Genomic DNA, 40,627 nt, shown 5'->3' with positions numbered 1-40,627 from the left:
CTACCCACTTTCTGATCAGCTCCGGCTCTTTTCCGCTCCGGTCCACCCACTTTCTGATCAGCTTCAGCTCTTTTTCGCTCTGGTCTACCCACTTCTTGATCCGTTTCAGCCACTACACGCTCAGTTCCAGCGCTTTTCAAATCAAACCACATTTCAATTAACCCCGAGCCACTTAAAAAAACAAAAAAGACGAGAATGTTAATTTATTCTCGTCCCATCCTAATCTTATTCAGCATTGCGCATTTCATCTAATACACGGTTTACACGTTTTTCTAGCATTTTCATACCGCTACCACCAGCTTGCATATGACGAAGCTGACCATCTTTATCAAATACAAAATATGCTGGTACATATTGGTTTTCAAAAGCATCTGTTAGCTTCATTTCACTATCTACAAAGATTGGTTGTACAATATCATGCTCTGCGGCTACTGCTTTAATTGTGTCTAAATCAGTATCTGCCTCTGAGCGCGGCATATGTACTGCTACAACATTTAGCTCATCCTTGAATTGATCGCGGAAATTATTTACATCTGGCATTGCTTCCTTACATAGATGGCAGCTAACTGACCAAAAATGAATTAATGTTGGCTTTTCACCTACTAAATCTGCTTTAGTTACTTCACCATTCAACCAAGTTGTTGCGCCTGCTAATTCTGGCATTTGTTCACGAAGTTTCATGTTTATATCCTCCTTTACCCTCTTCTAAGTTTAAAAATCCCCACAAACGTGTCGTGGGGAATTCAAAGTTGATAATTGACTCTATTTAAATTATAGAGTTGCTTGACCTGGACGCCAGTTTGCTGGGCAAAGACCACCAGTTTGTAAAGCTTGAAGTACACGTAAAGTCTCGTCAACATCACGACCGATGTTGTTATCGAAAACTGTTTGGTATTTTAATTCGCCTTCTGGGTTGATGATGAATAAACCGCGTAGCGCGATACCTTCTTCTTCAATTAAGACACCATACTCTTTTGAAATTTGGTGGTTTGTATCAGCAGCTAATGGATACTTTAATTCACCAAGACCATTTTGAGTGCGGTCAGTGTTAATCCATGCTAAGTGTGTGTGGATTGTATCCGTAGACACACCAATTACTTCTGCATCTAAGTCTTCGAACTCGTCGTAACGATCGCTCATCGCAGTGATTTCAGTTGGACATACAAATGTGAAGTCCATTGGATAGAAGAAAAGAACAGTCCATTTGTCTTGTGCTTTAATGTCTTCCAATGATACTTTGCCAAAAGATTTGTCTGGAAGTACAGCTTCCATTGTAAAGTCAGGTGCTTGTTTACCTACCATGCGTTCTGCCATAATAAATCCCTCCGATTAAATATGTAGTGTATATTATTCCATTCGCACTAGCGAACTCGTCTTCTACGATAGCAGAGTAATCGTAGTTTTTCAAACAAGTAAACTTCGTTAAAGGACATGTTTCAAATTATCTGACAAATTTTTGTCAAATCCCAAAATGGAATAGCAGCTACAGCCTATTTATTAACTATTTTTAACATTTTTATTCTAAAATAAACAAACTTTTTCTACCTATGATTTATGTTAAATTTCTAAAAATTTTTTCTTCTTTTTTTTCCATAAAAACGATTGCATATCTTAAATTTTTATGTATAATTGTAATGGTTTTAGTAAACTAAAAGTTTTGTTAAAGTAAACTTCATATTTCAAAAGTTTATGATTGCTAAACTTCTTCTAGGAGGGAAAAGATGCAAATAGGAGCAAAAATTAAAGCGCTTCGTTTAAAAAAAGGTCTTACCCAAGAGGAACTTGGAGAACGTACAGATTTAAGTAAAGGCTATATATCCCAATTAGAACGTGATTTAAATTCACCTTCCATTGAGACACTTTTTTCAATATTAGAAGTGTTAGGTTCAACACCTAAGGAATTTTTTGATGATGAATCACCTGAACAAAAGGTTGTTTATACAGAGGAAGATCAATCCACCTATACGGATGAAGAAAAAAAATATGAAATTCAATGGCTTATTCCAACATCAAATGAAAAAGAAATGGAGCCTATTTTCCTAACGCTTGCTGCTGAAGGTGAATTTAAGCAATTTGAACCCTCACTCTCCGAAACCTTTATATATGTAGTAACAGGGCGTATTCGTCTCGTTTTGGGGAATGAACAGTATATCGCTAGTGAAGGCAATGCTCTCTATTTTGATGCGACAGATCATCATCAAATTTTTAATGCACATGCTGCTGAAACAAAGATTTTGCTTGTCGCAACGGATTCATACTTATAGCTAAGGAGGCGCATCTATGACAACGAATTCAATTATCCGCTTTGAAAATGTTTCAAAGTCTTATAATGACGGCACGATCGTCCTAAAAAATATTAATCTAGAGCTAGAAAAAGGGAAATTTTACACATTACTAGGTCCTTCTGGTTGTGGTAAAACAACCATTTTACGAATTATCGCTGGCTTCACTGAACCGTCTACAGGAGATGTTTATTTTCACGATAAAAAAATCAACTCAGTGCCAGCAAACGAACGTCAAGTAAATACAGTCTTTCAGGATTACGCACTCTTTCCTCATTTGAATGTCTTTGAAAATGTCGCATTTGGACTACGTATTAAAAAGCTGCCTGAAAACGAAATTAAGGAACGAGTGGCTGAAGCATTAAAATTTGTTAACCTTGCTGGATACGGAAATCGTGAAATTTCTGAAATGTCAGGTGGTCAACGTCAGCGTGTAGCAATTGCTCGTGCGATTGTGAATGACCCAGAAGTAATTTTATTAGATGAGCCTCTTTCAGCTTTAGATTTAAAGCTACGTACTGAGATGCAATATGAGCTTCGAGAATTACAGCAACGTCTTGGCAAAACTTTTGTCTTCGTAACACACGATCAAGAAGAGGCACTCGCTATGAGCGATGAAATATTTGTACTAAGTGAAGGACAAATTCAACAATCAGGTACACCTGTTGATATTTATGATGAACCCATTAATCGCTTCGTAGCTGACTTTATAGGAGAATCAAATATTGTCCCTGGTGTAATGATTGAAGATTTCAAGGTAGAATTTGCTGGCAAAATGTTCGAATGTGTAGACCAAGGGATGAAGCCAAATGAAAAAATCGATATTGTTATTCGTCCTGAGGATTTAGAAATGACAACTATTGATCAAGGTAAACTTATCGTAAAAGTGGATACACAGCTTTTCCGTGGCGTGCATTATGAATTATCCACATATGATAAGGATGGTAATGAGTGGCTTGTCCATTCTTTAAAAAAAGCTGAGGTAGGGACAGAAATTGGCTTAGATTTTGATCCAGAGGCGATTCATGTTATGCGTTTAAATGAAACCGAAGAAGAGTTTGACAAACGTTTAGAAGCATATGGAGATGAAGATGATGCAAGCTAAAACATCGAAATCAGCCTTATTTCCATACATTTTATGGATTGCACTTTTCGTTATCGCACCAATTGCACTGGTTGTATACTATTCCCTACTAGATATACATGGCGATTTCACGTTTGATAACTATAAAGCTTTCTTTACTTCTGTTTACTTAAAAATGACATTAAGCTCATTCTGGTATGCGTTTTTAATTACCTTCTTTACATTATTAGTTTCGTATCCTACAGCCTATTTTTTAACAAAAACTAAGTATAAGCAGCTTTGGCTCCTGCTAATCATTATTCCTTCTTGGATTAATCTTTTGTTAAAAACATACGCTTTTATCGGAATTTTTGGCTTGTACGGTCCGTTGAACGCATTTATAGAAGTATTTGGCTTTGATCCAAAGCAAATGTTATTTACAGATATTAGCTTTGTATTCGTATCGGTATATATTTTTATACCTTTTATGATCTTACCTATCTTTAATTCTTTAGATCGTTTAAACCCTACTCTTATTTATGCAGCACGTGATTTAGGTGCATCTGCCTTTACGACATTCCGTCGCGTTGTACTACCTCTAACTATGGACGGTGTTAAATCGGGCATACAGGTTGTATTTATCCCTGCACTATCTTTGTTCATGATTACACGCTTAATTGCTGGAAATCGCGTGATTACCCTTGGTACAGCTATTGAACAACAGTTCTTAGTGACTCAAAACTGGGGAATGGGCTCAACTATTGCCGTATTCTTAATTTTGTTCATGGTCATTATTATGCTTATTACAGGACAAAAGGATAAAGGAGGTCGCATACGATGAATAAATTATCAGCTTCCGCAAAAGTGTATTTAGCGATTGTTTTTATCGTCTTGTATGCACCTATCTTTTACTTAATTTTTTATTCTTTTAACAGTGGTGGCTCCATGAATAATTTTGAATCCTTTACACTCGAACATTATAAAGCTGTATTTGAGGATTCCCGCCTATTAGTTATTTTAATTAATACAGTCATCGTAGCTCTACTATCTGCTTTAATTTCAACAATTATCGGTACATTAGGTGCAATTGGCATTGTAACGGTGAAAGATGCAAAAATACGTAATACATTACTTTCATTAAACAATGTATTAATTGTCAGTCCCGATGTTATTATTGGTGCGAGCTTTTTAATTTTGTTCACGATGGTTGGTATTAAATTAGGCTTTGCTTCTGTATTATTAGCACACGTAGCTTTTAGTGTACCAATTGTTGTACTGATGGTTTTACCAAAGCTGCTAGAAATGAATACATCATTAATTGATGCTGCATTAGATTTAGGAGCAACAAAAAAAGATGTGATGATGCGTGTTATTTTACCGTATATTCAGCCTGGTATCTTTGCAGGGTTCTTTCTTGCTCTTACGTATTCTTTAGATGACTTTGCAGTGACGTTTTTCGTAACTGGCAATGGCTTTAGTACATTATCTGTGGAAATTTACTCGATGGCACGTGCTGGTATTTCCTTAACGGTAAATGCTATTTCTGGCTTAGTATTCTTCGTAACGGTGATTGTCGTAGTTGGCTATTATTTCATCACAAGTCGTGCTAGTAAAAGAACGGAGGGACAACAATGAAGCAATTAATTCAAGCTACAATTGCGATCCTTGTCGTGTCCGCCCTATTATTCTACGCTGCGGATGCCTTAAGTGCCGGTGGTGGAAAAAGTGGGAAAAACACGTTAACGATCTTTAACTGGGGAGAATATATAGATCCTGATTTGCTAAAGCAATTTGAAAAAGAAACAGGTATTCATGTCATTTATGAGACGTTTGATTCCAATGAAGCCATGATGACAAAAATTCAACAGGGCGGAACAGCTTATGATATTGCTGTCCCTTCAGAATATATGATTGAAAAAATGAAGGAAGAAAATTTGTTGATTCCTTTAGATAAATCGAAAATTCCTAATTTAAAAAACATCGACCCTTACTTCTTGGATCTACCATTCGATGATGACAATAAATATTCCGTACCTTATTTTTGGGGAACAGTAGGTATTGTCTATAATCCAAACCTTGTTGGTGATTTAGATTTCTCTTCATGGGATGATTTGTGGGACCCTTCATTAAAACGAAAAGTCTTTTTAGTAGATGGTGCTCGTGAGGTAATCGGGATGGGCTTAAATAGCCTAGGATATTCGCTAAATTCATTGGATAATCATGAATTACGTAAAGCTACAGACAAATTAATTACACTTGCCCCAAATGTTAAGGCCATTATTGGTGATGAAATTACCCCTTTAATGATCAATAATGAGGCTACTGTAGCCCTCACTTGGTCTGGGCAGGCAGCAGACATGATGTCAGAAAATGAAGAGCTAGATTTTGCAGTTCCAGAGGAAGGCTCAAACTTGTGGTTTGATAATATGGTCATCCCGAAAACATCTAAAAATATAGAGGGTGCTCATAAATTCATTAATTTTATGCTAAAAGCTGAATCTGGTGCCCAAAACGCTGACTATGTTGGCTACTCTACCCCTAACATTGCAGCAATGAAATTAATGGATAAGGAAGTTGTATCTGATGAACGCTATTATCCTTCTGAAGAGCAACGAGAAACATTAGAAGTATATAAAAACTTAGGTCCTGATTACTTAGGTAAATACAATGAATTATTTTTAGAATTTAAAATGAGTATTCGATAGATTTAAAAAAGTGATGAAAAACAAAATGTTTTTCATCACTTTTTTTGTTGAAGAATGCGATGTCTAAAGAAAGAAACATTTTTATCGTGGTAGCCATGTTGATGATTTTTGCATAACATCTGCTTTATTAGTTTTGTAATACCTTTTGGATAATATTTAGCTTAGAAATTGAAAGATAATCAGCTAGCTTTAATTATTATAAATTAATGAATGAATCTTATCTATCATCATAGTATTCCCTTTCTTTCAATTTGTTTACAATTTATAATAACATTAAAGAGGTAATTATAAACTTTTTCCTAGAAAGGGTTAAACTATGAGTAATAAAAGAAAAATACTATTTTTGCAATTACTATTTCTAATAGCCCACTTCTTTTTAATATTCGTTATGTCAACCCCCTATATCGGTATAGATGTGCAGTATAATAAAAATGGTAAAATTATTATTTCCAATATTTATGAAAATGATGGCTGGGCACGCTATACCAATCTCGCTATCGGTGATGCCATTTTAGAAATAGATGATATTGATGTGACGATGTTCAATAAGCATTTCAAACACAATAATTGCTTTGTTCATGGTTCTAAAATAAAAATTATAAGAAACCAAGAAATACATTACATACAAGCTCCACCTGATTCTCTGAAAGACACTTTTCAGGAAATCATAATTCCAAGTTTATTTTCTCTAACTGTTTTTATTCTGACTCTCTTTATTTACCAACAAAATAATAAAGTTGCATTTTATTTAACAGGATTCCTATTGTCGATGTCTCTTAGTTTTTTTGCTTCGACTGAATCTGGAAGAGGAGATATTGTATCAAGTTTCCTAATTGGAATATTTTTCCCATTATGCTCTCTTTTTTTAATACAGTTCTTTCATATACTGTTATTCGAAAAAGGAATTATCAAAAACAAATGGTTAACCTTCTTTAAAATAAATAGATTCCTTTATTTTATAATTATTATTTTAAAATTATCGACACTTTTCTCAGATTATAATTTTAGTGCTATCAACACCATACTAATTTTAAGTTACTTTTGCCTCAATATTTGTTTTTCTATTTTGCTACTGATTTATTTTTACTTGACTACTAAAAGTACATATCATGAAGTTTTTTTTAAATGGTTAATATTAATTCATGTTTGTGCATTTATACCTTTTATTTTTTTTCACGCTGTTCCATTTATCTTTAGACTACCTTATATACAAGATGATTTGGCAACTTTCACCTTATTTATTATCCCTATTGGGTATACTTATATTGTGTTGACTAATCGCTTAATAGATATTAATTTTATTTTAAAACAAATTCCATATTATACATTTTTAACATTTATTCCCACAGTGATTTTGATGATTTTCGTTATTAGTGAAAGATTCTACATAGATAATATCGTTTTGTATTCTTTCATTTTATTTTTCGTCATTCTTACTATCAATATTGTGACACTATTTTTAAAAGAAAAACTAGATTTTCTTTTAAAAGATAGTTTTCTTTATCAACAGTCCTTTTTTTCTAATAATTTAAATGAGTTTTCACAAGAACTAGCTTCTGTTATGAAAGAAGATGATTTAGAAGACTTATTACTTCATCAAATCAAAGAAACCTTAGATCCTAAAGTTTTACTCTTGATACGCATAAATTATCAAACCAATGAGTACCAATGTTTTGATTTCATGCAAAATAATGAAGAAAGTATACTAGCAGATTCTATTAAACTTAAGCTGAGGAATAATCATTCAGATATATTAATTGATCATCCGAATTATCTTGGCATTCAGCTTTATGAACATCATCATATAGGCACGTATATTTGGATTAGCAAAAAAAGAAATAATACGACGTTTAATTTACATGAAAAAATGTGGTTAATAAATATTGTTAAATACGTAAGATTAGTCTATGAAAATTTAAATATCGTAAAAAATATAATTGCAACCATCGAAAATAGAGACACAACTAATCATCAATCATCCAACACTCTTACTCGATTTTTATTGCAATTGAGTGAACAAGAACGTAAACGATTAGCGTCAGATTTACATGATTCTGCTTTACAAGATCAAACAATTTGGTATCAGAAATTAGATCAACTTATACAAAAATCAAATACTTTACAGAAGGGAGACTTAGAGACATTAAATAAAATCAAGAACGGCTTATTGGATGTTATTAAGCAAATTAGAGACACCTGTAGTGAGTTACGTCCCAACTTTTTATTAAATACTAATTTTACTGCATCTTTAGAGGATCTTTGTAAAAAGAAACAGGCGAAAGCTAGTTTTAGCCTTCGATATGAATTTCAACTTTCTAATTACGCAAACAATCATAATTTAACAGTCTCTATCTACCGTGTGCTCCAAGAACTGCTTACCAATGCTGAAAAGCACTCTAATGCCACATTAGTGTCCATAGAAATGTGGGAGGATGATCATTTTATTTTTTTAGATTATAAAGACAACGGTGTAGGGATGGACAAAATTAGTGAGCAGTATAATGAAGATCATATTGGATTAATCGGTATAAAAGAACGTATTCATATTTTAGATGGAGAGATTGAATTTATTACGGAACTTACTCAAGGATTACAAATTTTAATAACAATTCCGAGGTGAGAACATTGATTCAGCTATTAATTGTAGACGACCATCCAATGGTTGGTCTCGGTACTAAGAATATACTGGAGGAAGTAACAGACTATAATATTACTTATTTATCAAATTGGCAGCAGGTCATACAAGACATTAAGAAAAAAACATTTGATCTTTATTTATTGGATATTAATATGCCTAACTGCTCTGGCATCGAATTATCGAAAAAAATCTTACTTACCCATTCGGATGCTAAAATCATACTCTATACGGGATTTGATTATTCCTGTGAGTTGAACACTCTAATAGAATTGGGAATTTGCGGCATTATAAGCAAATCTGCATCCTATCAGGAATTGGTGATAAATATTCAAGCTGTACTAAATGGTTATGTAATGATTCCAAGGGAAATGTTAATTCGTTCGCTACCGTCTAACATATCTCAAGGATTATTAGTCGCTGAACATCAACAACAATTTTCACAAAAGGAGATGGATATTTTAGAGAGTTTAGCCAAGGGCGCCAGCAATAAAGAAATTGCAGATGAACTTTTTATGAGCATTCGTGCTGTTGAATATAATCTAACTAAAATATATAAAAAGTTATGTGTGAATTCTCGTTCTGAGGCAGTTGCAAAAATTTTAAGTAACAGTCGGGCTCAATTTTAATATTACAGGACGGGGATGTATTGATCTATCCTTGATCAAACGTTAATTTAGGGAAAAATTTTATTATTGTGTTTTTCATAAAGTGACTCTATTAAATGGCAGCGTGGAAGCTAGAAACTTTATCAGTCAGCAAATTCAATTATTATTGCTCCAATCAATCAATGGACAACAAAAAGATATGTATAACCGTATTTCTAATGAATCCGAATATTTAGAAATGGTTAGCTAAAATCTGGCTCTCTTATAAAGCTGGCTTGTATTTTAGGTGCCGTAGATATTCCACAAAAAACCTTGGAAACGATTAAAACATATGCAAATTACTTAGGTGTCGTAGCCCAAATTCGTAACGATGTACATGATCTGTTAGCAGACCATACTATCAATGATTTACATATTAAAAAGGTTAATTTGCCAATTCTCTACTATCTGTGCATAGAGGATAATAATTTTCAACCGATTAAAAATTACTATCATAGTAAAACCCAATATCTGCATTTAACAGCATATGAAAAAGCAAATTTAATGGATATTGTACGTAATGGTGGAGCTATCCCCTATTGTCATGCTCCAGAAAAATTATTCTACTATAAATTCCAAGTCAGTATTAATGATTAGACGCTCACTAGTGCAGCACGTGAGCAGTTATTAAATATAGATATTTAAAGCATAAAAAAGGACATACTCGCTTTCAATTTCAAGCGAGTATGTCCTTTTCACTGATCTCTCAACATATCTAACCTTTTATTTATTTTCTTTCTTTTTTTATTAAACAACATCTCTTTCAGCTTACTATCCGTATTGTTATATTTCTTAAATAAATCATCTGGGTTATCAAATATTCCTAAATCATCTGTTATGGAAAAGCTTTGGACATATACACTTTCACCAGTCCAACAGAGATTTATATTATTTTTATCCTTAACTGAAATTCCATAACCGATAAATCCTTCATTAAAGCTACATAGTCGACTTTTCACTTGCTTTAAATACGAATCGTCTATAATCACACCTTCTAACACAATCCAATCATCATGTAATTGAACCTCCGTCCAAGCGTGAACAATTTTACTTGGTGCTAGTAGATACGTAATGCCAGTCAATGCTCCCTTTTGCATTTTTTTATCAATAAGGAATCCATGTATTCTACAAGGAATCCCAACTGCTCTAAGTAAAGCCATTAGAAGCGTACTTTTTGTATTACATTGCCCATATCCATCGCGTAATACTTCAGAAGCGGGAATATCATCTGTCCGATTATAGCCAAACTTAATTTCATTTCTTACAAAATCATAAATCTCTTTAATTCGATCTTCATAGGCTAAGTCACTCCATCCTCTTTGTTTAACTAATTGCTGGAGAGCTTCGTCTTGAAAATTTAGCATGGCTGTCGGTTCCAAAAATTTCATCATCAGTATTCACCCTTTTCTTCTTCTCTAAATACCCTTATATTACTATTATATCTATGATTATCCATTTACACTAGAATATCTTATGATTAATAATTTTTAATCATTCAAAGTATGTATATTAAATTAATTAGTTCCTAAGAGAAGATATAAATTTGAATCGGTAGGGCTTTTACACCCTACCGATTATTAGTTATACATTACCTTCTTCAATATGCTTCTTTCTTAAAAAAATCAAGGATAAACTAAAAAGGCATGTTAACAATAATCCACACCAAAACGCTTTCGTCATTGCCTCAACAATATACCCTTGTGCCTCATTTCGGATATTACTTTGAATAGTTTTAACTTCTTTTTCTATATTTTCAATTTCAGTATTTACCATAGCAGTTATTTTCTTTTCTAAATCTGCTGAAGCATTAACTTCCACTGTTTTAGGCTTTTGTTTTAATGCCTCTTCCATTTTCACTGCGACAAATTGATCAGACATTTCCTTAGAGACCTTAAAATCCTCTACTTTCTGCTCTCCTTCAAAAAAGCTATCTTTTTTTCCCTTTAAATTTTCAATAGCGACTGTCTTGACGGCATCAGGTATTTCACTATTTTCAAATCGTGCCACACCATCATCCACTATATCGTTTGCATATTGATTTAAAAAACTTAGAGTAATTGAAACAAATAAAGATACACCTAGGGCACCTCCAAGATTTCGTGCTGTCGCAAATATACCCGATCCCAAAGAGACATGCTTTTCTGAAACAGAAACCGTACATACTGTTACACTTGTAACCATGATGATACCCAATCCAGTACCTAATAAGGACATCATCGTAATAAGCATTGGGAATTCAGTATCTGGTGTTAATTTTAAGAGGAAAATAAAACCTGTGACAGTAAAAACATAACCAAAAAGCATTGGGACTTGATAGCCAATTTTATCGATTATTCTCCCAACGATCGGTGCTACGATTAACATAACTGCCGATAAAGGTGTAATAAGAAATGATGCATAAAGTGTTGTAAAATCTTTTACTTGTGTCAGATAAACAGGTAACAAAATTAAAGTACCCATTAACAAAATGCCACCTAAAAAATTAGATAGAATGCCACCCAAATAATGTTTATTGTTAAATATTGAAAAATCCACTAATGGCACCTTTGCCCGCTTTTCTATAAAAATAAATAATAGAGTGGCTAAGATACTTATTGAAAAGTAAATATATATTGTCGTTGAATTCCATCCTAATTTCTCCCCCTGCAATATTGCATAAGTTAGAAAGTAGAGTGCCACGCTAATGACTAACATACCTAGCACATCTAATTTAAATGGTGATTTGATATCTTTAAATCCTTTAAAAGCTAATAGAATAAATGGAAAGGCTACAATAATAATTGGAACATTGATATAAAAGATCCAACGCCAATTAATAAAATCTGTCACTACACCTCCAAGACTAGGACCAATAGCTACAGCAAGTGCACCAACAGCTCCCCATATTCCCATGGCAAGCCCCATTTTTTCTGCTGGTACCGCTGTCCTTACTAGCATCATACTAGTTGGGATAATCATTGCCCCTCCAATGCCTTGTAAAACTCTAGCAGCAATTAAAACTTCTACAGTAGGGGCCATTCCACATAATAATGAGCTTATGGCAAATATGATAACGCCAATTAAAAAAATTTTTCTTCTGCCAAAAAAATCTGCAATTTTCCCTAAAGTAATTAATAAAATAGCGAGCGTTAGCACAAAAGAATTGATAATCCAAGAAGCAACACTTAAATTAATTTCATAATCATTCATAATATTAGGGAGTGAAATATTTACTACGGTACTGTCTAAAAAAACTAAAAATAAACCAAGGCTTACCGCTAATACCTGCTTCATACCCCCGTATATAGGCTCATTTTGATTTGTCATTGTCAACCCTCTTTCATCTGTTCCATGAATTTATAATTGGGTCGGGACATCTAATACAATTTTCCCAATCAATTCCTTAAGAACATCTGGCGTCGGTCCCATGACTGTTCCTGCCATACTATCCCGAATATACCTCTCAATCGGTGTATTAGCGGAATAGGCATGCCCTCCACAAACTTTTAAGCCTAATTCTGCCACCTGTAATACTGTTTGACAGGCCATTACCTTAACCTCTAATGTACTGACCATATCAACTTCCTTGTTCTCCATCCGTTGAACAAATACATTTAACGCTGTCTCTGCCTGATCGCATAGTACTTTTATTTCTCCAATCATTTGCTGAATACTTTGAAAATCAGAAAGATTTGTATTGATATGTGTATAAAATCGTTTCTTCACATAATTTACCGATTCATTGTATATTGCCTTGGCGATCCCAATATTGACTGCTGAAATTCCAATTTGCCCCATTGGAAGCAGGGCCTCACGGGTAATTTTAAAGCCTTCTCCTTCTTCACCAATTAGCATCTGTTTATTTAAGTAAGTATCTATAGTTAATGGTGCACTTTGATTTCCTCTTAGTCCCATACCTTCCCATTTCCCACCAACCTCAATGCCATTATATTCGCTAGCTACAGCAAAGAAATTACTTTGCATTGAATTCTTTGCGAAAGTCGCTTTAGAGTTAATGACATACACATCTGCCTCTCCAGCACTAGTCACCATAATTTTATTGGTCTTTAATCGAAGCCCTTTGTCAGTTTCATTTACCTGACTAACTGGTAAGAAAAAATAACAGCCAGATCCAGCTTCACTTAGTGCAATTGTCGTAAGACACTGACCTTTCCCTATATTACTTAAAATATTTTTTATATAATCATTTTCTTTTCCATACAATAATATAGAAACTGCTGACATATGTTGCACATAGACAAGTGCTGTAGAAGCACAAGCTTGAGCCAGTCTAATTACTGTTTCTTTATAAAGGGATAATGGAGCCTCTAAACCGCCCAACTGCTGAGGAATGATTAAGCCTAAAAAACCCTCCCGTCCAAGCTCGGTAATATTTTCTCTTGGAAACTCTCGTTCTCTATCAATTCGTGCAGCATTTGGGGCAACAAAATCAACGATAATATCATCCAATTTCGTCAAAAGATCTTGCGTAAAATTTCTTTCTTGTATAGTACTCAATTTATTGCCTCCTCTTTTAATAGTATGGGTGAAAATCTCGCATCATCGCATAATGAATCCACTTCAAAAGGTATGCTTTCGTTTAGTTTCTTCATATCCTGAACGACCATATTTCCATAAATAATAAGATTCCCTATTTTTTCTCGACCTTCTCTTGAAATCTTAATGGTTGTATCCTCAAATCGATTCCATCGTTCTCTTGGCTCGATTAAGATACCACTATTACATAAATGTTGACATTTTCCAATTTGCTCTGCATAAAGTCGAAGTGTGTGACAGGATCTAGAAGTGGACACCAATGGATAATTTAAAAAGCCATTTACTTTAATTCCTTCATCTCTAAGCAATTGCACGGAATTTTCCAAATAAATATTGATATCTACATCAATTTCCGTTACACCATTTTCTTTCATAAACCTGATCATAGATGGATTGGCAATATTTAATTGTAAAAATTGTTCCTTCGTCGCCTGCTCTTCATATTGCAAAATATCTTCATACCATGGGCAGTTCCCATAGCTAAAAATTAGTTGCCTACCTACTGATAAAGAGATGTTTGGAGGTAAAGACTGTTGAGCTAAATAACGCATTGTTCCCCAATCATTGACAATCAAATTTAGCTCATAATGGAAAAAGCGCTGCATTTCTGCAATAAATCTTTTCATCGAGGCTTCAAATAATATAGGCATTTCAATTTTCACTTTTTTATCGCGTTCCAATAAAAATTGTATATGCTGATCCTCAAGACCAACCATTTTATAATGGCAGCCTGAATGCCCAAAAGAAACAATTTGATAACTGTCTAATACTTCATCTGATAATGTAAATAAATAATCATGATGAATTCTTAGCTCTTTTACTGGCGTTTTCAATTATGCATCACCTAAATGTATGTTTTTGTAATTGCAGTTGGTTTATAAGTACATCGACATTTTTCACAAAAGCGTGGTACCCATTTCATGACCCACATGAGCTGCTCCTGCTCCGTTATTTTCATCTTTTGATCTATTGTTAAGCCTGAAATACCCATTTCTCGCCATTCATTAAACATATTCACAACCATCGCTAATGTCACTGGATTAGGAGCTTCCCTTCCAAGGAATTTTATGGCAGTTACACCAGCAGAAGCTAGATCTTCTAGATTACACAAACTACAATCAGTTGCACTATCTAAAAAATGCTGCTGATTACTGTGTGTGTTTAATGGAGATAAAACTCGATATAGAGTTCTGATCCCTTCCCCAATTTCAAGATTATTTGGGCTTTCCCATAAACGACAGTTCCCAGCCATACTGCCAGTGCCAAAATTCCCTGTAATCATCAGTTCCATCTCTAAATCCCGAAGTTCGTGAATTTCTTCTAATGTCATTGATTGCGACAATGTTATCCTTTTGACACCTGATTCCTTCAATAGCTCTGCTCCATATTTATTAACTGGTGCTAATTGTGAACCTGAAATAATTTGGATGTTCTTTTCCAAAGAATTAAGTAAATGACAGGATTGTATTGAAGATATTGTAATAGCATCTACACCTTTTTCAAGTGCTCTATAAACATGCTTTTGATAGTCTTTTTCAAAGCCAGTTGGGATGTATGGCGTATTGGCCATAAATATAACTCTAAGATTGTTTGCTTTTGCTAAAGCAATTATGTCGTCTATTTCCTCCCAATCTGAAAAGTGAGCAGGGTAATCTGCTACTGTTTGAAATTTGTTATCAAATGATAGCTGTTGAAAAAGCGGTGTTGAAACGCCAAAATATATTTCATTGGCACCTGCCTCTATCATTTCTTCCATCATAAATTTTGATCGCACAGGTGCTAGGATTTTTAAATTCTCCATCTTATCGCTTCCTTTCTATCCAACAGGGAGCATACTTCGTAGACGGTTAACAGATGCTTTTAGACTTTCCATAAAATAATCAATATCCTTGTAGTCCGTGTAATTACCAAAACTAATACGAATAGACGATTTTATTCGATCTTCAGACAGGCCGAGTGCTAACAATACATGAGATAAATTAGCCTTATCAGCACTACAGGCAGAGCCAATAGATACTGCAATACCATATGTTTGACTTAATAGAACAGCTAATGCTTCTGCTCGTATATTCAGAAAAGATAAATTAATAGTATTTTGTAATAAATCCTCACCTAACACAGGCCCATTAATTTCATAGTGTTCAATCGAATTTTCTAATTTATCTAGGAAATAGGATCTTAATGCGATTATTTTATTAGCATTATGCTCTAGCTCTTCTTTTGCCATTTCGCAGGCTTTACCAAAACCAATAATAGCTAATAGATTTTCTGTGCCACCACGAAAACCTTTTTCTTGCCCACCGCCATGAAGAAGCTGATCTAATTTACGTTCACCGTTTTTCAAGTACAATGCACCTGTGCCCTTAGGACCATATATTTTATGGGCAGCCATCGATAATGCATCCACTCCTAAATCCCGAACATCTATCTGGATTTTGCCAATCACCTGTACAGCGTCAACATGAAAGATTATATTGCTATTGATATTCTTAACTACTCTCACCATCTCTTGAATTGGTTGAATTGAGCCGATTTCATTGTTGGCAAACATGATTGAAACAAGCGCTGTATTCTCTTGAATAGCGTTTTTTAAATCTTCAATAGCAATGAAGCCATTAGTATCAACAGGTAAATAGGTAATTTCAGCACCCAGGGTAGATAAATATCGACATACTTCCAAGGTTGCAGCATGCTCAATTTTAGAAGTGATGATATGAAATGGGCGTTTATCCTTTGAAAAGAAATATCCTTTCAATGCAGTGTTAATCGACTCTGTACCACCAGAAGTAAAAAATATATCTGATTCTTCTGCATTAATTAATGTGGCAACATGTGAGCGTGCCTCTTCCATTTTTAATTTCGCTAACTGTCCAAAGGAGTGCGTGCTAGAGGGATTTCCAAATAGCATTATATTTTCTATCATAGTAGAAGCCACTTCCTCCCGAAGAGGAGTAGTGGCATTATAATCAAAATACCTTCCTATCATAAAAGCCTCCTAAGCTGCCGAACGTATTTGCTCAAATAACTCATGTAAAATATTTAAACAATGCATTTGAGGAGGCTCCAACTCCCCTAGCATTTTATCAATCTCATGTTGTGGTTGCTGCTTAATTTCTTCTATTGATTTATTAATGATAAATTCTGCAAATATATCAGCTGTTGCTAAAGATGTTGCACAACCATAGGCTTTATATTTTGCATCGAATATTTTCCCATCTTCTACCTTTACACTCATGAAAATTGTATCCCCACAAACAGAGTTACCAATTTTTAATTCCATATTTGCATCGGTTAGTTCACCTGAATGTCGAGGGTTGCTAAAATAATCAACAATGATAGAATTGTACATGTTTAGATCCTTTCTTATACTTCTGCCATTTCGCTTTTAGCTTCTGCGGCATCCATATGCTTCTCTAAATTAATGGCACAGCAACCAATTTCTGCACCTGCTACTCTAGAAAGGTATACCACCTTCTGACCGTTTCTTCCGCATTCACATGTATTTTCTTTCTTTAAATACACTAAATCCTCAGTTTGAATAAATCCTGGATATGACAAGGACGTAGGGTCAAATATTGCTAAAACACCTCTTTTTCCTTGTGGTACCTCTTCAGCTAAATTTTTGGGATTTCTTAATGAAAAATGAACCCAAGGTGGTACATGCTTAGAATGCTTCTCACACTCGATAGCTAAGATATTCGATTCAACTAATCCATACATATCCCTAATATTTTCTTCAGGAATACCTAAAAATTCAGCACATTCTTTATTGTATTGTTCTCGAGGTATCTCCATACCAGAGAAGCGTTTCCAGCCCCCTAGATTGATAATCATCGTCTTTTGATCCAACTTCAAATGAATATTATTTGTTTTTAAATAATTGACCAATTTATAAATTAAAAATGGTGGTCCTATGATGTGACACGTATGAATGTTTTGCCATTTTTCTAAAGTTTCTATTGCCTCTTTTGGTTTGAAGGATGCTCTCTTAACAAGACATCGTGTTGCATCAAACAAACCTGAGAGCATATTTAGTACTTTTACCATTCCCATTTCTGGCATTTCTTCTGGAGATGGGAATAGGAAGAGACCAGCACCACGAGAGAAGGCGAACATCTCTCTATACATTGCATATATACTAAATACGCAATTGTTTAATGTTTCCGCATCCCTTCTTGATATACTTGGGATACCACTAGTTCCTGTACTTCGCATTTCAAATTCAATATTCTCTAAAGATGTTGATAGTAATAAATGAGAATCAGGTCTTTTAAAGCTTGTCACCGGAATAAGTGGGATTTTTTGTATATCATCTAAACTTTGTACATCTGCAGGTGTTATACCGCTATCCTCGCACAGCATTCGATAAAAGCTATTGTTTTCATAATGATATTTAAAATTTTGAGAGATTAAATAACCCTTTAATTCATTAACTTTTTCTTCATCCCACTGAAATAACTGTTGAGTTGACCCAATGACTGCTGTAACTGGATTAATACCTAATTCTCTTAAATTTTCCATTGCTGCTTGAATAGTTACCATTTCATTTCCTCTCCTTTTTAATATCAATTTCTCTCGGATTCTCGGCTTTTGATTGCCTAATAAAGAACCAAAAGGAAGCCGTTACACAGGAATTATTAAAGGAACATCAACCATATATCAATCACTAATTATTACAAATTTTGTAATATAGTTGACATAAAAAGATTAACATAAGAACAAATGGTGTAACCCCTAATTCAATACAAGAAAAAAAGTAAATTCCACAAAAAAACTTGTGGAATTTACAAATTGAACACTACATTATTATTGCAAAATATTTATCATTTAGTAGTTTAAGAATAAACCATTGGTCCACTATTTCGTGTAATCCTAACTATTAGCAAACCATTTTTCTTTGTGATAGACTGTACTATATTTGATTAGAAAAAGGGGGGTATTCGATGACCCAGCAGAAGTCCAATAAGGCGGCTTTGTATATTTTAATGTTTAATATGTTTATCGCAATGGGGAGTATTGGGATTATTATTCCTGTAATGCCCGAGTATTTAAGAATATTTGGTGCTGCAGGACAAGTTCTAGGTATGCTTATTGCAACGTTCGCCTTCGCTCAATTCGTTTTTTCTCCAATTGCTGGGAATCTTTCGGATCAGTATGGTCGAAAAAATCTTATTATTTTCGGACTTATACTAACAGGACTTGCTCAAATCGGCTTTGGACTTTCTACAGAAGTGTGGATGCTCTTCTTAGCACGCTTTTTAGGTGGCCTTGGATCAGCCTTTGTGGCACCTCCTATTATGGCATTTGTCGCAGATGTTACAACATATGAAGAACGTGGAAAAGGGATGGGGATGCTTGGTGCTGCCATGTCTCTTGGCTTTATGATAGGACCCGGTATTGGTGGTTTCTTATCACATGTTAGCTTACATTTTCCATTTTATACAGCTGGAGCTGCGGCTATTTTGGCTTCTATTTTATCGTTCTTTTTATTACCATCTACCAAACCAAACGCAGCACAAAAAATGCATAAGCAAGACAATCTCGCGAAACAAATGGTACGTTCAGTACATATGCCTTACTTTGTTATGCTCATTATTATGATGGTATTCTCGTTCGGAATTGCTAATTTCCAAACGACTTTATCATTATTTGTTACAGAAAAGTTTCATTATACACCTGGGGATATTGCTATTATTTTAGTAGTGGGTGGTGCTTTTGGTGTAGTTGTACAAATGTTTGTTATTACACCACTCTTTAATCGTTATGGTGAAATGAAGGTCGTATTAGTCAATTTATTTATTGCAGCCATATCGATCTACTTAATATTATTCGTATCTGGGTTTGCCCTTATTTTAGTTGTTGCGACAATCTTCTCGACAGCCACAACATTAATTCGTCCTGCTGTTAACACACTGATCTCCAAGCTTGCCGAAAATGAGCAAGGATTTGCAGCAGGTCTGAATAATGCTTATATGAGTCTTGGCAATATGATTGGTCCAGCATTGGCGGGTATTTTATTTGATTGGAATATGAATAGCCCTTATATATTTGGTGCTATTATTTTAATGGCTTGCTTCTTCCTTGCCCTTATCTGGACAATGAAAAAAGCGCCGCATCTTATGCAGCCTGATTCCAAATAATCTGAAAAGTTATTGACTATTATTAGTAGTATGATACATTTATGTTGTTACAATGCTAAACAGAAATTGAATAATTATTACCACTAGGGGAGTCTTTAAAAGGCTGAGACGTATATGACCATATACGGACCCTTTGAACCTGATCTAGTTCATACTAGCGGAGGGAAGTGGCGACATCTTGCTTTTTGATATGTAAATGCAAGGCCGCTTCCTATTGTTTTCAGGGAGCGGCCTTTTTGTGCTTGCCAGTTTAGCAGAGATAACAATTCATTTTATATTTCAAGGGAGTGTAACTTATGTCAGTTCGAAAATTAACCATCATGGCCTTATTAGTGGCAATTGCCATAGCAGGTTCTACCTTCGTTTCAATTCCAATAGGGATTGCGCGAGCTTATCCGATACAACATGCCATCAATGTCATCGGTGCCATTCTACTCGGACCAATACCAACTATTATCATTGCCCTTACTACAGCGATTATTCGTATTTTAACAGGGACAGGCTCCCTATTAGCCATTCCTGGCAGTGTCATTGGCGCATTTTGTGCAGCACTGGCTTATAAATACAGTGGTATGCCTTGGCTAGCGGGCGTTGGTGAAATAGTAGGAACTGGCATTATCGCCTCCCTCATTGCCGTACCATATGCATATATCTTAATGGGGACATCCGTAGCATCAATGTTTTTCATGCCTGCCTTTTTAACCTCTAGTATTATTGGTGCTATTTTTGGTGTAGCAATTGCTAATAGTTTACGAAATACTGCACTTATTAAAAATTTTCGTTAAATTTTTCAGAGCAAGGATTTCCCTCTTGAGCAGGGTTTCCCTTTGAACGAAAGCTTCTTCCTTTTCACTTTAAAACGAAAAAACAGTGCAAAATAATCAATCATTTTGCACTGTCATTTAATCCAAATTATCTTTTCTTCATGCCCTTTAATAGCTGAGCAACATTTGTATCCTCTGCCTGTGTGGTTTTATTTTCAACAAGCTGCTCTTTTTTCTTCGACTTAGCAAAGAAGCTCCAGCCAAAGCGTCGGATTGTAATATCGATGAAGAACAGTAACATACCTGCTAATATAAGCCATGTTGCTATATTTTGACGATCTGCGCCTTTCTTCGTAAATTCACGAAATACCTCCTTCGGTTCTTTCAAAACAGAGCCACCCGTTTGCTTTGTCAGTTCTTCCACCAGCTTATCGTTTACAGGTCGTAACTCATATTCAGCACTGTAAGGTACACTTATACCCGCTTGAAAAATAGCTTGATCTTCATCAGCGATACGGAAGAAAATTAACCCTGGCTCCGCTTGCACAACTGCCCGAATCTGTGAGGCTGAAATAGCCTCAAGCTGTGTTTCAAGTTCTTCTCCTGCTTCATTGACAGCTACAACATCTAAAAAAGCTGCTTCATTGGTAGGATCTGTAATAACAAATGAACCATCCGATTCTAAACGTACGTCGTAGGCAACATCATTATAGCTTGGGAGCATTTGTGAAATAAGTGTTTGCCAAAACGTTCCCCAATCCTGCCATCTTGCCCAGTCACCTGTCCATTTACCTGTCGAATCAGAAGTAAAGGCAAATGTCTTACCAAGACCATATTGCCACTGCGCTAGTACTGGATCCTCTTTCTCGCTTTCAGCAATGACAGAGGCCCCCTGCTTTGCTGTTGTTCCAATATAAGCATTCATTTGAGGTACACCATTTGCAAATAACGTGTTCCAACCAGATGCATTGTAGATGGTTGGATAGAAGGGATTATCCTCAATATATGTGCGTGAAATCATTGCCGTTTCACGGGATAAAATAGAAGGTATTGTCTGCTCATCAACAACGTCATAGAATCGTCCGGTACCCATTTCACTAAGCGCTTCAAGTAAATTGGCATCTGCATCCTGTCCAATCGCTACAGTAGATAATGTTACACCATTCTCTTTTCCTTCAGCGATTAAGTCTTCATAATTTCCTGACTGTGACTGTCCATCTGTTAATAGAATAATATGCTTACGCTGTAGCTTTAAATCTGCTAAGTTTTCATAGGCCCTTGCGAGAGATCCATAAATCTCTGTCCCACCGCCTGGCGTTACGGATAAAATCGTATCCACAGCCTCTTCCTTATTGTTAAGTGGACCTGTTTCGATAATTTCCCAAGGTCGATCATCAAAGGCAATAAAGCCGAGCGTATCTTCATCTCGTAGCATTTCGACAGAACGAGCCGCCGCCTCCTTAGCTAGCTCTAGCTTCGATCCATACATACTGCCAGAGCGGTCAAGCACGATTACCAGTCCTAATGAAGGCAATTGTTCTTTTCCTTTAATCTCCATTTCAACAGGTAGTAAAGTTTCAATTGGTGTTTTAAAATAGCCGCCCAAGCCAAAGCTATTTTCGCCCCCTACCATCGTAAAGCCAACGCCAAAGTTTTTGACTGCCTGCTCAATCACATTCATTTTGGCCTCGCCCACTAAATGTCCTGGCACATTGTCAAAAATAATGGCATTGTACTGTAGATAACTTGAAAGCTCATTTGGCAAACTTTGAGCATCTACAACATTAAAGGAAATGGATTGTTTACCAAGAGCGGCTGCTATAGGTGATGCGCTATCATAACCATTAACAATTAGTAAATGTGGTTCACTTTGCACCATTGTAATGCTGGTTAGTTTATTATTTTCAAATATGGCATCCTGCTCTACCTGTACAACAGCTTCATACTTTACAAGCCCCTCTGCTGTAGCGGTATGTTTATAGGTAAATACATTGGAGCCTTGTGCAAGCTCTACAGCCTCCCGGTGAACAAGTTTGTCGTTTTCATATAATAGAAGCTCACCTTTATTAGCCGCTGTTGCATGAACTTCTGTAACTAATTGCTGCTGCTCACCCACATATGCAACCTGTGGGGTTACAAAGCTTTTCAATGATACATCTGTAGAAACTGGTTGATGAAATGGAACAACATCAACGCTTATATTGGACCCTTTAAATTTCGAGGCAAACTCTAAGGCATTGCCCTTTGTTTCATTACCATCTGTTAGAAGTACCAATCGTGTTGCCTTTTTCGAATTAACAATCCCCGAAGCAAGCTGTAGACTTTGTTCAATATTTGTTTGATCTGTTGCTTCTATGTTTGTAAACTTCGGCACTTCCTTTAATGTCTTCGATAAAATTGCTTCTGTCTGCAGTGTTGATGAAAAAGAATAAATCCCTGCAAGCTGTTCATCCTTTTTCGACTGTAAACTTTCCTCTATAAAATTAGTCATCTCACCGTCTGTGCCATTCATAGAAGCTGAACGGTCTACCATAAATAATATTTGCTCTTCCTTTATAGGTAATAAAATATAAGGACCTGCAAGTGCAAAAACTAAGCAAATGACTGCTAGAATACGAATTCCTAGCACTGTGATGTGGCTCTTTTTCAAGCGCTGACGCTCTCGCCAATAGGTCCAACCAAAATACATTAATATTGGGAGTAAAAGCAACAATGCTAATGGCATATCAATTCGTAAATCCACGTCGTCGTTGCACCTCCCACTCTATTACAAGTACTAGTAAAATAAGAAGAATAAGCCAAGGTACAAGTGAAGCTTTTGCTATTTCTTCTTTGCCATTTTCTTTGAGCTCTCCTAATGTATAGCTAGTTCCTTTTGGGATAACACGCTCTTGTGCTTGAAGCTGGACAATTAAGCGCTTTTCTTCACCTTCTGAACGTGCTGTATAAATCCCTGGCTTCATTGGAGCTGTTAATAAGCCATTTGTTATGGACGATAAAAACTGATCGTCCTGCGAATATACACTCCAATCACCCTGTTTCAAAGCAACTGCGCGCTGCTCGTTCGGCGTAAAAATACCAAGTGAACCAATCGATTCTGACAGTTGTTGTTCCGCACTCCACAAAAATAATGGAAATGAAGGGTGCAGAGGCCAATCTGTATCTGCAATATCAGCTAATATGACAAGATCACCTTTAGGAGAACGTTGTATAAAGGGATGATCTCCAACCGATGCAATTGTTTGATAACTATCAAACCCAGGATATACAGTGCTAACATAAATATCTTTTAGCTCACTAAATGCAAACAATGCATCACTTGTTGTATTTACTTCGCCCTTTGCTTCAATTTTTTCGGCATCATCACGACCAAATAATACTATAGGTTTGTCCATCTTTCCGAGCAGTGCTGTTTGGTTAGTTACTACGGTCGCTTCTTGATTATCAGCTATCTGTAAAGACGGAATAATCTTGACACTGCTATTAATTGTTTGAAAGCCTTTTTGAATGAGTTGATGCAAACTTTGATCGACCACTATTTTTGAGGTTGTTGTTTGTAGTAAAACTGTTTGTGAATTATCGACTGTATAATCATCATCTACAGCAATGGTAGCCGTCAATGTATCCTCTAGCGGTAAATCTTTGAAAGTTTTTGTCACAGCTTCATTAGGAGGCAATGTAATATCTTCCGACACTACCTTATTATTCTCTGCATTTTGTAACAAAAGAGTAGTCCTTTGCTCCAAATCAGTATCATTTTGTAGTTGCACCAATGCCATTGTGGTTTGACCATCTGTAGTTGCAGCAAAACGTGTAATCGCAACATTCTTTAAATCTTTAGCAGAGCCTTTTACAATCCATTTCACTGTATCTTTTTCCATTGGTAAGTGCTTTTTATCAAGCGCATCAGTAAATACATAAATGGATGTTGGTATATCTCCAACAAAAGCCTGTGCCACATCAAGTGCCTTATTCATTTGCGCTGTTTCATAGGTTACTTCCAGCTCTTGAATCGCTTTTTCAATATCTTTCGTGTTTGTCACCTGCTGTAGCACAGCTTTCGGTGTATTGCCTGTTGTAATAAGCGTCACAGGTCTACCATTCAGTTGACCCACCAAAGATAACATTTCCTTTTTATGTGCATCAAATGTTGACTGCTCTTTCCCCGCAAGCATTGTTGCAGACGTGTCTACAATAAAAATTGTCTGTGCACCTACAATTGTTGATTTTTTAACATAAGGGTTCATAAGGGCTAGTACCAATAAAAGAAGTGCTAGAAGTTGCAAAAAGAGCAGAGCATTTTTTTGTAGTTGCTTTAAGTATGGTGATACACGCGTTTCCTGCATAATTTCCGACCAAAAAAGTGTAGAAGATACGGTTTGATCGATATATTTTTTTCGAAAGAAATAATATAGTAGGACTATGACCGGGATGATGGCCGTCCAGCTAAAAAGTATTTGACTAAAGCCCAATACGGCTCACCTCACCTAATCCAATGTGCTTTTAATAATTGCTGAAAGATGGCATGCTGTAATCCATCCTCCACTTTAAGCTGTAATTTTCGAACACCAAAGCGTCGACAAATAGCTTCGAATTCCTCTTCATGTAATAAACGTCGTGCCGTATATGCGTCTAAAACTTTAGAGGACATTGTGACGTTGACATCTTTGCCAGTCTCACGATCTAATAGGCGGACATCACCAGTGTAATTAGGAGAGAGCTCCTCCTCCGTGACAATTTGTAGTATACGGACATCCCCAGCATACCGTGGTAATCTCTTTAACAGTTGCTCCCATTCCTCAATTGACTCTAGTCCATCTGTAACAATAAATAGCACTGTACTATCTTTTGGTAATGCTCTTAAAGCTCCCTGTGCAAAGCTTCCTGTGTAATCAGCTTCTTGTATTTCCGTTATGACTTGTAAAAAAGCGCGTCGATACATGGCGCCTTTACGGCGAAATGGTGGTTTCATCTCATCTTGTACAAAAGAAAAGGATAAACGATCATCACGACCAAGCACCATTAACCCAAGAGAAGCAACAATTTGACGAGCAAATGTCCATTTAGTATCATCCCCCATGGATTTAGTGGTATCTAGCAAAATGTGTACACGCATCTCTTGTTCATCTAAAAATCTTTTTATAAAGTATTTATCCGTTCTTGCAAATACGTTCCAATCGACCTGCCGTACATCATCACCTAAGTGATATTCACGAAAATCTGAAAAATCGAGTGATGCCCCGAAGCGCTGCGAACGGTGCGAGCCTTTATGCTGCCCTCGCAATTTGGAGGCCGTCGCTAATTGGAAGCGACTAATTTTCGCTAACCAATCTTCAGGTAATAGTATTTTTTGCGTCACTTGCTAACACCTTGCTGTACTTTTTCTAAAATAACATCAATCACATCGTCCGCTGTTTTTCCTGAAGCCTCCCCTTCATAATTCAGCAGCATACGATGACGTAATACTGGCTTCGCTACAGATTTAATATCGGCTACAGAAACATGGAAGCGCCCATTCATGAGTGCTCTTGCCTTCGCTAGCTTTATTAAGCTTTGCAAACCACGTGGACCGCTACCATACATCGCATATTGCTTGACCTCGTCAATAGCATCGACTCTTTCAGGATGTGTAGCGACAACTAAGTCCGTTGCAAATTCAAGCATTTCATCAGCAACCAGTATTTCCTTTACCATTTGCTGTGCCTCAATAAGTGCCTCTGTATTCATTATTTTTTGTAGGCCAATTTCCTGAGCACCTGTTGTACGCTTCATAATTTCCATTAGCTCACTTTTCTCAGGATAGGGTACAAGTATTTTACATAGAAAACGGTCCATTTGCGCCTCAGGCAATGGATAAGTTCCCTCCATCTCAATCGGGTTTTGCGTAGCTAGCACAAAAAAGGGCTTAGCCATCCTTTTTGTATCCCCTAAAATCGTAACCGTCTTTTCTCCCATAGCCTCAAGCAATGCACTTTGAGTTTTAGGTGTTGCACGATTTATTTCGTCGGCTAACACCATCTGACTAAAAATCGGACCTGGCTGGAATGTAAACTGCTGTTTACCGTCTGCTGTACGTTCAATCATACTTGTTCCGGTTATATCTGCTGGCATAAGATCAGGTGTAAATTGAATACGTGAAAACGACAAATCAAGTACCTCAGAAATTGTACGAATTAACATCGTTTTCCCTAAGCCCGGTAGCCCCTCTAGTAATGCGTGACCATCAGCTAGAACCGCGTACAATGTATAGTCGATTGCTTCCTCTTGACCGACAATAAAGCGATGAATTTCTTCCTTCACCTGCTGCAATTTCATACTCATTTCAACATACTGTTGCTCTGTAAATGCCATTTCTTTTCCTCCTACTGCGACTCTATTGACGTGAAATAAGATTGCACGACGTTTTGTAAATCTTTCGGTAATTGTAATCGTTCCGAGCTCTCAATATAGCTATCCTTATAGGACCCTATTACTTCCTCATATGGACGGATAGTTCCCTTAGTTATTGGTCCATTTCCTTGCTGCTCTGATACATGTGAGCCATCTCCTAGTGCACCACCGTCCACTGATGTCTCACTAGAGCCTCCAATTCGATTTGGTGTCGTTAATAAAGAACGACTACCCTGGCCCGTTCCTGCCCCTTGTCCTTGTCCTTGTCCTTGTCCTTGACCCTGTCCTTGACCTTGACCCTGTCCTTGACCCTGTCCTTGACCCTTACCTTTTCCTTGTCCCTGACTATTGCTTGACTGCTGGGAATTGCTTTGAGAATTACTTTGGCTTTGCTGGCTTGCCTGCCCTTGTTGATTGCTTGACTGTGAATTCCCCGATGGATTTTGGCTCGAATTGGCATTACTTTGCTGACTGTTATTAGCATTATTGGCACTCGCAATAGCATTTTGCAATGTATTACTTGCTGGTTTTCCAAGCTTGCTCATCGCAGTCTGAGTAGTATTAGCATTTTGTGTTAGCTCTTGCTGCATTTGGGCAAGCTCCTTCAACTGCTCAACATCTTCCTCCGATAAACGATTGCCTTCCGTGTTACCATCCTGGCTAGTCGTTTGCTTGTCTTTTAATTGCTGCTCCTTTAAGGCAAGCTCCTTTTGTTTTTTCACGACTTCCCGTAATGCTTCTTCAGCCGTTTCTGCCTCTTTTAACGTATTTTGTAATTCTTTTAGCTGCTCTTTCACGTCTTTTGTTTGAGCCTTTTTCTCAAGCTTGGCAACTTCCTTCTTAACGTCCTCGATAACAGCCTTTTCTTGCTCTACCTCAATGGCTTCCATTTGTGTGGCTGATGGAAACAAATATAAAATTGCCAGTACAACGGTCGACACAAAAATTCCACTTAGTGCCTTTGGACGGAATAAAAGTTTTTTTCTCGCTTTAAAATTTGTAAAGGATGTTTCAGCGTTTTGTACCGCTTTTGTGAGCAGTGATTGTATAAGTGGATCCTTATCATCCTGAAACGATAAGGCTGTCACTAGTTCATTGTGTAAAAAATAATCATCCAGTCTATGCAATGCTTCCTTTTCTTTAGCACGCTTCCACCATATAAATATGCCTGACGCTAGTACAACCACAAAAAAGACTATTAATGCTGTTTGTCTGTAAAATGGCCATACAAATAATCTGGAGACGAGGACAAGAGAAGCACTCGAAAGCAAAGCAAAAAACAGACCGTATTGTGCAATGGGAATACTTCTTTCAACTGTTAAACTCGTCTTTGCACGTTGAATATATTTTCGTAATTGCTTACGACGCTCCATAAGATTTCCTCCTCATCGGTTACTTTTCATGTTGGCACGTAATTTTTTAATGGCGATTGTTAGGCATAAAACGATAATCAAGATATACGCTATTAAATACGTAATCCAAACAGGTAATTTGACGCCTGAAAGTTCGCTAAGCGCGTCTCCCATTTCTGGTGAAATAAGTGTTAACATCAATGCACCTGGGTTAATGGACGCCCAGAAGTATGTCATATAGGAGGTATTCGTGCCTATGGTATTCCCCGACTGATGGAAGGCCATTGTTAAAAAGAAGAAAAATGCCGTAATACCACCTAAGAAGATAATTGAACCATATGTTGCAATCATGGCAACGATTGTTCTTTTGGTAATGGTTGAAAACATTACCCCAATACTACCTATTGCAACTACTGTTACTAGATAAAATAAAAATATTGAAATTAACTGAGATGGTGATACCCCACCAAATAAAAATACTAAACTATATAAAGGTAGCCCTGCGATTAGCATTAATACTAAAAATGCTACTGAAGAGAGAAGTTTACCAATAATGATTTGTGTAGAGCTTTGTGTTGTTGTTAGTAAAATATTTAATGTTTGCTTTTCCCTTTCACTACTAATGGCACCAGCAGTCAAGCTCGGTGTAATAAATAGTACCAGAGCCATCTGCAAAATAGTTAATACTGCAAACATCATAAAGCTTGTATCTGGTCTAAAGAAGCCTCTACCGGTGAATCCAGTCGTTAATAGAAGAAATCCTGCTATAAAAATACAAAGTACTGCTAAATAAAACATCAATCCTGAGAAGCTTTTAAAAGAACGGAAGCGTAACTTCAATTCTTTTACGAGTACCGGATTATAAAATCGTTCCATCATTGATTGTCCGCTCCCTTCGTAATCGCCATAAAGACATCCTCTAAATCTTTTTCCTCTTCACTTAATGCATAAATAGGTAAATTCGCTAGCATTGCCTTTTTTAAGAGTGCTACTTGATCTGCATCTGTTCCCCGATAATTAAAGGCTATTTCTAGGCGATTATCTATTACATCTATCGAGGAGATTAAAGGGTCCTCCTCTAAGAAAGCACGTACCTCATTTACTCGATCTGTAACCTTAATAACAATACGTTTCTCACCTTGTAGCTGGGCCTGGATGGAAGAGACATTGCCATGAGCAATAAGCTTTCCATTATCAATAACGCCAATTTCATCACACATTTCTGCAAGCTCTGGTAGAATATGCGAGGAAATTAATATCGTTTTGCCCATTGATTTTAGATTTCGCAAAATATCTCGCATTTCTACTCGTGCACGTGGATCTAATCCCGAGGCAGGCTCATCCAATATTAATACCTTTGGGTCATGAATAAGAGCTCGTGCTAGGCATAGACGTTGCTTCATCCCACGCGACAATAAATCTACATATTCATAACGTTTACTTGTTAAATTCACAAGTTCAAGTAGCTGTGGAATAAGGACCTTTCGTTCAGCAGCACCTATTCCATAGCTAGCACCATAGAAATCTAAATATTCATCCACCTTTAATTGATCATACACACCAAAGAAATCTGGCATATAGCCAATTTGCTTTCGTACCTCTTTTGGTTCTTTAATGACACTCTTTCCATTAATAAGTGCATCGCCAGAAGTTGGAGACAACAGGGTCGCTAATATCGAGAAAGTAGTGGATTTCCCTGCTCCATTAGCACCAACAAATCCAAAAACAACGCCTTCTTCTAATGTTAGATTTAGATGATCTAAAGCTGTAAAGGAGCCATATCTTTTCGTCAAATCACGAATTTCAATCATTATTTTTCGCCACTCCCTTCAGCTCTACATCTGGTAATTTTGTTTGCTCACCTGTTTGATCTGGCCCAAATTTAATCTCCATAAGCAACTCGCCATTTTCATTGAAATACTTTGATATGTTCTCTGTAAATACTTGTTTTGTATCTACTAATGGCTCATAATTTTTCGTTTCATTATTCCAAATCGACAATTGCATACGCTTAACATCCTTATTTGAAACAGTTAGTTCATTTAATGTTTGAACTGATTTCATAAAGTTATCTGGCATTGCAATGGATACCTCATATAAACCATCTGACATATACCAATTATTTAATTGCTCATCTATTTTATCGTAATACGCATTAGCGGATTGAGGATTTACTGAATACGAAAAGTTGTTACGTTTCATCGTAAATGGCCCTGATAGCTCTACTTTGCCATCAAACGGCTGAATAAAATAAGAAATAGGTGACATCTTGGCACTTGTTTCAAGCTCCACACCAGCAATGGCTTGTTCAGCCCATGCAGTTATAACTGGTCTCTTATCATTTTCAACTAGTGGCAGTGCTAAAGTTTGCATCCGCTCAATTCGTAGTGGATTTACTTCTTCCTTCTTCGATGGATAATTATAATTGTAGCTCGTAAATGTAGATGGCTTTTGAAGAACAGTCGCCGTTAACTCTTTATCTACTTTAAGAGTTCCATTCGCCTCTATATCTCCCAGCTTAACTTCTTTAATACCAGAGATTAAGGTAATATCCTTTAAAGCAAACGGAAAATTATTTTTAATTGTCCCTGTTAATTTTTCATTTTTTAACGTTATATCGATATCCATTTTGCCAATATTTTGCGCCGATGTTTTTCCTGCAAAGGACTGAACGGACCAATAGTTTAAATCACGTAAAGTTAAAGTAGAGCCATTTGCATTTTCTTTAATGTAAGATGATTCATGTAAATTTCCACTTGTTCCTGTGAAACCATTATTTCGACGAAGCGCAAATGCACTAGTATCCTTATCTGCATTCACAACAAAATTACCACTTCTGTTTGTTAGTAGGGATTCTACATAATAGCCATTTAAACTACTATCTTCATTCACTTTAAAAAATGCTGATTGCTGAATTTGTGGCTGTACAATTCGATCCTTCGCACCGAAAATGAACAAAACAATTGATAACGCAACTGACATAATTGGAATTATCCACCATGCCTGTTCACGCTTGTCTATTTTCTTTAGGATAAAATATAAAATCGGTCCAATAATTAAAATATATAATATGATAACGATTAACATATAGCTTACAGATACTTCGAAGGATGGGAATATTTCGTTTACATCATTCAGTTCATAAGCCAGTCGATCCATTGTTGACTGACCGCGCACCATCATACCTTGCTGAGAAAGACTTTGAATATCCAGTAATTTTGCTGCTAATGTTGCATAGCCATCCATTGAAGCGAGCGGTTGATCTCCTAATGAAAAGGCAGTTTGAATAATTTCTCCACTACCAATCTTTTTCTTAGATGCTAGAAGGGTATTATTGTCTGTTAATATCGGTGAACTTCCTTCATTTCCAGTTGCTGCAAAAACAGATATCGGTTGTGAAAAAATACCCCCACCTGATATTTTTGATAAGCTATCTGCGGAAACGGTTGTCAATTGCTGTGATAATGTGAGTGGTAAATGATCCTTAAATATGCCGGCTGTTGCATTTACTTGATCACCAGCTCCCACTAACAAAGTACCGCCGTCCTGTACCCATTTAAATAAAGCCTGTTGTTGTTTTTCCGATAGATCAGCGATGGCAATTTCATCGATGACAATAATGTTCGCCATTGCAAAGCCTTGCGCATCTTCAGGTAATGTAAAATTTTTTATTTGCTTTAAATTAAAAACCTCAACATTGTTTTGAGTAGCAAATTGAGACAGGCGTAAAAATGCTGATAAGCGATCACTTTTATCTGTTAGCGTATAAATAAATACAGAAGAGGGATCTAAAAAGTTACCTTGTATTCGTTTTGTTCCTTTATAATCAACTTTTTTCCCCTTTTCAATGCTTCCCTCATAAAAGGCAAATAAATCTGCGTCTGAATAATCAGCTAAACCATCTAAATAAAAATCAAATGTTTTTTCTTCTCCTGCTGCAATATCAATCGGCAATACTAGTGCGGATGCAGCTGCATAGGAGCTAGAAGCATTAATAGCCATATCTCCTGAAAAATCTGCACCATTATTTTTCACGGTTACTTGAAGTGGCACTAGTGATTGATATTTTGCTTTTCCTGTAATTCCTACCTTAGCTTGTACCTCTAACGTTGCAGCTGCTTTTGCCTGCTCCACAGGTAGAAGAAAGCTAATAACAAGCATAAATAGGAATACGAGTGCCGTGATATTCGTTTTTTTCAAAAGCTCAACCCCTTTTTTGTCTATAAATATTAATGGTTACATAATTATACGTTTAAAATTGAATTTTGTTCCATTTCTTATGACATCTTCATGAATATTCATAAACTCTTAAGAATTAAAAAGGCAATCCAGAAAGTAATTTCGCTATTACTCTAGATTGCCTTTATCTTTTCTATTTCAAGTAATCAAACAAGCATCGTGCATGATCTTGTACCACTTCGACGAAAGCCTCTACTTGCCGCAATTCAAATGAGGATTCATACCCTATTAACCATGTATCGCGCGTTAAACCAAATTCTTTTTCATTATTTGTAAGAGCTATTTTATTAATACCATCATGATCATTTAAAGTGATGGAGGGTAAAATTGCATAACCAATACCGTCTAATGCCATTTGTTTACAGATTTCAATTTGATCAACCAAAATTTGTCGTCTAGGATTTGAAGCAAAATGCTGCTGCCACCATTGTTGAATTTCCTGATAATAATTAGAATCACTTTTAAATTGAATAAAAGGTCGCTCTGTAGAAAGTACATCTTCAATTGTTTTTAATTCCTTATCAACTAAATAAAGGGTATCCCGAAAAAGATGAATTTTTTCTCCCTTCCAATCAACCTGTCCACGAACAATCCCCACATGAGCCTCTCCTTCATACAGTGCTTTCACAATTTCAGAGCTCCAGCCTGTCATAAGCGAGATCTTCGCCTCAGGATATTTCGCTACAAAATCCTTCAATATTTTAGGTAGCCAGTTTTGCCCAACAATCGAAGCACAGGCGATTTTCAATGTCCCATTTACTTTTGTTGTCAATGATTGGATTGTTTCAAAAATCTCTTCTTTTTTACTTAGCATTTCTGTGGCATAGCCAATCACTAGCTCTCCAGCAGGTGTTGCCGTCAATCCTTTTTGCGAACGAATAAATAGCTGCGCTCCCCAATCCTTTTCAATCGTTTGCAAACGTTGAGAAAGCGCTGGTTGGGATAAAAATAGACGTTCTGCTGCCTTTCGCATATTGCGTTCCTCAGCTAATACTTTTAAGATTTCAGCTTCTGTTGCCATCAATCAGTAAACCTCCAATACAAGCAAAGAGGGTCTCATGATTTTCATCTGAGTCCCCCTCTTACCCTACTACTCTTTTAGATAAATATATTTTTTCAATTGCTTTAAAATCACACGTCTCGTTAAAATCCCTGCAAATGTACCTTCTTCGTCCACAACACATAAAAAGGCATGATTAATCACTAAATCGAGAGCCCGCTGAAAAGTATCTGTTAACTTTAATACGGCAATATCTTTCTCCATAATTGTATCCACTTTAATATCAGGAAGCTTTTCATATTCAATATGTTCGAGTCCAAGAATGGATTCTGTAATCATTTTCATGCTTAGTAGCCCTTGAAGTCGGTATTTCAAATCTAAAACAGGTATCGACGAATACCCTGTACGTGTAAGTACAAGGAGTGCATGCTCTGCACTATTCCCACTTTGTACATGTGCAACCTTTTCAGATGAAATAATAAAATCACTAATTGGCATTGCTAATAAGTCTTTGCTGTTAGTTGAAATCATGAACTTCTTCTCCTTTACTGTTCTTACTATGAAGAACAGGGTGCTTCCTTTTTATCATATCATAACTTTTCCTTTTATGACCACGACAAGGTAGAGAAGAGTTTTTAAAGAACCACGAATGATTTTAATGTTTTGAACTAAACTAAGTCATAAGATGGGACCTTCATTCAGACATGCATCTGAATGAAGATACCAATTTTAATAGCCTGCCTGACTCCAGTAATAAAAAATCATACCACCTAAAAAAAGTAAAAAAATGAGATAAACCCATACAATAGGATTTAGCATTGTTGCATACTCTTCAACCGTTTCTGAAATTGGTGTATCATTTTCAGACTTTCGTTCAGAGGTCATTTTCGCAATCCTTAGTGTTGACACAAAAGAAATAACGGAAATGATTGTAATGGCAATAAGAGCCGGTATTAACCACATACCCATTGGCAAAACTCCTTTCTTTACCCTTAGTATGCGTCAATCCGACTCTTCATTATGCAAATTATTTTGTTTAGAATGGATACTGATTAAGCCATTGTCCACCATCAAGCGTCACACATTCACCATTCATATAGCTAGCTTTAGCAGACAGGATGAATGTTGCCAAGTCAGCAATCTCTTCAGGGGTTCCTGTACGACCTAATGGTACAGAATCTAATGTACGAGCGGCTGCAGCCTCTGACTCCCAAAGCCTTTCTGCACCACCTGTACGCTCAATTGGACCTGGTGCAATTGCATTCACTCGAATCCCGTACTGTTTTCCCCATTCAACAGCTAGTGTTCTCGTTAACGATAAGACGCCCGCTTTAGCAGCCGCTGAATGAACAACGCCAGCGCCAGCATTCCATGCATAAGTTGCCACCATATTCAAAATGGATCCTTTTATATTATTCTGAATCCAATACTTACCAACAGCAGAAGAACAAAAGAATGTACCATTTAACACAATATCAACAACAGCCTTCCAGCCATTCGGTGATAAGTCTTCCGCGCGTACGATAAAATTGCCAGCAGCATTATTCACAAGCCCATCAACCTGTCCAAATTTTTCAACAGCAAATGCTAGCATCGCCTCTGCATGCTCTGGAACTCGAACATCCATTTGGAAAGTCTCAATTGAAGTTCCAGCCTCTAAAATAAAGGCCTTTGCCTCTGCTAAACGTTCTTCATTGCGGCCTGTGATAACAACATTCGCTCCCTCGGCAACAAAGTTTTTAGCCATATATAGTCCCATCCCACTTGATCCACCCGTAATAATAATTGTTTTCCCCTGCAACATACCATTTCCCCCTTCACAAAAATGAATGATGATTCATATAAATATTACTATATTTTCTCGGATATGTCATATTAATTCTGCAAATAGTCAGGGTAAATTGTTCTTTTACATAAAAAGAACCATTCAAGACTCTTGAATAGTTCGTCATTCAGCAATTAATTTAAAACTCTCTCCATCACTTGATTAACTAAAACTCATAATGATAGGCTATTTTATAAAGTTCTCTTAGCTCATCTTCTGTAGGTATTTTAGGATTATTGCCTGGACTTCCACTAGCAATTGCATCAACAGTCATTTTTGGGATAGCCGCATAAAAGGCATCTCCCTCAATTCCCCATTGTTTTAAATTACCGATGCCCACTTTTTTACACATCTCTTTAATAGAAATTATCGCTAAATCTGCAAGCTCTTCCTTCGTTAATAATTTACCATCCTTATTGAAAAATTCGCCGAGGTCTGCAAGTTGATGAATACAGGCATCCTTAGAAAACTCCAAAACTACTGGTAAAAGCATAGCATTGGATATTCCATGAGGTACATGGAATAAAGCTCCAATTGGTCGAGACATTCCATGCACTAAAGCAACAGACGCATTAGAGAATGATAGGCCTGCCTGCAAGGAGCCTAGCGACATGGCCTCCCGTGCATCAAGATCATCACCATGTTCATATACCCTAAACAGATTATTGACGATTAATTCCATCGCTGATAATGCTAGCACATTCGAATAGGGATGTGCTAAGCGAGATAAATAACTCTCAATCGCATGACTCAAAGCATCAATACCAGTCGCTGCAGTAATAGCAGGGGGAGAGGTAACCGTTAATACGGGATCAACAATTGCAATGGTAGGCATAAAGGCAGGTTGCTTGATCATCATTTTTACATCATTTTGCGTATTTGTAATAACTGTTGCATCCGTTGCCTCAGAGCCAGTGCCTGCTGTAGTCGGGATTGCAATATGAGGGATAGGTGCTTGCTCTGCGATTTTTTGCATTTTTATATAATCCCCTATATAGCCACCATTAGTCGCCACAACGGCAATCGCTTTCCCAGTGTCAATACAACTTCCACCCCCAACCGAAATGATGACATCACAGCCTTCGGCTTGCAAAACATCTTGTCCTTCAGCAACATACGTATCTACTGGCTCTGTTGTTACACCCAAATATGACACAGCTTCCAATCCTTGCGCCTTTAAATATGTGCGACATTGGTTGACAAAACCTAAGTTATCCATAATAGGGTCACTTATAATAAGTGCTTTATTCCCTAATTTTTTTGCATACACCCCAACTTCCTCAAAGGCATCTCGTCCATATACAATAGTTGCTGGCGAATGGACAGTAAAGATTGTTTTTGTTTGAATCATAGTTCTCCCTCCCTATGCTATTGTGCTGTATATCCACCATCTAAGATTAGTGCTTGCCCAGTGACACCCTTTGCCATATCACTCGCTAAATAAAGGGCAAGACCTGTAATTTCAGTTACATCGAGTAGACGTTTTTGAGGAACGAGGGGATAAAGCACTTGCTCCAATACTTCGGTTACTTCTATCCCTCTCGTTTTAGCTAAATCCGAAAATTGTTGACGTACTAAATCTGTATCCACATATCCTGGACAAATTGCATTCACTGTTATCCCATTGGTAGCAACCTCTAGCGCTGCTACTTTCGTAAGACCGATCACACCATGCTTTGCTGCATTGTATCCTGCTTTACCTGCAAAGCCAATAACACCATTAATAGAGGCCATATTAATAATACGTCCATAATTATTCTTCTTCATATGTGGTAATGCGTACTTCATAGCAACAAACGGTGCAACTAGCATTACTTTTTGCATGGATTCGAAAATTTCTGTAGTGAAATCCTCTATTAAAGAAACATGTTGAAACCCAGCATTATTCACTAAAATATCTATAGTCTTAAATTTTTTAACAGTAAAATCAATCGCATCGCATATTGCCTGCTCATCTGTCACATCACATGTGTAGGCTGTCAATTGAGGATTTTGTTGGATTGCCTTTTGTAGAAGTTCTGTATTCTTATCAGTAATGACTACCTGCGCACCTTGTTCTGCAAATGCCTGCGCGATTGCTAGACCAATGCCACGAGCTGCACCTGTAATAAAGACAGTTTTTTCTTTCACTATAGCCCCTCCAATCCCTGCTCTAATCATTATTGCTTGGGAACGCAAATGTAGAAGTAGTATGGCCAGTCATCCAACGCTCTGAAATTGTTTTTGTTTTTGTAAAGAAACGTGCCTGATCTGGTCCAAACATATGCCCTTCACCAAAGCGAGAGCCTTTAAATCCAGCAAAATTATGATATCCAACAGGGATTGGGATTGGTACATTTACACCGACCATTCCAACATCTATTTCTGTTGTAAACTTTCGAGCTGCAAGCCCATCATTCGTAAAAATTGTTACACCATTTCCAAGCTCATGTCGATTAATAAGTTGGATAGCTTCCTCTAAAGAATCCACACGTACAACATTACGAGCTGGACCAAATATTTCCTGCTCATAAATTTCCATCCCTGGTTTTACATTATCAAGTAATGTTGGCCCAACAAAAAACCCTTCTGATTCTTTTACAATATCGAGGTCTCGCCCATCACAAACTATTGTGGCACCTTCCGCTTCTCCTCGATTAATCGCAGCAATTATTGCCTCCTTTGATTGCTGTGAAATAACTGGACCGAAATCTGTTTCTGGATTTGTATAGGATCCAACCTTTAAGTTAGCAATTTTCTTTTTTAGAATTTCGACAAGTCGATCTGCCGTATCCTTTCCAACAGGCATTATTGTTGAGATAGCCATACAGCGTTGAGAAGCTGCTCCATATGCAGCGCCAATAAAGGCATTCGCAACCTGCTCAAGATCAGCATCTGGCATAACCACCATATTATTCTTACCACCGCCTAGTGCTGTCACTCTTTTTCCGTATTTAGCACCTGTTTCATAGATGTATTTTGCAACTGGTGTTGATCCAACAAAAGAAATTGCCTGTACGGCTGGATTTTCTAATAGTTCATTCACTACATCTTTATCCCCATTTACCACAGTCCATATCCCATCAGGTAATCCTGCCTTTTTCCACAGCTCACTGACATATAAAGCAGTCATCGGAACACGTTCGGATGCCTTTAACACAACAGCATTCCCAACAGCAATAGCCATACTTGTTTGTGCTAAAGGCACCATAATTGGAAAGTTAAAGGGTGAAATTGCCGCCACTACACCTAAAGGATACTTTGCCGAATAAGCATTAATTTGGCCGCCCACATTTACGGAATACTCCCCCTTCATTAGCTGTGGTGCACCGATTGCTAAGTCAACGGACTCTAAACCTCGTGTAATTTCTCCTCTGGCATCTTCCAAAGTTTTTCCGCTTTCTGTACAAATAATCTGCAACAGCTCCTCAATATTTTCTGTAATAAGATTACGGAATCTTAGGACAATTTCAGCACGTTTAGACACCGATGTATCTCGCCATTGCGGAAATGCTGCCTGTGCCTTTGCAATAGCCTCACGCGTTTCCTCAGCAGTCGCTAATGGCACCTTTGCAATAATATTTCCAGTAGTTGGGTTGAATACTGAACCAAAACGTCCACTTTTCCCATCAACTAGCTCCCCACCAATAAAATGCGTTAATGTTTTAACCTCTTGTACCGTTGTCATATTGTTTATCCTCCTTTAAAATCCCCGCTCTTATTTCCGATTATTCCAAAAATTCAAAAACCAAAGATGTTAGATTGACTTTTCAATAAATTACTTTTTCTACAATATTTTGTTGTTCATAAACTGTGCACTAGCCAATTGAAGCAATTTATCGTAACATGAATAACAAGATATATTGGATGACCAAAGTCATTGACTGCGGTCAATTAAATCATAATCAAATAAATCCCACTTCGTCAATTATAAATTTAATTTTTCTAATTTTTTAGACGGAACATATTTTACGGAGGAAATGCAAGAAACTATGGAATCACTAACTAATAGACAAAAAAAGGCACTGGAAACAAGAGAGAAATTATTAAAAACTTCTTTAGAGCTCTTTAATAAACATGGATTTGAGCACGTCTCGATTGATCAAATAACAAAGGCATGTCATGTATCAAAAGGAACATTTTACACGCATTTCCCATCTAAATACGATGTGATTTTAGAAAAATTTAAAGAACTGGATAGTTTTTATAGTACTGTAGAGAAGAGCATTAACCGTTCCTTACCAGCTAGTGAAAAAATATTAATACTGTATGAAGAGCAAATGAACTATTTAACAAATGTGGTAGGAAAAGATTTACTACGGACAGTATATACTGCTGCGATGACAAATCATGTAGAACAAGAACATTATTTAATCAGCCCACAGCGAAAAATTTTTCAAATTATTAATTCATACATTGAAGAAGGAATTCAGCAAGGAGAGTTTCGACCAGATTTACAAATAACACAAATGCAGGCAATCATTCAACGCTGCATGCGAGCAAATGTCTACGATTGGTTAATCCATAATGAAAACTTTGATTTAGCTACCCAAATGGCACAATTCACAGCAATCGTCTTGGATGGAATGAAATTAAAAAACAATTAGTCATCACATATCTGTCATAGAAAGCTTAGGCGTCTCTGGACTTCAGTTTCGCTTGAGCTTTATTTTTTACTAAATTGATGGTTTACTCCATTTTTTCAGTTCTGTTTCGATATCTTTTCGCTCGGCTTACTTGCTTTTCTGCTCCGCCTCGGTTCCTTTTCGCTCGGCTTACTCGCTTTCCTGCTCCGCCTCGATACCTTTTCGCTCGGCTTGCTCGCTTTTCTGCTCCGCCTAAATACCTTTTCGCTCGGCTTGCTCGCTTTCTGCGCCGCCTCGATACCTTTTCGCTCGGCTTGCCCGCTGTTCTGCGCCGCCTCGATACTTTTCGCTCGGCTTGCACGTATTCTGCTCTGCCTCAGTACCTTTTCGCTCGGCTTGCCCGCTTTGCTGCTCCGCCTCGATACCTTTTCGCTCGGCTTACTCGCTTTTCTGCTCCGCCTCAGTACCTTTTCGCTCGGCTTGC

Annotated in this window: 37 protein-coding genes, 1 pseudogene and 1 riboswitch; of the genes and pseudogenes, 12 read left to right on the top strand and 26 right to left on the bottom strand. The window is 36.8% G+C overall.

Annotated features, from left to right (window positions below):
- Positions 1–225: 225 nt before the first annotated feature.
- Both B2R82_RS05550 and B2R82_RS05545 read right to left on the bottom strand, forming a co-directional pair.
- On the bottom strand, positions 226–681 hold the full coding sequence (locus B2R82_RS05550; RefSeq protein WP_286923922.1) for a TlpA family protein disulfide reductase: 456 nt from the start codon (positions 679–681) through the stop codon (positions 226–228).
- Between the two features lie 90 nt (positions 682–771).
- Complete coding sequence (locus B2R82_RS05545) at positions 772–1,314, bottom strand: peroxiredoxin (protein WP_286923921.1); 543 nt, start codon at positions 1,312–1,314, stop codon at positions 772–774.
- Between the two features lie 407 nt (positions 1,315–1,721).
- Between B2R82_RS05545 and B2R82_RS05540 the strand changes: the two genes are divergently transcribed.
- The 9 genes and pseudogenes from B2R82_RS05540 to B2R82_RS05500 form a co-directional block, all read left to right on the top strand.
- Complete coding sequence (locus B2R82_RS05540; RefSeq protein ID WP_286923920.1) at positions 1,722–2,264, top strand: helix-turn-helix domain-containing protein; 543 nt, start codon at positions 1,722–1,724, stop codon at positions 2,262–2,264.
- 16 nt (positions 2,265–2,280) lie between these two features.
- Positions 2,281–3,387, top strand: coding sequence for an ABC transporter ATP-binding protein (locus B2R82_RS05535; RefSeq protein WP_286923919.1), 1,107 nt, complete (start codon positions 2,281–2,283; stop codon positions 3,385–3,387).
- Positions 3,377–4,186: an ABC transporter permease gene (locus B2R82_RS05530; protein WP_286923918.1), complete on the top strand. Its 810-nt coding sequence runs from the start codon at positions 3,377–3,379 to the stop codon at positions 4,184–4,186. The genes B2R82_RS05535 and B2R82_RS05530 overlap by 11 nt, the downstream gene beginning before the upstream one ends.
- Entirely contained in the window at positions 4,183–4,980 is a 798-nt protein-coding gene (locus B2R82_RS05525; protein ID WP_286923917.1) for an ABC transporter permease, read from the top strand. Before B2R82_RS05530 ends, B2R82_RS05525 begins: the two co-directional genes overlap by 4 nt.
- Positions 4,977–6,050: an ABC transporter substrate-binding protein gene (locus B2R82_RS05520; RefSeq protein WP_283870985.1), complete on the top strand. Its 1,074-nt coding sequence runs from the start codon at positions 4,977–4,979 to the stop codon at positions 6,048–6,050. Before B2R82_RS05525 ends, B2R82_RS05520 begins: the two co-directional genes overlap by 4 nt.
- A 316-nt stretch (positions 6,051–6,366) precedes the next feature.
- Complete coding sequence (locus tag B2R82_RS05515; protein ID WP_286923916.1) at positions 6,367–8,670, top strand: sensor histidine kinase; 2,304 nt, start codon at positions 6,367–6,369, stop codon at positions 8,668–8,670.
- Between the two features lie 5 nt (positions 8,671–8,675).
- Positions 8,676–9,314, top strand: coding sequence for a response regulator transcription factor (locus B2R82_RS05510; protein ID WP_283870983.1), 639 nt, complete (start codon positions 8,676–8,678; stop codon positions 9,312–9,314).
- A gap of 103 nt (positions 9,315–9,417) precedes the next feature.
- Positions 9,418–9,543, top strand: coding sequence for a hypothetical protein (locus B2R82_RS05505; protein WP_286923915.1), 126 nt, complete (start codon positions 9,418–9,420; stop codon positions 9,541–9,543).
- Between the two features lie 11 nt (positions 9,544–9,554).
- Positions 9,555–9,929 (top strand): annotated as a pseudogene (locus tag B2R82_RS05500) (competence protein ComQ); the annotation flags it as partial.
- Positions 9,930–10,027: 98 nt separating this feature from the next.
- Here B2R82_RS05500 and B2R82_RS05495 read toward each other — a convergent pair.
- From B2R82_RS05495 to B2R82_RS05460, 8 genes are all read right to left on the bottom strand, one after another.
- Positions 10,028–10,723, bottom strand: a complete 696-nt coding sequence (locus tag B2R82_RS05495; protein ID WP_286923914.1) for a transglutaminase-like domain-containing protein — start codon at positions 10,721–10,723, stop codon at positions 10,028–10,030.
- Between the two features lie 190 nt (positions 10,724–10,913).
- Positions 10,914–12,638 (bottom strand): MFS transporter, encoded by a 1,725-nt coding sequence (locus B2R82_RS05490; protein WP_286923913.1) that lies wholly within the window; start codon positions 12,636–12,638, stop codon positions 10,914–10,916.
- 30 nt (positions 12,639–12,668) lie between these two features.
- Entirely contained in the window at positions 12,669–13,829 is a 1,161-nt protein-coding gene (locus tag B2R82_RS05485; RefSeq protein ID WP_286923912.1) for an acyl-CoA dehydrogenase family protein, read from the bottom strand.
- Positions 13,826–14,701 carry a hypothetical protein gene (locus B2R82_RS05480; RefSeq protein ID WP_286923911.1) on the bottom strand — a complete coding sequence of 292 codons (876 nt, stop codon included), beginning with the start codon at positions 14,699–14,701 and terminating at the stop codon, positions 13,826–13,828. Before B2R82_RS05480 ends, B2R82_RS05485 begins: the two co-directional genes overlap by 4 nt.
- 11 nt (positions 14,702–14,712) lie before the next feature.
- Positions 14,713–15,669, bottom strand: coding sequence for a peptidase U32 family protein (locus B2R82_RS05475; RefSeq protein ID WP_286923910.1), 957 nt, complete (start codon positions 15,667–15,669; stop codon positions 14,713–14,715).
- Between the two features lie 15 nt (positions 15,670–15,684).
- Complete coding sequence (locus B2R82_RS05470; RefSeq protein WP_286923909.1) at positions 15,685–16,854, bottom strand: cysteine desulfurase family protein; 1,170 nt, start codon at positions 16,852–16,854, stop codon at positions 15,685–15,687.
- 9 nt (positions 16,855–16,863) lie between these two features.
- Positions 16,864–17,217 (bottom strand): iron-sulfur cluster assembly scaffold protein, encoded by a 354-nt coding sequence (locus B2R82_RS05465; protein ID WP_286923908.1) that lies wholly within the window; start codon positions 17,215–17,217, stop codon positions 16,864–16,866.
- A gap of 14 nt (positions 17,218–17,231) precedes the next feature.
- On the bottom strand, positions 17,232–18,410 hold the full coding sequence (locus tag B2R82_RS05460; RefSeq protein ID WP_286923907.1) for a LuxE family acyl-protein synthetase: 1,179 nt from the start codon (positions 18,408–18,410) through the stop codon (positions 17,232–17,234).
- Between the two features lie 401 nt (positions 18,411–18,811).
- Between B2R82_RS05460 and B2R82_RS05455 the strand changes: the two genes are divergently transcribed.
- Both B2R82_RS05455 and thiW read left to right on the top strand, forming a co-directional pair.
- Positions 18,812–20,008, top strand: a complete 1,197-nt coding sequence (locus B2R82_RS05455; protein ID WP_286923906.1) for an MFS transporter — start codon at positions 18,812–18,814, stop codon at positions 20,006–20,008.
- Between the two features lie 75 nt (positions 20,009–20,083).
- Positions 20,084–20,191, top strand: a riboswitch (TPP riboswitch).
- A 113-nt stretch (positions 20,192–20,304) separates the two neighbouring features.
- The gene (gene thiW / locus B2R82_RS05450; protein WP_286923905.1) at positions 20,305–20,793 is read left to right on the top strand and encodes an energy coupling factor transporter S component ThiW; all 489 of its coding nucleotides are present in this window, start codon (positions 20,305–20,307) and stop codon (positions 20,791–20,793) included.
- A 127-nt stretch (positions 20,794–20,920) separates the two neighbouring features.
- Here thiW and B2R82_RS05445 read toward each other — a convergent pair whose 3' ends face one another.
- The 15 genes from B2R82_RS05445 to B2R82_RS05375 all read right to left on the bottom strand — a co-directional run bounded on the left by B2R82_RS05445 (position 20,921) and on the right by B2R82_RS05375 (position 39,245).
- Positions 20,921–23,515: a VWA domain-containing protein gene (locus B2R82_RS05445; RefSeq protein WP_286923904.1), complete on the bottom strand. Its 2,595-nt coding sequence runs from the start codon at positions 23,513–23,515 to the stop codon at positions 20,921–20,923.
- Positions 23,499–25,244 (bottom strand): vWA domain-containing protein, encoded by a 1,746-nt coding sequence (locus B2R82_RS05440; protein WP_286923903.1) that lies wholly within the window; start codon positions 25,242–25,244, stop codon positions 23,499–23,501. Before B2R82_RS05440 ends, B2R82_RS05445 begins: the two co-directional genes overlap by 17 nt.
- A gap of 11 nt (positions 25,245–25,255) precedes the next feature.
- Complete coding sequence (locus tag B2R82_RS05435; protein ID WP_286923902.1) at positions 25,256–26,131, bottom strand: DUF58 domain-containing protein; 876 nt, start codon at positions 26,129–26,131, stop codon at positions 25,256–25,258.
- A complete protein-coding gene (locus B2R82_RS05430) occupies positions 26,128–27,123 on the bottom strand; it encodes an AAA family ATPase (protein ID WP_054770763.1) in 996 nt (331 codons plus the stop codon). The genes B2R82_RS05435 and B2R82_RS05430 overlap by 4 nt, the downstream gene beginning before the upstream one ends.
- Before the next feature lie 11 nt (positions 27,124–27,134).
- Complete coding sequence (locus B2R82_RS05425; RefSeq protein WP_286923901.1) at positions 27,135–28,535, bottom strand: hypothetical protein; 1,401 nt, start codon at positions 28,533–28,535, stop codon at positions 27,135–27,137.
- Between the two features lie 12 nt (positions 28,536–28,547).
- Entirely contained in the window at positions 28,548–29,393 is an 846-nt protein-coding gene (locus tag B2R82_RS05420) for an ABC transporter permease (RefSeq protein ID WP_283870968.1), read from the bottom strand.
- Complete coding sequence (locus B2R82_RS05415; protein ID WP_286923900.1) at positions 29,390–30,325, bottom strand: ABC transporter ATP-binding protein; 936 nt, start codon at positions 30,323–30,325, stop codon at positions 29,390–29,392. Before B2R82_RS05415 ends, B2R82_RS05420 begins: the two co-directional genes overlap by 4 nt.
- Positions 30,318–32,714, bottom strand: a complete 2,397-nt coding sequence (locus B2R82_RS05410; protein WP_286923899.1) for a hypothetical protein — start codon at positions 32,712–32,714, stop codon at positions 30,318–30,320. Before B2R82_RS05410 ends, B2R82_RS05415 begins: the two co-directional genes overlap by 8 nt.
- A 172-nt stretch (positions 32,715–32,886) precedes the next feature.
- Complete coding sequence (locus tag B2R82_RS05405; RefSeq protein WP_283872744.1) at positions 32,887–33,774, bottom strand: LysR family transcriptional regulator; 888 nt, start codon at positions 33,772–33,774, stop codon at positions 32,887–32,889.
- 69 nt (positions 33,775–33,843) lie between these two features.
- Complete coding sequence (cbpB, locus tag B2R82_RS05400; RefSeq protein ID WP_054770762.1) at positions 33,844–34,284, bottom strand: cyclic-di-AMP-binding protein CbpB; 441 nt, start codon at positions 34,282–34,284, stop codon at positions 33,844–33,846.
- A 198-nt stretch (positions 34,285–34,482) separates the two neighbouring features.
- Entirely contained in the window at positions 34,483–34,722 is a 240-nt protein-coding gene (locus B2R82_RS05395) for a short-chain dehydrogenase (protein ID WP_283870965.1), read from the bottom strand.
- 67 nt (positions 34,723–34,789) lie between these two features.
- Complete coding sequence (gene fadH / locus B2R82_RS05390; protein WP_286923898.1) at positions 34,790–35,557, bottom strand: 2,4-dienoyl-CoA reductase; 768 nt, start codon at positions 35,555–35,557, stop codon at positions 34,790–34,792.
- Between the two features lie 187 nt (positions 35,558–35,744).
- Positions 35,745–36,929, bottom strand: coding sequence for an iron-containing alcohol dehydrogenase (locus B2R82_RS05385; RefSeq protein ID WP_286923897.1), 1,185 nt, complete (start codon positions 36,927–36,929; stop codon positions 35,745–35,747).
- 17 nt (positions 36,930–36,946) lie between these two features.
- Entirely contained in the window at positions 36,947–37,708 is a 762-nt protein-coding gene (locus B2R82_RS05380; protein WP_286923895.1) for a 3-hydroxybutyrate dehydrogenase, read from the bottom strand.
- A 22-nt stretch (positions 37,709–37,730) separates the two neighbouring features.
- Positions 37,731–39,245, bottom strand: a complete 1,515-nt coding sequence (locus B2R82_RS05375) for a CoA-acylating methylmalonate-semialdehyde dehydrogenase (protein ID WP_286923894.1) — start codon at positions 39,243–39,245, stop codon at positions 37,731–37,733.
- Positions 39,246–39,549: 304 nt separating this feature from the next.
- Here B2R82_RS05375 and B2R82_RS05370 point away from each other — a divergent pair, with 304 nt between their 5' ends.
- A complete protein-coding gene (locus B2R82_RS05370; protein ID WP_286923893.1) occupies positions 39,550–40,164 on the top strand; it encodes a TetR/AcrR family transcriptional regulator in 615 nt (204 codons plus the stop codon).
- 95 nt (positions 40,165–40,259) lie between these two features.
- On the opposite strand, the gene B2R82_RS05365 is transcribed toward B2R82_RS05370, so the two are convergent.
- Positions 40,260–40,627 (bottom strand): hypothetical protein (locus tag B2R82_RS05365; protein ID WP_286923892.1); only part of this gene is annotated, 368 nt, incomplete at its 5' end.

Origin of the sequence: Lysinibacillus sp. UBA6686, assembly GCF_002455205.1 — a bacterium.
In the GTDB taxonomy this organism is placed as follows: domain Bacteria; phylum Bacillota; class Bacilli; order Bacillales_A; family Planococcaceae; genus Lysinibacillus; species Lysinibacillus pakistanensis.
The sequence above is the reverse complement of the archived record's forward strand: the minus strand, read 5'-3'. Positions and strand labels throughout refer to the sequence as shown.

Coding starts and splice junctions, on each gene's coding strand:
- B2R82_RS05470 (WP_286923909.1), bottom strand. CDS start 16,854: ATGATAGGAAGGTATTTTGATTATAATGCCACTACTCCTCTTCGGGAG.
- B2R82_RS05540 (WP_286923920.1), top strand. CDS start 1,722: ATGCAAATAGGAGCAAAAATTAAAGCGCTTCGTTTAAAAAAAGGTCTT.
- B2R82_RS05370 (WP_286923893.1), top strand. CDS start 39,550: ATGGAATCACTAACTAATAGACAAAAAAAGGCACTGGAAACAAGAGAG.
- B2R82_RS05395 (WP_283870965.1), bottom strand. CDS start 34,722: ATGGGTATGTGGTTAATACCGGCTCTTATTGCCATTACAATCATTTCC.
- fadH (WP_286923898.1), bottom strand. CDS start 35,557: ATGTTGCAGGGGAAAACAATTATTATTACGGGTGGATCAAGTGGGATG.
- B2R82_RS05545 (WP_286923921.1), bottom strand. CDS start 1,314: ATGGCAGAACGCATGGTAGGTAAACAAGCACCTGACTTTACAATGGAA.
- B2R82_RS05490 (WP_286923913.1), bottom strand. CDS start 12,638: ATGACAAATCAAAATGAGCCTATATACGGGGGTATGAAGCAGGTATTA.
- B2R82_RS05535 (WP_286923919.1), top strand. CDS start 2,281: ATGACAACGAATTCAATTATCCGCTTTGAAAATGTTTCAAAGTCTTAT.
- B2R82_RS05520 (WP_283870985.1), top strand. CDS start 4,977: ATGAAGCAATTAATTCAAGCTACAATTGCGATCCTTGTCGTGTCCGCC.
- B2R82_RS05550 (WP_286923922.1), bottom strand. CDS start 681: ATGAAACTTCGTGAACAAATGCCAGAATTAGCAGGCGCAACAACTTGG.
- B2R82_RS05475 (WP_286923910.1), bottom strand. CDS start 15,669: ATGGAGAATTTAAAAATCCTAGCACCTGTGCGATCAAAATTTATGATG.
- B2R82_RS05460 (WP_286923907.1), bottom strand. CDS start 18,410: ATGGTAACTATTCAAGCAGCAATGGAAAATTTAAGAGAATTAGGTATT.
- B2R82_RS05530 (WP_286923918.1), top strand. CDS start 3,377: ATGCAAGCTAAAACATCGAAATCAGCCTTATTTCCATACATTTTATGG.
- B2R82_RS05465 (WP_286923908.1), bottom strand. CDS start 17,217: ATGTACAATTCTATCATTGTTGATTATTTTAGCAACCCTCGACATTCA.
- B2R82_RS05405 (WP_283872744.1), bottom strand. CDS start 33,774: ATGGCAACAGAAGCTGAAATCTTAAAAGTATTAGCTGAGGAACGCAAT.
- B2R82_RS05515 (WP_286923916.1), top strand. CDS start 6,367: ATGAGTAATAAAAGAAAAATACTATTTTTGCAATTACTATTTCTAATA.
- B2R82_RS05420 (WP_283870968.1), bottom strand. CDS start 29,393: ATGATGGAACGATTTTATAATCCGGTACTCGTAAAAGAATTGAAGTTA.
- cbpB (WP_054770762.1), bottom strand. CDS start 34,284: ATGATTTCAACTAACAGCAAAGACTTATTAGCAATGCCAATTAGTGAT.
- B2R82_RS05525 (WP_286923917.1), top strand. CDS start 4,183: ATGAATAAATTATCAGCTTCCGCAAAAGTGTATTTAGCGATTGTTTTT.
- B2R82_RS05425 (WP_286923901.1), bottom strand. CDS start 28,535: ATGGAGCGTCGTAAGCAATTACGAAAATATATTCAACGTGCAAAGACG.
- B2R82_RS05495 (WP_286923914.1), bottom strand. CDS start 10,723: ATGATGAAATTTTTGGAACCGACAGCCATGCTAAATTTTCAAGACGAA.
- B2R82_RS05385 (WP_286923897.1), bottom strand. CDS start 36,929: ATGATTCAAACAAAAACAATCTTTACTGTCCATTCGCCAGCAACTATT.
- B2R82_RS05415 (WP_286923900.1), bottom strand. CDS start 30,325: ATGATTGAAATTCGTGATTTGACGAAAAGATATGGCTCCTTTACAGCT.
- thiW (WP_286923905.1), top strand. CDS start 20,305: ATGTCAGTTCGAAAATTAACCATCATGGCCTTATTAGTGGCAATTGCC.
- B2R82_RS05375 (WP_286923894.1), bottom strand. CDS start 39,245: ATGACAACGGTACAAGAGGTTAAAACATTAACGCATTTTATTGGTGGG.
- B2R82_RS05455 (WP_286923906.1), top strand. CDS start 18,812: ATGACCCAGCAGAAGTCCAATAAGGCGGCTTTGTATATTTTAATGTTT.
- B2R82_RS05430 (WP_054770763.1), bottom strand. CDS start 27,123: ATGGCATTTACAGAGCAACAGTATGTTGAAATGAGTATGAAATTGCAG.